Source organism: Gulosibacter sediminis, from assembly GCF_030011715.1.
Taxonomy (GTDB): domain Bacteria; phylum Actinomycetota; class Actinomycetes; order Actinomycetales; family Microbacteriaceae; genus Gulosibacter; species Gulosibacter sediminis.
This window is the reverse complement of record NZ_JASCYH010000013.1, coordinates 1-56359: the sequence shown is the minus strand read 5'-3', so window position 1 is coordinate 56359 and position 56359 is coordinate 1. Positions and strand designations below refer to the sequence as shown.

56 protein-coding genes and 1 pseudogene are annotated in these 56359 nt (G+C 66.1%); 12 read left to right on the top strand and 45 right to left on the bottom strand.

The features are described from left to right. The first annotated feature begins 299 nt into the window (after positions 1–299). On the top strand, positions 300–1667 hold the full coding sequence (locus QM019_RS06330; RefSeq protein ID WP_282852305.1) for an HNH endonuclease signature motif containing protein: 1368 nt from the start codon (positions 300–302) through the stop codon (positions 1665–1667). 125 nt (positions 1668–1792) lie between these two features. Here the strand turns inward: QM019_RS06330 and map are convergent, their stop codons facing one another. After that, entirely contained in the window at positions 1793–2635 is an 843-nt protein-coding gene (gene map / locus QM019_RS06325) for a type I methionyl aminopeptidase (protein WP_282852304.1), read from the bottom strand. A 134-nt stretch (positions 2636–2769) separates the two neighbouring features. On the opposite strand from map, the gene QM019_RS06320 reads away from it, so the two are divergent. The 3 genes from QM019_RS06320 (at position 2770) to QM019_RS06310 (ending at position 6735) form a co-directional block, all read left to right on the top strand. Further along, on the top strand, positions 2770–4233 hold the full coding sequence (locus QM019_RS06320) for an APC family permease (protein WP_282852303.1): 1464 nt from the start codon (positions 2770–2772) through the stop codon (positions 4231–4233). A 149-nt stretch (positions 4234–4382) separates the two neighbouring features. Beyond that, positions 4383–5579, top strand: coding sequence for a CaiB/BaiF CoA transferase family protein (locus QM019_RS06315; RefSeq protein WP_282852302.1), 1197 nt, complete (start codon positions 4383–4385; stop codon positions 5577–5579). Then, positions 5572–6735, top strand: a complete 1164-nt coding sequence (locus tag QM019_RS06310) for an acyl-CoA dehydrogenase family protein (protein ID WP_282852301.1) — start codon at positions 5572–5574, stop codon at positions 6733–6735. The genes QM019_RS06315 and QM019_RS06310 overlap by 8 nt, the downstream gene beginning before the upstream one ends. Before the next feature lie 65 nt (positions 6736–6800). On the opposite strand, the gene QM019_RS06305 is transcribed toward QM019_RS06310, so the two are convergent. From QM019_RS06305 to rpoB, 39 genes and pseudogenes are all read right to left on the bottom strand, one after another. Then, positions 6801–7994, bottom strand: coding sequence for a type III PLP-dependent enzyme domain-containing protein (locus QM019_RS06305; protein ID WP_282852300.1), 1194 nt, complete (start codon positions 7992–7994; stop codon positions 6801–6803). Beyond that, positions 7991–8614, bottom strand: coding sequence for a sugar transferase (locus tag QM019_RS06300; protein WP_282852299.1), 624 nt, complete (start codon positions 8612–8614; stop codon positions 7991–7993). Before QM019_RS06300 ends, QM019_RS06305 begins: the two co-directional genes overlap by 4 nt. Further along, positions 8592–9689, bottom strand: a complete 1098-nt coding sequence (locus QM019_RS06295; protein WP_282852298.1) for an ATP-grasp domain-containing protein — start codon at positions 9687–9689, stop codon at positions 8592–8594. Before QM019_RS06295 ends, QM019_RS06300 begins: the two co-directional genes overlap by 23 nt. Beyond that, complete coding sequence (locus QM019_RS06290) at positions 9682–10740, bottom strand: GNAT family N-acetyltransferase (RefSeq protein ID WP_282852297.1); 1059 nt, start codon at positions 10738–10740, stop codon at positions 9682–9684. The genes QM019_RS06295 and QM019_RS06290 overlap by 8 nt, the downstream gene beginning before the upstream one ends. Before the next feature lie 36 nt (positions 10741–10776). Further along, positions 10777–11886 carry a GNAT family N-acetyltransferase gene (locus QM019_RS06285; protein WP_282852296.1) on the bottom strand — a complete coding sequence of 370 codons (1110 nt, stop codon included), beginning with the start codon at positions 11884–11886 and terminating at the stop codon, positions 10777–10779. A gap of 107 nt (positions 11887–11993) precedes the next feature. Next, positions 11994–12602, bottom strand: coding sequence for a GNAT family N-acetyltransferase (locus QM019_RS06280; RefSeq protein WP_282852295.1), 609 nt, complete (start codon positions 12600–12602; stop codon positions 11994–11996). Positions 12603–12692: 90 nt separating this feature from the next. After that, positions 12693–12998 (bottom strand): hypothetical protein, encoded by a 306-nt coding sequence (locus QM019_RS06275; RefSeq protein WP_282852294.1) that lies wholly within the window; start codon positions 12996–12998, stop codon positions 12693–12695. 158 nt (positions 12999–13156) lie between these two features. Continuing rightward, positions 13157–13753 (bottom strand): adenylate kinase, encoded by a 597-nt coding sequence (locus QM019_RS06270; protein ID WP_282852293.1) that lies wholly within the window; start codon positions 13751–13753, stop codon positions 13157–13159. Further along, a complete protein-coding gene (secY, locus tag QM019_RS06265; protein ID WP_282826501.1) occupies positions 13750–15111 on the bottom strand; it encodes a preprotein translocase subunit SecY in 1362 nt (453 codons plus the stop codon). The genes QM019_RS06270 and secY overlap by 4 nt, the downstream gene beginning before the upstream one ends. A gap of 72 nt (positions 15112–15183) precedes the next feature. After that, positions 15184–15654, bottom strand: coding sequence for a 50S ribosomal protein L15 (rplO, locus tag QM019_RS06260; RefSeq protein WP_282852292.1), 471 nt, complete (start codon positions 15652–15654; stop codon positions 15184–15186). Next, positions 15654–15842 (bottom strand): 50S ribosomal protein L30, encoded by a 189-nt coding sequence (gene rpmD, locus QM019_RS06255; protein WP_125106985.1) that lies wholly within the window; start codon positions 15840–15842, stop codon positions 15654–15656. The genes rplO and rpmD overlap by 1 nt, the downstream gene beginning before the upstream one ends. After that, positions 15842–16534: a 30S ribosomal protein S5 gene (gene rpsE, locus QM019_RS06250; protein ID WP_125107446.1), complete on the bottom strand. Its 693-nt coding sequence runs from the start codon at positions 16532–16534 to the stop codon at positions 15842–15844. The genes rpmD and rpsE overlap by 1 nt, the downstream gene beginning before the upstream one ends. Before the next feature lie 32 nt (positions 16535–16566). Continuing rightward, positions 16567–16926 carry a 50S ribosomal protein L18 gene (rplR, locus tag QM019_RS06245; protein ID WP_125106984.1) on the bottom strand — a complete coding sequence of 120 codons (360 nt, stop codon included), beginning with the start codon at positions 16924–16926 and terminating at the stop codon, positions 16567–16569. A 2-nt stretch (positions 16927–16928) separates the two neighbouring features. Beyond that, positions 16929–17465, bottom strand: a complete 537-nt coding sequence (gene rplF, locus QM019_RS06240; RefSeq protein ID WP_282852291.1) for a 50S ribosomal protein L6 — start codon at positions 17463–17465, stop codon at positions 16929–16931. 6 nt (positions 17466–17471) lie between these two features. Beyond that, on the bottom strand, positions 17472–17870 hold the full coding sequence (gene rpsH / locus QM019_RS06235; RefSeq protein WP_125106982.1) for a 30S ribosomal protein S8: 399 nt from the start codon (positions 17868–17870) through the stop codon (positions 17472–17474). 106 nt (positions 17871–17976) lie between these two features. After that, positions 17977–18558: a 50S ribosomal protein L5 gene (rplE, locus tag QM019_RS06230; RefSeq protein ID WP_125106981.1), complete on the bottom strand. Its 582-nt coding sequence runs from the start codon at positions 18556–18558 to the stop codon at positions 17977–17979. Positions 18559–18624: 66 nt separating this feature from the next. After that, positions 18625–18963: pseudogene (gene rplX / locus QM019_RS06225) on the bottom strand (50S ribosomal protein L24); the annotation flags it as partial. A 3-nt stretch (positions 18964–18966) separates the two neighbouring features. After that, positions 18967–19335 carry a 50S ribosomal protein L14 gene (gene rplN / locus QM019_RS06220; RefSeq protein ID WP_125106979.1) on the bottom strand — a complete coding sequence of 123 codons (369 nt, stop codon included), beginning with the start codon at positions 19333–19335 and terminating at the stop codon, positions 18967–18969. A 43-nt stretch (positions 19336–19378) separates the two neighbouring features. Continuing rightward, positions 19379–19684, bottom strand: coding sequence for a 30S ribosomal protein S17 (rpsQ, locus tag QM019_RS06215; RefSeq protein WP_282852290.1), 306 nt, complete (start codon positions 19682–19684; stop codon positions 19379–19381). Continuing rightward, positions 19684–19983 (bottom strand): 50S ribosomal protein L29, encoded by a 300-nt coding sequence (rpmC, locus tag QM019_RS06210; RefSeq protein WP_125106977.1) that lies wholly within the window; start codon positions 19981–19983, stop codon positions 19684–19686. The genes rpsQ and rpmC overlap by 1 nt, the downstream gene beginning before the upstream one ends. A gap of 2 nt (positions 19984–19985) precedes the next feature. Next, positions 19986–20402, bottom strand: a complete 417-nt coding sequence (gene rplP / locus QM019_RS06205) for a 50S ribosomal protein L16 (protein ID WP_125106976.1) — start codon at positions 20400–20402, stop codon at positions 19986–19988. 3 nt (positions 20403–20405) lie between these two features. Next, positions 20406–21158, bottom strand: a complete 753-nt coding sequence (rpsC, locus tag QM019_RS06200) for a 30S ribosomal protein S3 (RefSeq protein ID WP_282852289.1) — start codon at positions 21156–21158, stop codon at positions 20406–20408. Beyond that, complete coding sequence (gene rplV, locus QM019_RS06195; RefSeq protein ID WP_125106974.1) at positions 21158–21535, bottom strand: 50S ribosomal protein L22; 378 nt, start codon at positions 21533–21535, stop codon at positions 21158–21160. The genes rpsC and rplV overlap by 1 nt, the downstream gene beginning before the upstream one ends. Positions 21536–21558: 23 nt before the next feature. Continuing rightward, a complete protein-coding gene (gene rpsS, locus QM019_RS06190) occupies positions 21559–21840 on the bottom strand; it encodes a 30S ribosomal protein S19 (protein ID WP_019619546.1) in 282 nt (93 codons plus the stop codon). Between the two features lie 15 nt (positions 21841–21855). Next, positions 21856–22695 (bottom strand): 50S ribosomal protein L2, encoded by an 840-nt coding sequence (gene rplB / locus QM019_RS06185; protein ID WP_125106973.1) that lies wholly within the window; start codon positions 22693–22695, stop codon positions 21856–21858. An 18-nt stretch (positions 22696–22713) separates the two neighbouring features. After that, positions 22714–23013, bottom strand: a complete 300-nt coding sequence (gene rplW, locus QM019_RS06180; RefSeq protein ID WP_125106972.1) for a 50S ribosomal protein L23 — start codon at positions 23011–23013, stop codon at positions 22714–22716. After that, positions 23010–23660, bottom strand: a complete 651-nt coding sequence (gene rplD / locus QM019_RS06175) for a 50S ribosomal protein L4 (protein WP_282826493.1) — start codon at positions 23658–23660, stop codon at positions 23010–23012. Before rplD ends, rplW begins: the two co-directional genes overlap by 4 nt. 4 nt (positions 23661–23664) lie before the next feature. Then, on the bottom strand, positions 23665–24318 hold the full coding sequence (gene rplC / locus QM019_RS06170; protein WP_125106970.1) for a 50S ribosomal protein L3: 654 nt from the start codon (positions 24316–24318) through the stop codon (positions 23665–23667). An 8-nt stretch (positions 24319–24326) separates the two neighbouring features. Next, the gene (gene rpsJ / locus QM019_RS06165) at positions 24327–24635 is read right to left on the bottom strand and encodes a 30S ribosomal protein S10 (RefSeq protein WP_019619551.1); all 309 of its coding nucleotides are present in this window, start codon (positions 24633–24635) and stop codon (positions 24327–24329) included. 554 nt (positions 24636–25189) lie between these two features. Then, positions 25190–25618, bottom strand: a complete 429-nt coding sequence (locus QM019_RS06160; protein ID WP_282852288.1) for a hypothetical protein — start codon at positions 25616–25618, stop codon at positions 25190–25192. Positions 25619–26184: 566 nt separating this feature from the next. Next, positions 26185–27750 carry a hypothetical protein gene (locus QM019_RS06155; RefSeq protein WP_282852287.1) on the bottom strand — a complete coding sequence of 522 codons (1566 nt, stop codon included), beginning with the start codon at positions 27748–27750 and terminating at the stop codon, positions 26185–26187. Positions 27751–27953: 203 nt separating this feature from the next. Further along, the gene (tuf, locus tag QM019_RS06150) at positions 27954–29144 is read right to left on the bottom strand and encodes an elongation factor Tu (RefSeq protein ID WP_282826486.1); all 1191 of its coding nucleotides are present in this window, start codon (positions 29142–29144) and stop codon (positions 27954–27956) included. Positions 29145–29280: 136 nt separating this feature from the next. Further along, positions 29281–31395, bottom strand: a complete 2115-nt coding sequence (gene fusA / locus QM019_RS06145; protein WP_193128098.1) for an elongation factor G — start codon at positions 31393–31395, stop codon at positions 29281–29283. A gap of 113 nt (positions 31396–31508) precedes the next feature. Next, positions 31509–31979: a 30S ribosomal protein S7 gene (gene rpsG / locus QM019_RS06140; protein ID WP_125106960.1), complete on the bottom strand. Its 471-nt coding sequence runs from the start codon at positions 31977–31979 to the stop codon at positions 31509–31511. Beyond that, on the bottom strand, positions 31979–32350 hold the full coding sequence (gene rpsL / locus QM019_RS06135) for a 30S ribosomal protein S12 (protein ID WP_019619557.1): 372 nt from the start codon (positions 32348–32350) through the stop codon (positions 31979–31981). Before rpsL ends, rpsG begins: the two co-directional genes overlap by 1 nt. A gap of 238 nt (positions 32351–32588) precedes the next feature. Continuing rightward, positions 32589–33041: a hypothetical protein gene (locus QM019_RS06130; RefSeq protein WP_282852286.1), complete on the bottom strand. Its 453-nt coding sequence runs from the start codon at positions 33039–33041 to the stop codon at positions 32589–32591. Between the two features lie 4 nt (positions 33042–33045). After that, positions 33046–34251 carry a hypothetical protein gene (locus tag QM019_RS06125; protein WP_282852285.1) on the bottom strand — a complete coding sequence of 402 codons (1206 nt, stop codon included), beginning with the start codon at positions 34249–34251 and terminating at the stop codon, positions 33046–33048. Positions 34252–34370: 119 nt separating this feature from the next. After that, a complete protein-coding gene (rpoC, locus tag QM019_RS06120; RefSeq protein ID WP_125106957.1) occupies positions 34371–38252 on the bottom strand; it encodes a DNA-directed RNA polymerase subunit beta' in 3882 nt (1293 codons plus the stop codon). Positions 38253–38296: 44 nt separating this feature from the next. Continuing rightward, positions 38297–41794: a DNA-directed RNA polymerase subunit beta gene (rpoB, locus tag QM019_RS06115; protein ID WP_125106956.1), complete on the bottom strand. Its 3498-nt coding sequence runs from the start codon at positions 41792–41794 to the stop codon at positions 38297–38299. Positions 41795–42343: 549 nt separating this feature from the next. Between rpoB and QM019_RS06110 the strand changes: the two genes are divergently transcribed. After that, entirely contained in the window at positions 42344–43060 is a 717-nt protein-coding gene (locus QM019_RS06110; RefSeq protein ID WP_282852284.1) for an MBL fold metallo-hydrolase, read from the top strand. 80 nt (positions 43061–43140) lie between these two features. Here QM019_RS06110 and QM019_RS06105 read toward each other — a convergent pair whose 3' ends face one another. Both QM019_RS06105 and QM019_RS06100 read right to left on the bottom strand, forming a co-directional pair. Next, positions 43141–44643, bottom strand: a complete 1503-nt coding sequence (locus tag QM019_RS06105; protein ID WP_282852283.1) for a catalase — start codon at positions 44641–44643, stop codon at positions 43141–43143. A gap of 2 nt (positions 44644–44645) precedes the next feature. Next, the gene (locus tag QM019_RS06100) at positions 44646–45146 is read right to left on the bottom strand and encodes a Fur family transcriptional regulator (RefSeq protein WP_282852282.1); all 501 of its coding nucleotides are present in this window, start codon (positions 45144–45146) and stop codon (positions 44646–44648) included. A gap of 117 nt (positions 45147–45263) precedes the next feature. On the opposite strand from QM019_RS06100, the gene QM019_RS06095 reads away from it, so the two are divergent. The 4 genes from QM019_RS06095 (at position 45264) to QM019_RS06080 (ending at position 48456) form a co-directional block, all read left to right on the top strand. Next, on the top strand, positions 45264–46136 hold the full coding sequence (locus QM019_RS06095; protein WP_282852281.1) for a spermidine synthase: 873 nt from the start codon (positions 45264–45266) through the stop codon (positions 46134–46136). A gap of 60 nt (positions 46137–46196) precedes the next feature. Further along, positions 46197–46766 carry a tetratricopeptide repeat protein gene (locus QM019_RS06090; RefSeq protein ID WP_193128092.1) on the top strand — a complete coding sequence of 190 codons (570 nt, stop codon included), beginning with the start codon at positions 46197–46199 and terminating at the stop codon, positions 46764–46766. Positions 46767–46888: 122 nt separating this feature from the next. Beyond that, positions 46889–47380 (top strand): SprT-like domain-containing protein, encoded by a 492-nt coding sequence (locus QM019_RS06085; protein ID WP_282852280.1) that lies wholly within the window; start codon positions 46889–46891, stop codon positions 47378–47380. 32 nt (positions 47381–47412) lie between these two features. After that, the gene (locus QM019_RS06080) at positions 47413–48456 is read left to right on the top strand and encodes a threonine aldolase family protein (protein WP_282852279.1); all 1044 of its coding nucleotides are present in this window, start codon (positions 47413–47415) and stop codon (positions 48454–48456) included. Between the two features lie 164 nt (positions 48457–48620). Here QM019_RS06080 and QM019_RS06075 read toward each other — a convergent pair whose 3' ends face one another. Then, entirely contained in the window at positions 48621–49082 is a 462-nt protein-coding gene (locus QM019_RS06075) for a GNAT family N-acetyltransferase (protein ID WP_282852278.1), read from the bottom strand. A 711-nt stretch (positions 49083–49793) separates the two neighbouring features. On the opposite strand from QM019_RS06075, the gene QM019_RS06070 reads away from it, so the two are divergent. Then, entirely contained in the window at positions 49794–50747 is a 954-nt protein-coding gene (locus tag QM019_RS06070; protein ID WP_282852277.1) for an ornithine cyclodeaminase family protein, read from the top strand. 6 nt (positions 50748–50753) lie between these two features. After that, positions 50754–51308 (top strand): EVE domain-containing protein, encoded by a 555-nt coding sequence (locus QM019_RS06065; protein ID WP_125106943.1) that lies wholly within the window; start codon positions 50754–50756, stop codon positions 51306–51308. Here QM019_RS06065 and QM019_RS06060 read toward each other — a convergent pair. Continuing rightward, positions 51305–51580, bottom strand: a complete 276-nt coding sequence (locus QM019_RS06060) for a hypothetical protein (RefSeq protein ID WP_282852276.1) — start codon at positions 51578–51580, stop codon at positions 51305–51307. The two genes, QM019_RS06065 and QM019_RS06060, sit on opposite strands and share 4 nt — an antisense overlap. 168 nt (positions 51581–51748) lie before the next feature. Further along, positions 51749–52285 (bottom strand): DUF4916 domain-containing protein, encoded by a 537-nt coding sequence (locus QM019_RS06055; protein ID WP_125106942.1) that lies wholly within the window; start codon positions 52283–52285, stop codon positions 51749–51751. A gap of 113 nt (positions 52286–52398) precedes the next feature. Here QM019_RS06055 and QM019_RS06050 point away from each other — a divergent pair. Beyond that, on the top strand, positions 52399–56359 hold a 3961-nt coding region (locus QM019_RS06050; RefSeq protein ID WP_282852309.1), incomplete at its 3' end, for an ATP-dependent helicase.

The window sequence follows — 56359 nt, the reverse complement described above, 5'->3', positions numbered from 1 at the left end:
CGCTTGCTGTAGTTCGCCGCATGCCGGTCATGCGGAAATCGACTTCTCGCAGACATGCCAAAGCAGGCACGACAAGCCGACTTTCAACTATAGGCTGGCGCGCTCGCGAAATGCAAGGGGGAGTTCCGTTCAGATCCCACGGAACTCAGACAGCCCGAGCCTAACAGCCTTGCGTGCAGAACACACTCATCGCGAGCCGTGGGTTTCGGATGCGTTCCCTCGTGCATGTCGGAGGCTCGTGGTCCACTTCAGTTACCGACAACGGCACACCTCAGCAGCGTGGGAGGAGGCGGCGCGACATGACCAGCACGGCACCCGAGTTTGACGATGACCACACCGACGCGTCGCTCCGCGTCGCGCTCGAGCAGTTCCATGCCGACCTGCGCGCGCGGGCCGCCGTCGACGCATCCGACTACCGCACCTATGCCACCATCTACGACACCGCCGAGGCCTTCACAGCGCTCGATTGCGGGCCCGCCATCACTGCCACCAAACGTGCCGAGACGTTCCAGCGGCACCTGCGCTCTGTCGCGGGCGAATTCGCGTGCGACTCGCAGTTCACCGACAACGCGCTGATGAACCGCGCGCGCAATGCGCACAACCTGTTCACAAAGTTCCCGTACTGGCACGATGCCCTCGCCGAGGCCTCCGTGCAGGCAGGGCACGTGGCCGCGATGCTGCGGTACCACTCCCCTGTTCCGGCGCAGCTCTACGACACCTACGGCAATGGCGTGCTGCGATACGCGAAGGCGCACACGGTGCCGCAAACCGAGACCTATGCCAAGAAGCTCGCGGCGAAGCTCGCGAGCGAGGAATTCGAAGAGGCACACAAGCAGGCGTTCGAGCAGCGCCGCGTCATCGTCAACCACGACGACTTTGGTATGGCCTACCTCACTGCCTTTATCCCGTCTGTCATCGCGGCCGCCATCGACGAGCGTCTGTCGCGCGACGCCGAGGCGATGATCGACGCGGCCAAGCAGGAGGGTAAGGACCGTCGGGACGAGCCCGAGTTCGAGGCCGATCTGCGCACGCGCGACCAGCACCGCGCCGATGCCCTCTCCGACACCCTGCTCACGGCGACAGCACAGACGATCCTCGAGGGCCCTGCCGAGGGCGCCGCCCGCGTCAAGGCCACGGTCAGCATCGTCACGCCGGTGCTCGCACTACGTGACCCAAAGTTCGCCGAGGACTTCGCTCAGGCGGGTGGCCCCGACACCAGCGCCGGGGTGGCGATGCTCAACGGCATCCAGCCCATGAGCGCCGACGAGGCCCGGCAGTGGGCGGCCGACGGCGAGCTCGAGCGCATCCTCACGCACCCCATCACAGGGCACGTGATCACCGCCGACACCTACGCGCCGACCGCCTCGCTGCGCCGGTATCTCCGGGCCCGCGACGTCGTCTGCCGCTTCCCAGGTTGTCGCCGACCGGCGCACCGCAGCGAGCTCGACCACACGGTCGCGTGGCAGGACGGCGGCAAGACGCACCCGGGCAATCTCGGGCATCTCTGCCGGGCGCACCACACACAGAAGCACGTGCAGCCTTGGCAGGTTGTCAACCTCGGCGGCGGAGAACTGGCCTGGATCACACCCGAGGGGCGCACCATTCACGTTTCACCCGAACCGCCGGGGCCCCGCTTTGTCGAGGTGCACGATCCGCCACCCTTCTGAGGGTGCGGTCTGCCGACGAACGGGCCAACGCACCCCAGCACCCCAGCGCATCCACAGAGCCCATCAGGGTCACACCGCTCGTCACATCGAGAGCGGTACTCGGGATGCGCTGGGGCGCTTTTGCGCTACGGCACGGGAACGGGAACGACCCCAAGCGGCGCGAGACCCGCGGCGCCACCGTCGGCGGCGGTGGAGACCCAGATACCTCCTTTATGGCGCAGCACAGTGTGCTCCCAGTGGGCGCTCGGTGTTCCGTCGATCGCGCGCACCGACCACTGGTCGGGGTCGGTTCGCACGTCGGGGCTGCCGGCGGTGAGCATGGGCTCGATGCAGATCGCGAGGCCGGCCTTCACGACCGGCCCGCGGCGGCGCACGCGGTAGTTGAAGACGGTCGGCTCCTCGTGCATGTCACGACCGATGCCGTGCCCGGTGTAGCCCTCGAGGTTGCCGAGCGGACCCTCGTCGAGGTGCATGTCGATCTCGTCCTCGATGGCGCCGCCGACGTCGTTGAGGTGGCGGGCGGATGCGACGGCGGCGATGCCGGCCCACATGGCGGCCTGCGCCGCGGCGCTCGTGCGGTGCGCATCCAGCAGCCACTGCTCGGCATTCTCGCGCTGTGGCTCACCCGGCACGATGAAGGTGCGGGCCGAGTCGCCGTTCCAACCGTTCAGCTGGGCGCCGCAGTCGATCGACACGATGTCGCCGGGCTGCAGCGGCGTCTCGTTTGGGATCCCGTGCACGACCACGTCGTTCACCGACGCGCACACGGTGTGGGCGTAATCCTCGACCAGCTTGAAGCTCGACTCGCCACCCCCAGCGAGGATCACACGCTCGGCGATGGCATCGAGCTCGAGCGTCGAGATGCCTGGGCGGATGGCCGCCTCGACTGCATCCAGGGCCTGCGAGGTGAGCAGACCGGCGGGCACCATGAGGCGCAGCTCTTCGGGGGACTTATAGATCGAGCGCATGGCACCGAGCCTACTCGGCACACCCCGCGTCTCGGGCCGGTAAAGAGGCGTCACTCATACTGGACGTTCCGTGCTAACTTGCTGGAAAACTCCACGACGGCATCCGCGCCATACAACGACGTTAGGAACCACGCATGTCCGCCAGCCCAACTCTCACAGACCGCAACTCCCCGGAACCAACAGGGCTGAAGCGCACGCTCGGCGTCTGGAGCACCCTCACCCTCGGCGTCGGCGCCATGGTCGGCTTCGGCTGGGTCACGCTCGTCGGCGGCTGGATCGAAAGCGCCGGCTCGCTCGGCGCGACCCTCGCCTTTGTCGTCGGCGGCTTCATGATGGCCATCGTGTCGCTCGTCTACGCCGAGCTCGTCGCCGCGATGCCGAAGGCCGGCGGTGAGCACAACTACATCATCCGCGCGATGGGCCCGCGCTGGTCGTTCATCGGCTCGTGGGCGATCGCGGGCGGTTACGCCACCGTCGTCGCATTCGAGGCGGTCGCGCTCCCCCGCGCCATCGACTACGTCGTCGACCTCGAGCAGATCCACCTCTGGACGGTGAGCGGCTCCGAGGTCTTCCTCATCTGGGCGCTCGTCGGCTCGGTCGTGGCGGTGCTCATCACGATCATCAACATCCTCGGCATCAAGGTCGCGGGCGGCGTGCAGATGTTCGTCGTCATCTTCCTCTTCGCCATCGGCGCCCTGCAGATCTTCGGCTCGGTCACGGGCGGCGAGGGCGCGAACTTCGAGCCCTTCTTCACCGGCGGCTCCGCGGGCTTCTTCGCCGTGCTCATCGTCGTACCGTTCCTCTTTGTTGGCTTCGACGTGATCCCCCAGGCCGCCGAAGAGGTGAACATCCCGCCGCGCAAGGTGGGCAACATCTCGTTCATCTCGGTGCTCATCGCCGCGGCCTGGTACATCATGATCGTGCTCACGGTCTCGTCGGCCCTCACGCACGACCAGATGGCAACCTCTGGCCTGCCGGCGGCGGATGCGATGGGCGCGCTGTTCGGCAACCAGTTCTTCGCGAACCTCATGGTCGCGGCCGGCGTCGCCGGCATCATCACGTCGTGGAACTCGCTGCAGCTCGGTGCCTCGCGCCTCATGTTCTCGCTCGCCCGCGGCGGCATGCTGCCCGCGTGGCTCGGCAAGCTGCACCCGAAGTACGGCACGCCCGCGAACGCGCTCATCGTGCTCGGCGCCATCGCGACGATCGCCCCGTTCTTCGGCGCCTCCGCACTCGGCTGGATCGTCGACGCGGGTTCCCCGATGATCGTCACCGCCTACCTGCTCGTGTCGATCTCGTTCGTGATCCTCCGCGTGCGCGAGCCGCGCATGGAGCGCCCGCTGCGCATCGGCGGCAAAGGCAAGTTCGGCGTCGTCATCGGCGGCCTCTCGATCGCGATCACCGCGTTCCTCTGCTCGCTCTACCTGCCCGGCATGCCCGCCGGCATCGGCATCGAGTCGTGGCTCATCTTCGGCGTGTGGTGGATCGTCGGCGCCGCGTTCTTCATGGCGATCCCGGGCGGCGTGAAGCCGGGCCCGAACGCCGAAGAGGAGCTCTACGAAAAGGTGCTGCAGAAGTTCCCGCGCCGGCGCGGCTAGCGGGTCCCGGCCCGCGCCCGATTCAAATCACATCAGACCACTGCAAATTAAACGAATGAGTTTCAGTTGAGGATTGGAACTGACCCGGCCTACCTGCCTACGATGACTTCGGGGATCGCGCGCAACGATGCGCGGCCCCGGGGAGCAACATGACGACACCACAGCAGCCGGCCGGACCCCTCGCGGGCCTGCGCGTGCTTGATCTTTCGCGGATTCTTGCCGGGCCCATGGCCGCGATGACACTCGCCGATCTCGGCGCCGAGGTGGTCAAGGTCGAGCGCGCCGGTGCGGGCGACGACACCCGCGCCTGGGGCCCGCCCTACGCCGAGGACGGCACCGCCACCTACTTCCAGACGGCGAACCGCAATAAACAGTCGGTCGCGTTGGATTTCACGAACGAAGACGACCTCCGCGTCGTGCGCGGCCTGATCCGCGACGCCGACATCGCCGTCGACAACTTCCTGCCAGGCGCCCTTGACCGCCTTGGCATCGGCCACGACGCGATGCGCGAACTCAACCCCCGCATCGTCACCGCCACGATCTCGGGCTTCGGCTCGGCGGGCGGCGCTAGCCGACCCGGCTACGACTTCGTCGTGCAGGCCCTCAGCGGCCTCATGGACGTGACGGGCGAGCGCGACGGCGCCGCCATGAAGGTCGGCGTCGCGCTCGTCGACATCCTCGCGGCGAAGGATCTCACCATCGGCGTGCTTGCGGCGCTCCGGCATCGCGACGCGACCGGCGCGGGCATGCACGTCGAGGTCAATCTGCTCTCGAGCATCCAGCAGGCCCTCGCGAACCAGTCGCAGGCCGTCGTCGGCGCCGGTGCCTCCCCCACCCGCCTGGGGAACATGCATCCGTCGATCTGCCCCTACGAGTCGCTGCCCTGCGCTGAGGGTGAGCTCGCCGTGGCGGTCGGCAACGATAAGCAGTTCCGCGTGTTCGCGCGCGAGCTCGGCGTGCCGCAGCTCGCCGACGACGAGCGCTTCGCGACGAATCCGCTGCGCGTCGAGCACCGGGAAGAGCTGCGGCCGCTGCTGAGCGAGGCCCTCGCCGCCAAGTCCGCGGCTGAGTGGCAAGACCAACTCGTGCCCGCCGGCCTCGCGGTCGGCAAGGTCAACACGATCGCCGAGGGCATCGCGCTCGCGCAAGACCTCGGCATCGACCCCGTCGTGCCGCTCGAGCGCGACGGCGTTGCTTCGAGCGGTCTACGCCACCCCATCCGCTACACCCCAGAGTTCCCTCTGCCGCTCGTCGGCCCGCCAGCCCTCGACGCCGACGGCGACGAGATCCGCGCGCGCTACCGAGACACCGACGCCCCGAACACCGAAAGGCCCAGCAATGTCTGAACTGACCGACCTGCTCAACCTCGAAGCCGAGTTCACCGAAGACGAGCTCGCGCTGCGCGACCGCGTGCGTGAATTCGTCGACCGCCGCATCCGCCCGAACATCGAGCAGTGGTACGAGGACGCGGTGTTCCCGACCGAGATCATCCCCGAGATGGCCGAGCTCGGCCTGCTCGGCATGCACATCAAGGGCTACGGCTGCGCAGGCCGCAGCGCGACCGAATACGGCATCGCCATGCAGGAGCTCGAGGCGGGCGACTCGGGTCTGCGCACCTTCGTGTCGGTGCAGGGCTCGCTCGCGATGAGCGCAATCGCGAAGCACGGCTCTGAGGAGCAGAAGGAGCACTGGCTGCCCGAGATGGCCGCCGGCCGTGTCGTCGGTTGCTTCGCCCTCACCGAGCCCGAGGCCGGCAGCGACCCGGCCGGGATGCAGACGACCGCCGTGCGCGACGGCGACGGCTGGGTGCTCAACGGCTCGAAGCGCTGGATCGGCCTTGGCACGATCGCGCAGATCGCCATCGTCTGGGCAAAGACCGACGAGGGCGTGCGCGGCTTTATCGTGCCGACCGACGCCGAGGGATTCACCGCGAAGGCGCTCGAGCCGAAGCTGTCGATGCGGGCGTCGATTCAAACCGAGCTCACGTTCGACAACATCCGGCTTACCGAGGCCGACCGTCTGCCGGGCGCGACGAGCCTGCGCGCGCCGTTCGAGTGCCTCAACGAGGCCCGCTACGGCATCGTGTGGGGCGCGATGGGGGCCGCCCGCGACGCCTTCGAGAAGGCCGCGAGCTACGCCGGCGAGCGTCACCAGTTCAACCGTCCGCTCTCGTCGTTCCAGCTCACACAGAAGAAGCTCACCGACATGGCCCTCGAGATCGTCAAGGGCCAGCTGCTCTCGCTGCGCATCGGCCGCCTCAAGGACGCCGGCAAGCTCGAGCGCCACATGATCTCGGTGGGCAAGCTCAACAACTGCCGCGCCGCGATCGAGATCTGCCGTGAGGCCCGCACGATCCTCGGCGGCAACGGCATCCTGCTCGAGAACTCGGTGCTGCGCCACGCGAACAACCTCGAGTCGGTGCGCACCTACGAGGGCACCGACGAGGTCCACACCCTCATCATCGGCCAGCACCTCACGGGCCGAAACGCCTTCGCCAACTAACCCTTCTGCGTTGAGTGGTCACTTTTTGTAGTTCTGACGGCGTCGAAACTACAAAAAGTGACCACTCAACTTTCTGGCGAGAGCCAAGAGTTGCCTCTGAGGTAATCCGAGACGGATGCGCGCTCGCGGACCCGCGTGTAGGCACCGGCGGCGTCGCGCACGTAGACCGCGGGCGGAAGCTCGATGAACGTCGACTGGTACGACATCGTGTAGGCGCCGACGTTGCGGAACACGAGTCGGTCGCCGACTCGCAGCTCACGCTCATCCTCGAGCGTGAGCAGCCGGTCGTCCTCCATGCAGGTGAAGCCGCTCACGATCTGCGTCGGCACGGTCGCCGACGACGCCGTCGTGAGGTCGACGGCGAAGGGCCGGCGCCGGCGAAAGAGCGGGTCGAGGTCGGTGCGGCTCGTGTCGGTCACGACGATGCGGTTGTCGCCGACCCACTTCACGTCGACGACGCTTGCGTGAAACTCGATCGGCACCGCCGTGAGCGAGCCGCCCGGCTCGACGATGAGCCGAGTACGGGCGGGGTCGACCGCACCGACGAGGCACTCGCGAATGGCGCCGACGTAGTCGTCGAACGTCGGGCTGTCGTCGAGGCTGCCGAAGAAGCCGCCGCCGATGTCAACCCAGTCGAGCTCGAGCCCGCGCTCGGCGATGAGCTCGGCCGCGAGGGAGGCGGATGCACGATACACGTCGACCGACTGGCTCCGTGAGTTTCGGTGCATGTGCAGCCCCGCGAGGCGCACTCCCCCGGTGCGCAGCCGCGCGATCGCCGCATCGAGCTCACCGTTTTCGACGTTGAAGCCGAAGCGGCTGCCCGCAGCGCCCGTCGTGCTCTCGCCCGGCACCCGCGCCTCGAGGTCCCAGTTCACCCGCAGGCCCACCGCGAGCCCCGCATCCGGCTGCTCTCGGCCGAGCTCGGCCGCCCACTCCACCTCGCGCTTCGCGTCGAGGTTCACCATCGAACCTGCCGCAAGCGCCGCGCGCAAGCGCTCGCGGCCCTTGGCCGGGCCGTTGTAGACGATTCGCTCGGGTGGGTAGCCGAGGGCGAGGGCGAGCTCGTATTCGTGGTCTGAAACGACCTCGGCCCACACGCCCCGATTGCGCAGGTGCGAGATCAGCCACGGCAGCGCGTTCGTCTTGAACGAGTACGACAGGATGGAGTTCGGCCAGTGCCGTTCGAGGGCCGCCTCGAAGCGGCCAGCGAACAGCGTGAGGAGCGGCTCGTCGACGACGAAGGCGGGCGTCGGGATCATGCCGTCGGCTCCTCGCGAAATGCCTCGCGCGTCACATGGCCGTCCGCCGAAATACCATCGCGGCGCAGCACCGTCGTAACGGTGCGCACGAGGATGCGCAGGTCGAGCCCCGCGCTGCGGTGGTCGACGTACTCGATGTCGAGGTCGAAGATCTCGTCCCACTCGAGCGAGTTGCGGCCGCTGACCTGCGCGAGCCCGGTGATGCCGGGGCGCACTTCGTGGCGGCGCGCCTGCCGCGGCGTGTAGGCCTCGAGGTAGTGCACAAGCAGCGGCCGGGGCCCAACCACGCTCATGTCGCCGCGCACCACGTTCCAGAGCGACGGCAGTTCGTCGAGACTCGTCGCGCGCAGCGCGCTGCCGAACGGCGTCAGGCGGTCCTCGTCCTCGAGCAGTCGGCCCTGCGCATCCCGATCGTCGAGCATGCTGCGAAACTTCAGCAGCGTAAAGGTGCGCCCGTCTCGGCCAGCCCGCGCCTGCCGGAACAGCACCGGTGCGCCGAGCTTGATGCGCACCGCGAGCGCGGTGCCGACAATCACCGGCGAGAGCACGATGAGGCCGGCGGCCGCGGCGACGATGTCAAGGCCGCGCTTCACGAGGTCAAACCGTCGCGGTGGCGCCATGGGAGTACTCCGGAGGGTTGCGGGCCTGCTCGGGCTCGGGGTGTGCGACAGCGAGTACCTCGACAGCCTTGGCGGCGATCGTGCCCGGCCGGGCGCGGAGCCAGTCGGCGTCGGGCGTCCGGCCAAGCGCCCAGGCGACGTACGCGGCGGGGATGTCGGCCCCGGCGACGTGCGAAAGCGGATAGCCGCCGCCGAAGCGCGGGTTGACGTCGATGACCGACAGTAACCCCGCATCCGTACGGATCACGTCGAGATCGACAAGCCCGCGGTGCCCGAGCGCCCGCGCGACGCCCCGCGCGAGACCGAGGTAGGGCGTCGCGTCGACCGACTCGGCGCGATCGGTCTCGCCGGCGCGCATCGCGATCTTGCGGCGCACGAGCGCGGTTGCAAACCCGCCGCGCAGGTCGGTGACGACGTCGACGCCGTGCTCGGTGCCCTGCAGCCGCGGCTGCACGACGATGAGCTCATCGGCCGCGTCGGGGTCGGCCTCACCGCGTCCGTCGCGGTGGGTCACTTCGGCGCGGGCGCGGGCGATCGCCTCGTGCAGGGATGCGGCGCGCGCGAACCCGAGGCCGCGGGAGCCGCTGCCGTAGCGGCCTTTCACGACGAACTCGTCGGCACCGAGGCGCTCCTTCAGCGCATCTGGGCCGAGGCGCAACGCCGTCGAGGCGAGCAGCGTCTCGGGGCTCGTCACGCCCGTATCGGCGAGCAGCTGCGCCATCGCCAGCTTGTCTTCGATTGTGCGCTGGCGCCGCGCGTCGAGCCGCACGAGGGCATCGAAGGCCGACCGATCTTCGAGCCTGGCCCAGCGCGAGAGCTCGAAGTCGTTGATACTCACGGCGAGCGTCACTGCCTCGCGGCGCAGCGTCGCCTCGAGCCAGTCGCCGTAACCGGGGTCGACCACCGGCATCGCCGCGACAAAGGCGTCGGCGACGGCGGCCGCTGGCGAGCACGGGTCGAGGTCGGCGACCACGACCCGACCGGCGACGCGATTGCGACGCAACGCCTCGCGAAACCACCGCACGAGGTACGGCCGGCGTCCGCCCGACGCGACGAGCACCGTGAAATCAGACATGGGCCGGCTCGCTCGCTACCTTGGTGGCTGGCTGCAGGTACGGCGGGAAGAACTCGTCGGCGCGGCCCACCACGCGCTCCGGTGCGCGCTCCCAGAGCGCGCAGAGACGGCCGTACTCGACCGGGTCGACAACGATCCGCACGCTCGACGCGGCGGGTTGCACCTTCGTGAGGCCGGCCTTGAAGTACCGCAGCGACTCCTGCGCGCCGCCGTCGAGGAAGTAGTCGTGCAGGCCGTGCTCGTGCGCCCACGCCAACTCGCTGTCGTAGAGGCCGACCTGGGGCACCTGCCGCTGATAGTCGGGATGCACGCCCACATAGAGCAGCTCGGCGATGCCGTCACACTGCGCGACGAGGTGCCCCACCGCGAGCTGCCCGTCGACAATGGTGGCCCACAGCGCGAGGTGCTCGCCGAGGTTGTCGCGGAGCTGCTCGAAGAATTCGAGCGAGAAGCGGTAATCGTCGCTCGCGCCGACGCGATCCATCGTAAGCGAGTAGAGGCGGTGGAACTGCTCGAGGTAGCGCCATTCGGTGTCGGGTTCGCAGTGCAAGCCCTGGTTATGGAATTTCCGGATGCCGCGCTGATGGTTCACGCGCATCCCGGCCCGGATCTCGGCGAGGGGCCGGTCGAGCGGGATGTCGAAGGTCGGCCCGTGGTCGACGATCGCGCCGAAGGGCGCGAAGTCCGCGCCGTCGGGGTCGAGCAGCGGATGCAGTCGCAGGAACAGCGTGACTACCCCACGCGACTGCAGGAAGTCGAGCAGCTCCCGAACTGCCCCGCGGCGCCACTGCGCCGTTGCACCCTCCGAGAAGATCGGCGACGAGCGCACCTCGGAGGACGTCGCGTGCACCGAGTCACCCGGGCCGACGAGCAACCGCAGCGGCACCGCGAGCACACCCTCCGCATCCTGCACGACGAGTAGCTGCGAGGGATGCCCCCGGAACGCGTCATAGGCGGCGAGCGCCGTCGGCAGGTGGTCGACGCCGTGCCGTAGTCGGGTCAGGAGTGCTGGCCAGCGCTGGTCATCAAGTTCAAGGAGTTCAACGTCCAACTCAGCGGCTGCCCTTCTCGTGCGGTGAATCGCGGATTACAACCCCGCCAGATCTCTGATGGTGGCAGAGTGATCATCAGCCGAGCACCCGGGGACGTGGCTTTCACCCCCGAGGCTCACCCCGGGCTGGCGGTAGGGCGGGAAGAACTCGTCGGCGTGCGACACGCTGCGCCCCGCGGCGCGTTCCCACAAGGCACACTGTCGCCCAAACTCAACCGGGTCGATGACGATGCGGGCGCTGACGGCGACCGGTCGATGCTCGGTCATGCCCGCCTTGAAGCGGCGCAGCAACTCGTACGCGGCCCCGTCGAAGAAGTAGTTCTGCGCTCGGCGCGAGAGCGCCCACTGCACCTCGGCGTCGTAGGTACCGATGTGCGGAATCTCCTTGTGAAACTCGTGGTTCATCGCTCCGTAGAGCCCCTGCACCGTGCCGCCGCACTCCGTGACGATACTGCCCATCGCCAGCACGCCGTCGACCTCGAGCGTCCAGAGCGAAACGTGCTCACCGAGGGTGTCGCGCAGCCGCTCGAAATAGTCGAGGGTAAAGCGGAAGTCATCGCTCGCGCCGACCCGCTCCATCGTCTGCGCGTAGATCGTGTGGAAGTCGGCGAGCCACTCCCAGTCGGGGTCGGGCGCATAGTCGTACCCGGCCGCCTGAAACTTGCGGATGCCGCGCCGGTGGCTCTTGCTCATCCCCGAGCGGATGTCGTCGAGCGAGCGGTCGAGCTTGATGTTGAACGTCGGCCCGTGCTTCACCACCGCGCCGGAGCGAGAGAACTCGCCCACCGATGACTCGAGCAGCGGATGAAACCGCAGGAACAACGAGGCGACGTCACGGCTGCGCAGAAACATGAGCAGTTCGCGGATCGCCTCGCGGCGCCACTCGACCGAGGTGCCGTCGGTGAACAGCGGCGCCGAACGCACCTCGGACGAAGCTGCGTCGAGGCTCCCGCCATCGCTGTGCTGGATGCGCAGGGGCACGAGCAGCGCGCGCCCATCGTCCTCGACGACCGCCAGTTGCGAGGCCCCACCGCGAAAGGCATCGTGTGCGGCGAGATACGCCGGCAAGTGATCAACGTCGTGTTGCACGGTCGCGAGCAGCGCATCCCATCGCTCGTCGCCAATGTCGAGTAGGTTTGCGTGCATGCGCTCCGGCGCCCCTCTCAGCCTCTGCGGCCTTTCGGGGTGTCGTCGGCCGCCGTGCTTCGAGGCTCTCAGAGATCGCGAGGGTCACCGATGAATGTCGCCAGCTTTCACCCCGCGGAATGCCCCGTCAAGGCCCCGAGCCGCGCGCCGTCGCGATAGGGCGGGAAGAATTCGTCGGTTCGGCCCACCATGCCGCCTGTCTGGTGCTGCCAAGCCTCGCATCGGCGCCCGAACTCGGCGTGGTCGACAACAATGCGCGCGCTGTACTCGGCGGGTCGCACCTTCGTGATGCCTGCTTTGAACTGGTGCAGCGACTCGGTGCCCGCGCCGCCAATGAAATAGTCGCGGTGACCCGTCGCGTGCGCCCACTCGAGTTCCTGGTCGTAGAGCCCGACCTGCGGCACCCGGCTGTGGAAATCGGGGTGCACTCCCGCGTAGAGCCCCTGCACGATGCCGCCGCAGTCGGTGACGAGATGCGCTGCGACGATCTGCTCACCGGAGCGGAGCACCCAGAGCGCCACGCGGTTGCCAAGCCCGACCACCAAATCCTGGAAGTAGGCGAGCGAGAAGTGGAACTCACCACGCGCATGCACCCGCTGCATCGTGAGTTCATAGAGCTCGTGGAAGGCCGCGAGATCGTCACAGCCGGGCTCTCGCTCGAAGCGGAAATCACTCGCTTGGAGCTTGCGGATGCTCTGGCAATGGCTGCGGCGCATATTCGCCCGGATCTCCTCGAGCGGATGATCGAGTGGGATGTCGTAGGTCGGCCCGTGCTCGACGATGGCGCCGTAGGGCGCGAAGTCGCTTCAATACCCCTCGAGCAGGGGGTGGAAGCGGAGGAACAGCGAAACGGTGCCGGAATCGCGCAGATGGTCGAGGAGCGCCCGGATGGCAGCGGATCGCCAGGCCGCGCTCGTGCCCTCGGTGAAGAGCGGCGCCGCGCGGAGTTCTGCTGATGCCGCGTCTTGCATCCCTCCCGGCAGCTCGATGAACTGCAGCGGCACGGCGAACACGACGTCGCCTTCGCTCACGTGGGCGAGGAGCGAGGTACTTCCCCGCCGTCGATCGCTCGCCGCGAGGTAGCCGGGAAGGTGGTCAATGTCGTGTCGCACACGGGCAAGGAGCGCGGCTCAGCGCTCATCCTCGTGGTCAAGAAGTTGAACTTCCATGTTGCCTTCTCTCTGGACCGTCCAAGAGGGAACGCTAGACCTGCCGCACACGAAAGGAGCGGGTGAACCTGTTTAGGATCACCCCCCTCCTCACGCTGTTGTTAGGCGCGCGGCACTCGAGCATCGAGCGCGTCGAGGATGCGCTGTGCGACTTCCTCGACCGTGCCCATGCCGTCGACCTTGACGAGCGAGCCACGCTGTTCGTACACACCGAGGATCGGCGCAGTCTCGCTCGCGTAGACGTCCTGGCGGTGGCGGATGACCTCTTCGGTGTCGTCGACGCGACCAAGCTCCTGCGCGCGCTTGAGCAGACGGGCTACCACGGCATCCGTGTCGACCTCGAGCTGCACTACCGCGTCGATGGCCTGGCCGTCGGCCTCGAGCAACCCCGTGAGGAAGTCGACCTGGCCGAGCGTGCGTGGATAACCGTCAAGCAGGAAGCCGTTCTGTGCGTCGTCCTTACCGATGCGGTCCTGGACGAGCTCGTTGGTCAACGAGTCGGGCACAAGCTCACCAGCGGCAGTGATCTCCTGCACCTTCTTGCCGAGCTCGGTGCCGTTCTTGATGTTCTCGCGGAAGATGTCTCCGGTCGAGATGGCGGGGATGCCGTAAGCCTCGGCGAGGCCGGTTGCCTGGGTGCCCTTGCCCGCGCCGGGAGGGCCAACAATCAGCAGTCGAGCGGGTGCAGTTTGCGTCATCGCAGAAGTCCTTCGTAGTTGCGTTGCTGGAGCTGGGCGTCGATCTGTTTCACAGTTTCAAGACCGACACCAACGAGGATCAGGATAGACGCACCGCCGAGGGGGAAGTTCTGGTTCGCCCCAACTGTGGCGAGTGCGATGAGCGGCAGCAGCGCAATGACGCCGAGGTAGATCGACCCCGGGAAGGTGATGCGGTTGAGCACGTGCGCGAGGTAATCGGCGGTCGGCTGGCCTGCGCGGATGCCCGGCACGAAGCCGCCCTGTCGGCGCATGTTCTCGGCGACCTCGTCGGGGTTGAACGCGATGTAGACGTAGAAGTACGCGAACCCGATGGTGAGCAGGAAGTACGTCAGCATGTACGGCCAGGTGTCGCCCGAAACGAAGTTGTTCTGAATCCAGATGACCCACTCGGGCGCGGTCGTGCCATCGGTCGGCGTGTTAAATTGCGCGACCAGCGACGGCAGCATCAGCAGCGACGATGCGAAGATGACCGGGATCACGCCGGCCTGGTTTACCTTGATCGGGATGTAGGTCGACTGGCCGCCATAGGTGCGGCGACCGACCATGCGGCGCGCGTACTGCACCGGGATGCGTCGCTGCGACTGCTCGACGTAGATGACGGCCACGAGCACGACGAACGCGAGCAGGAGGACGACCGCGAAGGTGATGCCGCCGCCAGTGCCGCTCATGAGCGACCACATGGCCTGCGGGAACGAGGCGCAGATCGAGGTGAAGATGAGCAGCGACATGCCGTTGCCGACGCCGCGCTCGGTGATGAGCTCACCGAACCACATGATGGCGGCGGTACCCGCGGTCATCGCGGTGACCATGATCACCATGCGGATGATGTTGGTCGTCACGTCGAAGCCAGTCGTCTCGGCAACGAGGTCGAGGACGTTCGAACAGGCCGCGTCGGTGTTGGCGCCGAAGAGACCTCCGGTGCGGGCGACGGTGAGCAGCGTAGTCGCCTGCAGCACCGCTAGGGCGATGGTGAGGTAACGCGTGTACTGCGTCAACTTCGTCTGGCCCGACTGACCCTCCTTGTGCAGCGCCTCAAAGTGCGGCACGACGACGCGAAGCAGCTGGATGATGATCGACGCGGTGATGTACGGCATGATGCCGAGCGCGAAGATCGACAGCTGCATGAGCGCGCCGCCCGAGAAGAGATTGAGCATCGAGAACAGGTTCGTCTGTCCATCGGTGTTCATGCCGTCCACACAGGTCTGCACGTTCGCGAAGTTCACGTGCGGCGCCGGGATGGTGGTACCCAACCGGTAAAGGGCGATCATGCCGAGTGTGAACAGGATCTTGCGTCGAAGATCCGGTGTTCGGAACACCCGTGAGATAGCACTGAACACGCGGGAAGCCTGCTTTCCTAATGTGGACAAACGAGAACGGGGCCGGTGAAAGCCGGCCCCGTTCTCGGGAAACTACTTGATGGAGCCGCCAGCGTCGACGATCTTCTGCTCTGCTGAGCTCGAGACCTTGTCGACGGCAAGATTCAGCTTAACGGTTACTTCGCCAGTACCGAGAACCTTGACGAGCTCGTTCTTGCGAACGAGGCCCTTCTTCACGAGGTCCTCGATGGTGACGTCGCCACCCTGCGGGTAGGCCTGCTCCAGCTGGAACAGGTTCACCACCTGGTACTCCTTGCGGAACGGGTTCTTGAACCCGCGCAGCTTCGGGGTACGCATGTGCTGCGGCATCTGGCCACCCTCGAATCCGAGGCGCACGGTCGTACGAGCCTTCGAACCCTTGGTACCGCGACCAGCGGTCTTGCCCTTCGAGCCCTCACCGCGACCCTTACGGATGCGCGACTTCTTGGCTCCCGGAGCCGGACGGAGGTCGTGCAGCTTGAGCTTGCCTTCCTCGGGTCCGGTCGTGTTCTCGTTGTTCGTCATTATTCGTTGATCTCCTCAACCTTGACCAGGTGAGCGACCGCACGCACATAGCCACGCAGCTGCTGGCTGTCCTCCCGGACAACCGAGTCGCCGATGCGCTTCAGGCCGAGCGAGCGCAGGGTTTCGCGCTGGTTCTGCTTTTCGCTAATGACCGACTTGATCTGGGTCACCTTGAGAGTCGTAGCCATTAGGCACCAACCTTTGCAGACTTGGCGGCCTCGTCGGCGGCGCGTGCCTGGTCGCGCAGGATGCGCTCCGGCACGACGTGCTCGACGTCGAGGCCACGACGGGCGGCGACGGCACGAGGCTCTTCGAGCAGCTTGAGCGCCTCAACCGTCGCGTGGACGATGTTGATGGTGTTCGACGAGCCGAGCGACTTGCTCAGGATGTCGTGGATACCAGCGCACTCGAGCACGGCGCGGACGGGACCACCTGCGATAACACCGGTACCCTGCGCGGCCGGGCGGAGGAGGACGACGCCAGCGCCGGCCTCACCCTGCACGGGGTGCGGGATGGTCTTGAGCACGCGGGGAACGCGGAAGAAGTTTTTCTTCGCTTCCTCGACGCCCTTCGCGATTGCCAGGGGCACTTCGCGTGCCTTGCCGTAGCCGACGCCCACGAGACCGTTGCCATCGCCAACGACGACGAGCGCGGTGAAGCTGAAGCGACGACCACCCTTGACGACCTTGGAGACGCGGTTGATGGTGACAACGCGCTCGAGGAACTCGTTCGCCTTGTCGTCCTCGCGGCCACGGCCACCACGGCCGCCACGGCCGCCGTCGCGCTGCTGGCGGTCGCGGTTGCCGCTGCGGCGCTCGCGTCCGTCTTCACGCAGGTTGGTCTCGCTCGAAGCGGCGGTCTCAACCGGGGTGTCGGTCATGTTGTCGGGGACGTTGTTCGTGTTGTTCTCGGTCACAGGTTCAGCCCTGCCTCTCGTGCTCCATCGGCAATCGCGGCGACACGGCCGGCGTACTTGTTTCCACCACGGTCGAACACGACGGTCTCGACTCCGGCTTCCTTGGCGCGCTCGGCAACCAGTTCGCCGACGCGACGAGCCTTGGCGGTCTTGTCACCGTCGAAGCTGCGAAGCTCGGCTTCCATGGTCGAGGCCGACGCGAGGGTGTGACCCTGGGCGTCGTCGATGACCTGGACGAACACGTGGCGAGCGGAACGGGTAACGGACAGACGGGGGCGCGCTGCGGTGCCCTCGATCTTCTTGCGCAGCCGGTTGTGGCGACGGCCACGGGCGGCCTGCTTGCTCTGCTGAGCCATGCTTACTTACCAGCCTTTCCGGCCTTGCGGCGTACCTGCTCGCCCGCGTAGCGGATGCCCTTGCCCTTGTAGGGCTCCGGCGGACGAATCTTGCGGATGTTCGCAGCGGTCTCGCCGACCAGCTGCTTGTCGATGCCCGAGATCGAGATCTTGTTCTGACCCTCGACCTTGAAGGTGATGCCTTCGGGGGCGGGCACGTTGACCGGGTGCGAGAAGCCAAGCGCGAACTCGAGGTCCGAGCCCTTGGCCATCACGCGGTAACCGGTTCCAACGACCTCGAGGTCCTTGGTGTAACCATCGGTCACGCCGATGATGTTGTTGAAGATGAGGGTGCGGGTCAGACCGTGCAGGGCACGCGACTCACGCTCGTCGTCGGGGCGGGTGACGAGCACCTGGCCCTCTTCGACCTTCACCTCGATGGGCTGGGCGACGGTGAGTTTGAGCTCACCCTTGGGGCCCTTAACCGAGACGAGTGCGCCGTCAAGCTTGACCTCAACGCCGGCGGGAATTTCGATGGGGAGACGTCCAATACGCGACATTCTGGATCACCATACGTAGGCGAGGACTTCCCCACCCACGCCCTTCTGCTCGGCCTCGCGGTCAGTCAGCATGCCGGAGGAAGTGGACAGGATCGCGATGCCGAGGCCACCAAGAACGGTGGGCAGCTCGGTCGACTTCGCGTAGACGCGCAGACCCGGCTTCGAGACGCGCTTGATGCCCGACAGAGCGGGGCGGCGGTCCTGGCCGAACTTGAGCGAGACGCTGAGGGTCTCACCAACGCGAGCGTCCTCGACGCTCCAGTCGGTGATGTAACCCTCGCGCTTGAGGATCTCTGCGATGTTCTTCTTGAGCTTCGAACCCGGCATCGACACTGCGTCGTGGTGGGCGTTGCTCGCGTTGCGCAGACGGGTAAGCATGTCTGCGACGGGGTCGGTCATAGTCATGACTCGATATTTCCTTTCGCCTGGTTTCGACGCACCGTACACGGCACGCCGACCTGTGGTGTTGCCCGCCGGGGGTTCCCGGCGGGCAATGGGCCAAACGTAGAGTCTACTTCAGGCCCGCGGTGAAGGGGAAGCCGAGAGCGCGAAGCAGTGCGCGGCCGCTCTCGTCGTCCTTCGCGGTGGTGACCACGGTGATGTCCATACCGCGGGTGCGGTCGATCCGGTCCGGGTCGATCTCGTGGAACATAACCTGCTCCGTGAGACCAAAGGTGTAGTTGCCGTTGCCGTCAAACTGCTTGTCCGAGAGGCCGCGGAAGTCGCGGATACGGGGCAGTGCGAGCGCCAGGAGGCGGTCGAGGAACTCCCACATGCGGTCACCGCGGAGGGTGACGTGGGTACCGATGGGCTGGCCTTCGCGCAGCTTGAACTGCGCGATCGACTTGCGCGCGCGGGTCACCTTCGGCTTCTGGCCGGTGATCTGGGTAAGGTCGCTGATCGCGCCCTCGATCACCTTGCCGTCACGAGCTGCCTCGCCAACACCCATGTTCACGACGATCTTCTCGAGACCCGGAATCTGGTGAACGTTGGCAACACCGAGCTCCTCCTGGAGCTTGGCCTTGAGTTCGTTGCGGTACTTGACCTTGAGTCGGGGCTGGATTTTGCCAGCCACCGTGGCAGTGTCAGTCATCTGCTACTCGCTGTCCTTCTTTGCTGCGGTCTTCTTCGTGGTCTTCTTCGCCGGCGCGGCAGCTGCGCTGTCGCGACGCGACGCCTTGAACTCACGAGTACGAACCGTCTTGGTAACGCCACCCTCGGTGACCTCTTCGACCTTGACGCCCACGCGGGCGGGCTTCCCGGTCTCGGGGTTCACGAGTGCAACGTTCGAAACGTGGATGGGGGCCTCGACGGTCTCGATGCCACCGGTCTTCGAACCACGCTGCGTCTGGCCGACGCGAGTGTGCTTCGTGGCGTAGTTGACGCCTTCAACGATGACGCGGCTCTGCGCGACGAGGACCTCGAGGACCTTGCCCTGCTTGCCCTTGTCGCTGCCGCTGATGACCTCAACGAGGTCGCCCTTGCGAATCTTCGCCATGAGTTAGAGCACCTCCGGAGCGAGCGAAATAATCTTCATGAACCGCTTGTCGCGCAGCTCACGGCCGATCGGGCCGAAGATGCGCGTACCGCGCGGTTCACCGTCGTTCTTGAGAATCACGGCAGCGTTCTCGTCGAACTTGATGTACGAACCGTCGACGCGACGGGTGGCCTTCTTCGTGCGAACGACGACCGCCTTGACGACGTCGCCCTTCTTCACGTTGCCGCCGGGGATCGCGTCCTTGACGGTCGCGACGATGACGTCACCGAGGCCGGCGTAGCGGCGACCCGAGCCACCCAGAACGCGGATGGTGAGGATCTCCTTGGCGCCGGTGTTATCGGCGACGCGGAGGCGGGATTCCTGCTGAATCATGTGTCAGTCTCCTTGGCTGTGTCCAGGCTTCGTAGGCGAAGGCCTACTTCGCCTTCTCGAGGATCTCGACCAGCCGCCAGCGCTTGGAAGCGCTGAGGGGACGGGTCTCGGCGATGAGCACGAGGTCGCCGATGCCGGCGGTGTTCTGCTCGTCGTGCGCCTTGATCTTGGTGGAGCGGCGGAGCACCTTGCCATAAAGGGGGTGCTTCACGTGGTCCTCGACCAGCACAGTGATGGTCTTTTCCATCTTGTCGCTGGTGACGTAGCCGCGGCGGGTCTTGCGGTAGTTGCGGTGCTGCGCGGCAGCCTCGTTGACCTCGGCAGCCGACGCGTTCGTGGTCTCAGCCATTAGTTGGTCTCCTCGTTCTCGGCCTTCTCAGCCTTCTTCGCGCGAGTCTTCTTGGCCGGCTTCTCAGCAGCGGCCGGAGTCGCACGGATCCCGAGCTCGCGCTCACGGATGACCGTGTAGATGCGAGCGATGTCGCGCTTCACGGCGCGGATGCGGCCGCGCTCTTCGCCCTGACCGGTGGCGGCCTGGAAGCGCAGGTTGAACAGCTCTTCCTTGGCCTTCTTCAGCTCGTCGGTAAGACGGCCGTTCTCAAAGGTGTCGAGCTCGGTAATGGCGAGCTCCTTCGATCCAATCGCCATGTCTACTCGCCTTCCTCACGGGTAATGATGCGTGCCTTGAGCGGCAGCTTGTGGATTGCGCGCATGAGTGCTTCGCGGGCCAGTTCCTCGTCAACGCCGCCGACCTCGAAGAGGACGCGACCGGGCTTGACGTTGGCGACCCACCACTCAGGCGAACCCTTACCGGAACCCATGCGGACTTCCGCAGGCTTCTTGGTGAGCGGACGGTCCGGGTAGATGTTGATCCACACCTTGCCGCCACGCTTGATGTGGCGGGTCATGGCGATACGTGCGGCCTCGATCTGGCGGTTCGTGACGTATGCCGGGCTCAGGGCCTGGATGCCGTACTCACCGAAGGAGACCTTGGTGCCACCAGTTGCCTGGCCGCTACGGCCGGGGTGGTGCTGCTTGCGGTACTTAACTCGTCGTGGAATCAGCATGTCTTACGCCTCCGCTCCTGCGGCAACCTGCTCGTTGTTGCGACGGTTGCGACGCGGACGGTCGCCACGGTTGTCGCGCGACGACTTCTGGTTGGCCTGCTCGCGAGCAAGCTCCTTGTTGGTGAGGTCACCCTTGTAGATCCACACCTTGACACCGATGCGACCGTAGGTGGTCTTGGCCTCGTAGAAGCCGTAGTCGATGTTGGCGCGGAGGGTGTGCAGGGGCACGCGGCCCTCGCGGTAGAACTCCGAGCGGCTCATTTCAGCGCCACCCAGACGGCCCGACACCTGGATACGAATACCCTTGGCGCCGGCGCGCTGGGCGCTCTGCAGGCCCTTGCGCATCGCGCGGCGGAATGCCACACGACCCACAAGCTGCTCGGCGATGCCCTGTGCGACGAGCTGAGCCTCCTGGTCGGGGTTCTTGACCTCGAGGATGTTCAGCTGGATCTGCTTGCCGGTGAGCTTCTCGAGCTCGCCACGGATGCGTTCCGCCTCGGCACCGCGGCGACCGATCACGATGCCCGGACGGGCGGTGTGAATATCGACGCGAACGCGATCGCGGGTGCGCTCGATGGCGATGTACGCGATACCGGCGCGGTCAAGCGAGTTGGTGAGGTGCGTCCGGATGCGGATGTCCTCGTTCACGTAGTCCGAGTAGCGCTGACCGGGCTTGGTCGAGTCGGTGTACCAGCGCGAACGGTGGTCAGTTGTGACACCGAGGCGGAAGCCGTACGGATTGATCTTCTGGCCCATTAGTTCGCCGCCTTCTGCTCTTCGGTCTCGGGGGTCGAGACAATGACCGTGATGTGGCTGGTGCGCTTGTTGATGCGACCGGCACGCCCCTGGGCGCGCGGACGGAAGCGCTTGAGGGTGACACCCTCATCGACGAATGCGGTGCTGACGTACAGGTCACGCTCGTCAAGGAACTCGTTCGAGTTGTCAGCCTTGACGCGGGCGTTTGCGATGGCCGAGGCCACGACCTTGTACACCGGCTCCGAAGCACCCTGCGGTGCAAACTTCAGAATGGCAAGCGCTTCGAGCGCCTGCTTGCCGCGGATCAGGTTGACGACGCGGCGAGCCTTCTGAGGGGTAACGCGGATGTGACGCGCGCGGGCGATCGACTCCACCATAATTTCCTCCTTCACGCCCCCGCTTAGCGGCGGCGACCCTTCTTGTCGTCCTTCACGTGACCGCGGAAGGTGCGGGTCGGTGCGAACTCACCGAGCTTGTGGCCAACCATCGTCTCGGTAACGAATACCGGGATGTGCTTGCGACCGTCGTGCACGGCGATCGTGTGGCCGAGCATGTCGGGCACGATCATCGATCGGCGCGACCAGGTCTTGATGACATTCTTCGAACCGGCTTCGTTCTGCTTCAGCACCTTCTGCAGCAGGTGCTCGTCAACGAAGGGGCCCTTCTTCAGACTGCGAGGCATCTTCTTGAACTCCTACTACTTGCGCTTCTTGCCAGTCGGGCGACGGCGGACAATGAGCTTGTCCGAGTCCTTGTTGGGCTTGCGGGTGCGGCCCTCAGGCTTACCCCACGGGCTCACCGGGTGACGACCACCCGAGGTACGACCCTCGCCACCACCGTGCGGGTGGTCGATCGGGTTCATGACGACACCACGCACGGTCGGGCGAACGCCCTTCCAGCGCTTACGGCCGGCCTTACCGAGGTCGATGTTCGACTGCTCAGCGTTACCAACCTCGCCGACGGTCGCGCGGCAGCGTGCATCCACGTTGCGAACCTCACCCGAGGGCAGGCGCAGCTGGGCGTAGGGGCCGTCCTTTGCGACGAGGCGGACCGAGGCGCCGGCCGAACGTCCGAGCTTCGCGCCGCCACCGGGGCGCAGCTCAACGGCGTGCACGACGGTACCGGTCGGGATGTTGCGCAGCGGCAAGTTGTTGCCGGGCTTGATGTCGGCGCTGGCGCCCGACTCGATGATGTCGCCCTGCTTGAGCTTGTTCGGCGCGATGATGTATCGCTTGGTGCCGTCGAAGTAGTGCAGGAGCGCGATGCGAGCGGTACGGTTCGGGTCGTACTCAATGTGAGCGACCTTGGCGTTGACGCCGTCCTTGTCGTTACGACGGAAGTCGATCACGCGGTACTGGCGCTTGTGGCCACCACCGATGTGACGGGTCGTGATGCGACCCTGGTTGTTACGGCCACCAGTCTTGGGCAGCGGGCGCAGCAGCGACTTCTCGGGGGTCGAGCGGGTGATCTCGGTGAACTCCGAGACCGAACCAGCACGACGACCGGGAGTCGTGGGCTTGAATTTACGAATCGCCATTTTTACTCAGTCCTCCGGTTAGCCGACGTTCGAGAAGATGTCGATAGTGCCGGACTTCAGGGTCACGATGGCGCGCTTGGTGTCCTTGCGCTTGCCCATGCCGAAACGAGTCCGGCGAGTCTTGCCCTGACGGTTAAGGGTGTTGATGCGGTCAACCTGCACGTCGAAGATGCGCTCGATCGCGATCTTGATCTCGGTCTTGTTCGCGTCGGGTGCCACCTCGAAGGTGTACTTGCCCTGGTCGATGAGGCCGTAGCTCTTCTCCGAGATCACCGGGCGGATGATGACATCGCGCGGGTCCTTGTAGATGTCGCTCATGCCTGCAGCTCCTTGTTGGTCTTCGCGGCGACGAAGCCGTCGAACGCGCTCTTGAGGAAGACCACGTCATCGGCAACGAGCACGTCGTATGCGTTCAGCTGGTCCGCCGAGAGCACGTGGGCGTGCTCGATGTTGCGCACCGAACGGCGGGTGAGGAGGTCGTCGTGCTCAACGATGACGAGCACGTTGCGGCCTTCAGCAGCGGTACGGAATGCCGAGATCGCGGCCTTGGTCGAGGGGGCCTCGCCGGTCACGAGTTCGGTGAACACGTGCACGCGGCCACCACGAGCGCGGTCCGACAGCGACTGCAGCAGGGCTGCGGCAACCATCTTCTTGGGGGTGCGCTGCGAGTAGTCACGCGGGGTCGGGCCGTGAACGATGCCACCGCCGCGGTGCTGCGGCATGCGGATCGAACCCTGACGGGCGTTACCCGTGCCCTTCTGCTTGAACGGCTTACGGCCGGCGCCCGAGCGCTCGCCGCGGTTCTTGGTCTTGTGCGTACCCTGGCGGGCGGCGGCCTGCTGGGCCACGACCACCTGGTGCACGAGGGGGACGTTCAGCTCGACGTCGAAGAGCTCAGCGGGGAGCTCAACGGTGCCCGACTTCTTGCCGGTTGCGTCGAGGACATCAATGGTGTTGGCAGCCATTTGGCTAGGCCCCCTTCACTGCGTTGCGGACGAAAACAAGGCGGCCCTTGGCGCCGGGAACGGCACCCTTGACCAGCAGCAGACCCCGTTCCACGTCGATGCCGTGGAGGGTGAGGTTCTGGACGGTCACGCGGTCGTGACCCATGCGGCCAGCCATGCGCGTGCCCTTGAAGACACGGCTCGGGGTGGCCGAAGCACCGATCGAGCCGGGCTTGCGGTGGTTCTTGTGCGCACCGTGCGATGCGCTAACGCCCTTGAAGTTGTGGCGCTTCATAACACCGGCGAAACCCTTACCCTTCGACGTACCAACGACGTCGACGAGCTGGCCGGCTTCGAAAAGCTCGACATTCAGTTCCTGGCCGAGCGCGTAGTCTGCGGCGTCAGCGGTGCGGATTTCAGTTACGTGGCGACGCGGGGTCACGCCGGCGGCCTTGAAGTGGCCAGCGAGGGGCTGCGAAACCTTGCGGAGTTCGATAGCGCCCGCGGCGATCTGAATGGCGTCGTAGCCGTTCTTCTCCTGCGTCATGATCTGGGTCACGACGTTGGGGCTCACCTGAATCACGGTGAGGGGGACGAGACGGTTCTCTGCGTCCCACTGCTGGGTCATGCCCAGCTTGGTGCCGAGCAGCCCCTTGTAGGTCTTAGTAGCGATAGACATGAATCCCTCTAGAGCTTGATCTCGATGTTGACATCGGCCGGAAGGTCGAGACGCATGAGCGAGTCGACAGCCTTCGGAGTGGGGTCGACAATGTCGATCAGGCGCTTGTGGGTGCGCTTCTCGAACTGCTCGCGGCTGTCCTTGTACTTGTGGGGCGAACGGATAACCGTCACCACGCTCTTCTCCGTCGGAAGCGGGACGGGCCCAATGACGGAGGCACCAGCGCGAGTAACCGTGTCGACGATCTTGCGCGCGGAGCTGTCGATGACCTCGTGGTCATACGACTTCAGTCGGATGCGGATCTTCTGTCCCGCCATGTCCTACTCCTAATTCGTTCGGGCCGGTTTGGCCTCACATGCAATCTCGGCTGTGACCAGCTGAAAAGTGCACCACTGTTTATCTGTCAAGTTCACCTGCCCGGAGCGCTTCGCTCAGGCTGATGTACGGCACGCGGGGATACGGTCGAGGCTTGCGCCTCGGTGTTTCCGGTACGCACCGGAGCCGTGCTCTCCTGCCGCCGGACCCGTCTGCCTCCGAAAGAGTCGGGCGGCGAGTCACGTGTTCGGCAGTGATCCTGCTGCAGGCCGGGCACAACAGCGCCGCAGCACAACAGGAATGTTGAACTGGTTTAGTTTAGCCCGACATTTCAAGTTCATGCAACCCGGGCGTGTCGCGAATTCTGGCGGGCCGATTCGGACCTCCGCCAGACGGTCCCGCGGCTCCTTCGCCGCCCTCCGTCACCACCACCCTACTGCCTGACCGCAGCACCCGCGCACCCACTCATTTACAGCCAGCACACCTGCCGCGACCACCACCGTGCAGTTTTCTAGAGTCGCTGCAGCTACGACCGCAGCGTTCGTAGAAGACTGCATCACACCGGAAGCAGGCACGACCTCACCGCGCGGCTTTCTAGTAGGGCTGCGGGTGGGCGCATCGAACGTAGAAAACTCCAGCTGATCGCGAATTGGTGCGCGCAGATAGAGATACCGGCCACGACGGATGCGGTGGGCGGAGTCTCGCCGGATGCGCGGGACGAGATCAGTTGGCTCGCCGCTTCGAGATCGGCTGCACGGCGCTGCGCTTGCCGGATGCGCTTGACGTCGGCGGTGCCGTCAGCTCCGAGCCACTTCGCGGTGCCATCGAACTCGTGGATTGCGCCGGTCTCCCACAGCAGGTCGGGTCGGGCGAGGAACGTACCGTTGACGTCAGACACGCTTGGCTGACGCAACGGCAACGCGAGGCCCTCCATCAGCAGGCGATAGTCGAACAGCGACTCCCCCCAAGCTGTCGGACCTGTCATGGGCGTGGTTGAGCAACCAACGGATGCGCGCCGCCGCCTCGCCGTCATAGTTTCGCAGCGCGCTGAAGTCGTGCCCGTGTCGGCGTGCTGCGTTCATCGCAGCAAAGGATTCTTCGATCGGCAGCGCGATCGCGAGATCCCGGAGGGTGCGCGTGATCGATGTGAGGCGGATGCCTGCAACCTCAGCGATGTCGTCGTCCTCGAGTGCGCTGCGGCGAAACTCGAGTCCCTTTGAGGGCCTGCCTGCCGAGGCACGAGTGACACTGATCGCGTTCGTCAATCGCCGGGAGTCGAGTGGCAAGTGCCAGAGCGCGGCGGCACCAGTACCCGACACGACACCCACGTTGCGATGGCCAATCGCGATCGCGCGCGCCGCGAGCCGCTGCGTCGGCGCCGCTGCTCCGCCGTTCCCTCCCCTGCTGATGTGGACAGGCGCTTATGCACATCCTCGGCGGAAGGCCCCGCGTTCGGCCCGTCAAGCATTCAACCCGCACCGCATCGCTACCGGCGCTTGCTTACAGGCGCATCGCAATGTGCGCGTATTCAGTCGCGCGGGCGCAGCCGGACTAGAACTGCAGTTCGCTGAGGCGGCCCTCGTCGCGGAGCACGAGGTAGTTCTCTACCGCGGTATCGAGCCACACCTCGGCGGTCTTGTAGAGACTGACCACCCAGCCCGAGTCTTCCTCGACGACCGCAATGCCGAGCTCGTCGAGTCCGAGCGCGGATGCGACCGAGAGGTCCTCGAGGCACATGTCGTCTGAGTAGGTCGAGTCCCGTCGCACGCAGGTGCCGTCGATCGTCATCGTGCTGTAGCCGTCGTCGATCGTGATGTTGTCAGGACGAATCATCGTGACGCCATTGACGTCGATCGTCGTGAAGCCACCCCCGAAGGTGTAGTCGGCGTAGGAGTTGTACCCACTCCCCGAGCCATAGGTCTGCGAGAACATCGAGAACAGCAGCCGCTCGGGGTGAGCGAACGCACCAACCGCGGTGTCAAAATTGCCACCGCCGGACGCCAGCTCAAACACCGATTCGAGCGCCTGCATGCCGGCCTCTTCGGGGCTTGCCGCGCCGTTGCCGTCGACAACATCGAAGCTCGACATCTTGTCGCCGCTCATTCCACCGAGCGCATAATCGGCCCCGCTCAGCATTACGCTGACGTACCACTTGCCGTCCTCATACGTCGAGATCAGCGAGTTGAAGTCTTCGTCGGCAAAGTCGTACGTCTGCGGGTACTCATCATCGAAGTCGTACTCGGACATTGCCTCATCGGCGGCGTCCTCCGCCGTGGCCACCGCCTCGGACTCGCTCTCGCCCTGGAGCAGCGCACCCTCGTACGCGAGCGAGCGGATGACGCTCTCGGTCGCCTGGGTGATCGCGTCCCGGTCTCCGTCGACGGTGACGGTACCCGCGGTGATATTCACACGCTCAACGCCCTCGGCGAGTTCCTCGGTCTCATACTCGAGCCCCTCGGTCTTCGTGGTTGACGCCGAGGCGAGCTCGTCAAGCCCATCACTCAGGCTGACCCCGTCGCCGATGTCGCCGAAGTCGCTCGCGAGCAGTCGCTCGGCCGCGGTAGTGAAGATCGCAGCCTCGCTCGGAGCGACCATCGCGAACGAACCGATGTAGTCGAGGTTGGTGCCCGAGGTGATGAGATTGTCGACCGCTTCCTCGGCAGAGGCGGCTCCCCGGCCCTGACCGCTAAAGAGCGCGATGCCACCCCAGATCGCACCACCGATCACCGCGATGGCCGCGACCGCGGCGACTGGGATAAGCCACCCGCGTCGGCGCTTCGCGGCCTGGCCCTGCTGCTGTTGCCAAGGATTGCCCGCGTTCGCGTCGTTGCCTGCGTATCCCTGAGCTGCTTCGTAACCGTACGACTGCTGTTGCTGCCCGTACTGCTGCTGTTGCCCGTACTGCTGCTGTTGCCCGTACTGCTGCTGTTGCCCGTAGTTCTGCTGGTGCCCGTAACCCGCTTGCTGGCCATACTGCGGCGTCTGCGTATCCGACCCACCTAGTTGGTGCGGCTGCGACCACTCATGCCGGGGCCATGCCTCGCCGCCCTCCCCCTCAGGCGGAGTGCCTCGCCACTGGTTCCCGTACGGGTCGCTCGGTGGTTGCTGGTTCGACATGCATCACCCTTTTACTGTTCAGAATTCATGATGGCCACGGACGCACGGGCGCACCTCGTGGTTAGAGTGCCCGAACCGCAGGAAAGTTCCCGGCACTCCAGCATGCCAAGGCTTTCGCACTCGCCGCCCCAGTTATCCACAAGCGCGGAAAACGACTGCGGGCCGGACGCGATTGCGTCCGGCCCGCAGAGCGGAGTCAGAAACTACTTCTGGATCGAGGTGACGGTACCGGCACCAACGGTGCGGCCACCCTCACGGATCGCGAAGCCGAGGCCCTCTTCCATGGCGATCGGCTGGATGAGCTCGACCGTGATGTCAACGGTGTCACCAGGCATAACCATTTCCTTGCCCTCAGGCAGGGTGATAACGCCGGTCACGTCCGTAGTACGGAAGTAGAACTGCGGGCGGTAGTTCGAGTAGAACGGGTTGTGACGGCCACCCTCGTCCTTCGAGAGGATGTAGGCAGTGCCCTCGAAGTTGGTGTGCGGGGTCACGCTACCGGGCTTGGCCACAACCTGGCCACGCTCGACGTCTTCGCGCTTGAGACCACGGAGCAGGAGACCACAGTTCTCACCGGCCCACGCCTCGTCGAGCTGCTTGTGGAACATCTCGATACCGGTAACGGTGGTCTTCTGGGTCGGGCGGATACCAACGATCTCAACTTCCGAGTTGATCGCGAGGGTACCGCGCTCGGCGCGGCCGGTCACAACGGTGCCACGACCGGTGATGGTGAAGACGTCCTCAATCGGCATGAGGAAAGGCTTCTCGCGGTCACGCTCCGGGTCCGGAACGCTCTCGTCGACAGCCTCCATGAGGTCGAGGACCGACTGGACCCACTTCTCGTCGCCCTCGAGCGCCTTAAGCGCCGAGACGCGAACGACAGGAGCGTCCTCGTCGAAGCCCTGCGAAGCGAGGAGCTCGCGGACCTCGAGCTCAACGAGCTCCAGGATCTCTTCGTCGTCAACCATGTCCGACTTGTTGAGAGCAGCAACCAGGTAGGGAACGCCAACCTGCTTGGCGAGCAGCACGTGCTCGCGGGTCTGCGCCATCGGGCCGTCAGTCGCGGCGACAACGAGGATCGCGCCGTCCATCTGGGCAGCACCGGTGATCATGTTCTTCACGTAGTCAGCGTGACCCGGGGCGTCAACGTGGGCGTAGTGACGCTTCGGGGTCTCGTACTCGATGTGCGAGATGTTGATCGTGATGCCGCGCTGGCGCTCTTCCGGAGCCGAGTCGATCGAGGCGAAGTCGCGCTGCACGTTGGTCTCCGACGGGTACTTGTCAGCAAGCACCTTCGAGATCGCGGCGGAGAGCGTCGTCTTGCCGTGGTCGACGTGACCGATCGTTCCGATGTTTACGTGCGGCTTGGTCCGCTCAAACTTGGCCTTGGCCACTGTGGGTCCTCCTCAGGACTGTTACTGGAATCGCTCCACGATACAGCGCGGATCGAAACTTTAAAACTTGGACAGATGAATAAATGTTACTCGGCCTAGCGCATGGCGCCTGACCGAAGCCGGAGCTACGGGGAGGCTACTCGCCCTTGCTCTTCTGGATGATCTCGTCGGCAACAGCCTTCGGGACCTCCGAGTAGGAGTCGAACTCCATCGAGTACACAGCGCGACCAGAGGTCTTGCTGCGCAGGTCGCCGATGTACCCGAACATCTCGGACAGCGGCACGAGCGCGCGCACCACCTTGACGCCCGAGGCGTCTTCCATCGACTGGATCTGGCCACGACGGGAGTTCAGGTCACCAATAACGTCACCCATGTACTCCTCAGGCGTACGCACTTCGACCTTCATGAGCGGCTCGAGCAGCGCGGGGCTCGCCTTGGGAGCGGCCTCCTTGAACGCCATCGAACCAGCAATCTTGAAGGCCATTTCCGACGAGTCAACGTCGTGGTACGCGCCATCAACCAGAATCGCTTTCACGCCGACCATCGGGTAGCCAGCGAGGATACCAACACGCATCGCGTCCTGGATACCCGCGTCAACCGAGGGGATGTACTCGCGAGGCACGCGACCACCGGTCACGGCGTTTTCGAACTCGTACACCTTGTCGCCCTCGACCTCCATGGGCTCGAGGCTGATCTGCACCTTCGCGAACTGACCGGAACCACCGGTCTGCTTCTTGTGGGTGTAGTCGTACTTCTCGACCGGGCGGCGGAGGGTCTCGCGGTAAGCGACCTGCGGCTTACCGATGTTCGCCTCAACCTTGAACTCGCGCTTCATGCGGTCGACGAGGATATCGAGGTGGAGCTCGCCCATGCCCGAGATGGTCGTCTGACCGGTCTCGTGGTTGAGCTCGACGCGGAACGTCGGGTCCTCTTCGGCAAGCTTCTGGATCGCGGTGCCGAGCTTCTCCTGGTCGGCCTTCGAGTTCGGCTCGATAGCCACCGAGATGACGGGCTCCGGGAAGCTCATCGACTCGAGGATCACGGGCGCGTCGAGCGCCGAGAGGGTGTCACCGGTGGTGGTGTCCTTCAGACCGATGGCCGCGTAGATGTGACCGGCGGTAACCGACTCGACGGGGTTCTCCTTGTTGGCGTGCATCTGGAAGAGCTTGCCGATGCGCTCCTTCTTGCCCTTCGTCGAGTTGAGCACCTGGGTGCCGGCCTCGACGTGGCCCGAGTAAACGCGGAGGTAGGTGAGGCGACCATAGAACGGGTGCGCAACAACCTTGAACGCGAGCGCCGCGAAGGGCTCGTCGGTCGAAGGCTTGCGGATGATCTCGATCTCCTCGTCCTTGACGTCGTGACCAACCATCGGCGGCACGTCGAGGGGCGAGGGGAGGTACGAGACGACCGCGTCGAGCATCGGCTGGATGCCGCGGTTCTTGAACGCGGTACCGCACAGCACGGGGAATGCCTCGCCCGCGATGGTGAGCTGGCGGATGCCGGCCTGAAGCTCTTCGATCGAGATCTCTTCGCCACCGAGGTACTTCTCGAGCAGCTCGTCACTCGACTCAGCAACGGCCTCGAGCAGCTCGGCGCGGTACTCTTCGGCGCGCTCGAGCAGGTCGGCGGGGATCTCCTCGATCTCGGCCTCGGCGCCCTGTGCCACGACGCCCTTGGCGTCGCCGCGCCAGGTGAGCGCGCGCATGTTGATGAGGTCGACAACACCGATGAAGTCGTTCTCAACACCGATCGGAAGCTGCAGAACGAGCGGCTTCACGCCGAGGCGCGACTTGATCGTGTCGATCGAGTAGTAGAAGTCCGCGCCGAGCTTGTCCATCTTGTTGACGAAGCAAATGCGGGGGACGTTGTACTTGTCAGCCTGACGCCACACGGTCTCGGACTGGGGCTCAACACCCTCCTTGCCGTCGAACACGGCGACGGCGCCGTCGAGGACGCGCAGCGAGCGCTCAACCTCAACGGTGAAGTCAACGTGACCGGGGGTGTCGATGATGTTGATCTGGGTGTCGCCCCACGAGCAGGTGGTCGCCGCGGAGGTAATGGTGATACCGCGTTCCTGCTCCTGCGCCATCCAGTCCATGGTGGCGGCACCATCGTGGGTCTCACCGATCTTGTGGTTTACACCCGTGTAGAAAAGAATGCGCTCGGTGGTCGTGGTCTTACCAGCATCGATGTGCGCCATGATGCCGATATTTCGAACCTTGCTGAGGTTCGTCTGCACTGCCTGTGCCACGGATGTCTCCCGTTGTGTTTGGAACTGAAAAAGCGAGGATGCGCCGGTAAACGCGTCTGAAGCAAGACCGGCCAACATGAGTGCTTAGCACGCCACGTTGACCGGTCTAAGAACTACCAGCGGTAGTGGGCGAAGGCCTTGTTCGACTCGGCCATCTTGTGCGTGTCTTCGCGACGCTTCACGGCGGCGCCGAGGCCGTTCGAGGCGTCGAGGATCTCGTTGGTGAGACGCTCGGTCATCGACTTCTCGCGACGAGCCTTGGCGTAGCCGGTGAGCCAGCGCAGCGCGAGGGTGTTCGCGCGAAGCGGCTTGACCTCAACCGGAACCTGGTAGGTCGAACCGCCGACGCGGCGCGAACGAACCTCAAGGGTCGGGCGAACGTTGTCGAGGGCCTTCTTGAGGGTCGCGACGGCGTCCTGGTCGGACTTCTTCGCGACGTTCTCGAGGGCACCGTAAACGATGCGCTCGGCCTGCGACTTCTTACCGTCGAGGAGGATCTTGTTGATGAGCTGCGTCACGACCGGCGAGCTGTACACCGGGTCGATCACTACGGGGCGCTTAGGCGCGGGACCCTTACGAGGCATTACTTCTCCTTCTTCGCGCCGTAGCGGCTACGAGCCTGCTTGCGGTCCTTGACCGACTGGGTGTCGAGGGCACCGCGGACGATGCGGTAACGCACGCCCGGGAGGTCCTTCACACGACCGCCACGCACGAGCACCATCGAGTGCTCCTGCAGGTTGTGTCCCTCACCGGGGATGTAGGCGGTAACTTCGGTGCCGTTCGAAAGCTTCACACGGGCCACCTTGCGCAGTGCCGAGTTCGGCTTCTTCGGGGTGGTGGTGTACACACGGGTGCATACGCCACGCTGCTGGGGGTTGCCCTTCAGAGCCGGCGACTTGGACGAGGTCACCTTGGGCTTGCGGCCCTTGCGGACCAACTGCTGAATGGTTGGCACTGGTTAATCTCCTTGAAATTGATTGTGCTTTCGCCTTGCTGCACGCGGCAGCTGCTCTGAAACTCGCGCCTCACCCCGTCGCGGCCGTGCATGGACGACGCTGGACTGGATACATGTTCGGCCTGGACTTCGCCGGGCAAACACTCCTACCGACCGCTGTGACCGCGGCGACGGCATGAATTTGAGGCACGCCAGAGGGCGGCGTACCGATCTAGTCTAACCAGACAGAATGTGGCGGTCAAGCGTCGCGTGTCGCGGAGGCCGTCAGATCGACACTCCGGAGGATGCGCGTGACGTCGCCTTCGACGCCATCGGCCTGCTCGAGCAGGTAGGTCGCGACCGCGGTAAGCACAAGCGTATCAGCGCCGGCTTCGAGCAGTTGTACGCGATAGCGCACACGGACGGATGCGCCAGCTTCGTCGCGCTGTAGCGTCGCGATCTCGACGCCGGGACGCGGCTCGGCAAAGGTCTCGCGCTCGGCGACCTCGGCGCCTGCGGCCACCAGTTGCTCGCCGAGAATCTCGTCGGCCTGTTGCGCGCCGACCTGACCCGGCCACTTGTCGAGGGTGACGAGCACGTTCGGGCGGAAGTCGCCGCTCACGGCAAGGTGGCGCACTCCCCCGAGCGTGCCTTCCCACTCGAACTTCTCCCAGCCGTTCGGTACCTCGAACGTCGCGGCGACCTGCGCCATGAAGTTAGCGTCCCTCGTCAAAGGTGATCGACGTTCGCTGGGCCTCGTACTCGCGCTCCTCGGCCACCTTGCGCTCATACTCGGCGCGCTCTGCGGCATTGCGCTTCTTCACGCTGCGGCCGCGCAGGGCGGCGATGCCACCGATCCACAGCGCGCTCTCACGACCCGCGATGAAGGCGAGCAGCGCACCCGGCAGGTGCTCGGCCGAGCGAATAGCGGTTTCGAAGGTGTCATTCGACCAGGGCTGGCCATTCACGACGTCCTGGAAGGCGACGCCCACGTAGTAGCCGCCGCCCGTCAGCACGGCCGCGATCAGGCTCGCGACGATGTACGACCACCAGCCCGCGCGGTTCGCAATGAGCGACCACACGATGAGGAAGATGCCGAACAGAGCTACCGGCACGTAGAACGGCGCCGTGCCGATGAACTCGAAGATGCCACCGACGAAGTCGCCGCCGGTCGTGAAGATCATGCGGGCGGCCGCGAATGCGACCGCATAGAGGGCGCCGAATACGACGATTGCGAGCAGCGCGGTGAAGAACGCGAAGCCGCGGTTGCCACGCTTGTCGGGCTCAACAATGAGCCCCTCCGTCGGCGAGGTCGTCGGGGCCTCGGTGGGCGTCGCCGGTACCGGGTCGTCGAGCTGCGTCGTCGCGGGGTCGGCGTCGGCGTAGATATCGGGTTCATCGGTGCGGTCGTTGACCGCACCGACGGGCATATCGAGCGGCGCGACGTTCGCGTCCGTGGCGGACTCGGCCGCCGGCGCATCCGTGCCGTAGGCATCGGCGTCGTAGGCGCGCGTCGCCGTGTCAGGCTCGGCGTCGAGCGTTGCGCCCGCCCCAGTTTCGTCGACCGGGATCGAACGCGAGCGGGCTACCGCTTCGTTGAGGCGGGCATCCCCCGCGGGCGCTGCGCCCGGCGCGTCGAAGCCCTCGGCGGGTGTCTCGCGCGAGGTCTCGCCATCGGTGCCGACGGCAAACGCGTTGCTCGGCTGCTCGCCCGCATCCGCCGGCGCCTCGGGGACGGGCTCGGATACTGCGGCGGGCTCGGATGCTGGAGTCGGGTTCTCGACCGGCGCGTCCGTCGCCTTCGGCGCATCCGCCTGCTCGGGCTGCGAAGCAGCCGAGGCGGGGCGCTGTGGCAGCAGGTGCGGGTCGACGGTCGTGCGGGGCCCATCGTCGTACGGCTGCGGTCGGTACTGGTCACTCATGCCGCCAGGGTAACCGTGCGCGGGCCCGAAACCCGGCTACGGCACGCGGAAACGGGCGATGCCCCGAACCTGGAGGTTCGGGGCATCGCTGTGGAGTGCGAGTTCGGTTGCGACGACTTCTAGTTGAAGTCGATGTTGCCGAAGTCGTCGTTACCCGAGAACGAGTCGAAGTCAGCGAACGAGAGGTCGTTGCTGAAGTCGAGCGCGTCGGCCTCGGCGTACGGGTAGCGCTCGTTGCGCGCTTCTTCGGTGGGCTCAACGACCTGCTCCGAGTACTCGGGCATACCGGTACCGGCGGTGATGAGACGACCGATGATGACGTTCTCCTTGAGGCCGAGAAGCGGGTCGGTCTTCTGCTCCATCGCCGCCTGCGTCAGGACGCGGGTGGTCTCCTGGAACGACGCGGCGGACAGCCACGACTCGGTCGCGAGCGACGCCTTGGTGATACCCATAACCTCGGGGCGACCCGACGCGGGGCGGCGGCCCTCGGTCACCGCCTGGCGGTTGGTCGCCTGGAAGCGCTGGCGGTCGACGAGCTCACCGGGAAGCATGTCGGTCTCACCCGAGTCATTGATGGTGACCTTGCGCAGCATCTGGCGCACGATGACCTCAATGTGCTTGTCGTGGATCGGCACACCCTGCGAGTTGTAGACGTCCTGCACGCCACCGACGAGGTATTTCTGCACCGCGGTGGTGCCGAGCACTTCGAGCACGTCCTTCGGGTCGAGCGGACCCTCAACGAGCTGCTGGCCGGGCTCGACGTGGTCGCCGTCCTCGACGAGGAACTCCGAGAAGCGCGACACCGGGTAGGTGAGCGTCTCGTCGTCCTTGTTGTCGGGCTCGAGCACGATCTTGCGCTGGCGCTCGGTGTCCTGGAACGTGACCGTACCGGCCACCTTCGCGAGCGGCGCCGCACCCTTCGGGGTACGAGCCTCGAAGAGCTCCTGAACACGCGGAAGACCCTGCGTGATGTCGGCCGCACCGGCAATACCACCGGTGTGGAAGGTACGCATGGTCAGCTGCGTGCCGGGCTCACCGATCGACTGGGCCGCGATAATACCGACGGCCTCGCCGAGGTCGGCGAGCTCGCTCGACGCCATCGAACGGCCGTAGCACTTGGCGCAGACACCGACCTGCGACTCGCACGAGAGCACCGAACGGATCGTCACTTCGCGGACTCCCTCACCGAGCAGGCGCTCGATGAGCACGTCGCCAACCGACTCGCCCGCGTGAGCGAGCACGTCGCCTGCGGCGTTCGTGACGTCGGTCGCCAGCGTACGTGCGTACACCGAGTTCTCGACGTTATCGGCGAGCGAGACGTTGCCGTCCTTGTCGGTCTGCGCGATCGGCAGCACGATGCCCTTGTGGGTACCGCAGTCGTCTTCACGAATGATGACGTCCTGCGACACGTCGACGAGACGACGCGTGAGGTACCCCGAGTCGGCGGTCTTGAGCGCGGTGTCGGCAAGGCCCTTACGAGCACCGTGGGTCGACGAGAAGTACTCGAGCACGGTCAGACCCTCGCGGTACGAGTGAATGATCGGGCGGGCGATCTTCTCACCCTTCGGGTTTGCCACGATGCCGCGCATACCGGCGATCTGACGAACCTGCAGCCAGTTACCGTTTGCACCTGCCGTCACCATGCGGTGAATCGAGTTGGTCTCGGGGAACTGCTCCCGGGTGTCGGCGGCGACGCGTTCGGTCGCCTCCTCCCACAGCGCGATCGTCTGGTCGCGGTACTCCTGCTGCGTCGACAGACCCATCTGGTAGTCCTCGCGCAGCTGCGCAACCTTGGTCTCGGTCTCGGCGACGATCTCGGCCTTGGTGTCGGGGATCACGACGTCGGAGAACGACAGCGAGATGCCCGAACGCGTGGCCCAGTGGAAGCCCGAGTCCTTGATGCGGTCAAGCGTGGCCGCCACTACGTCCTTGTCGTACCGCTCGGCGAGGTAGTTCACCACGCCCGAGAGACGACCCTTGGTCATGACGTCCTCGAGGTACGGGTAGGTGTCGGGCAGCAGTTCGTTGAACAGGGCGCGACCCAGCGTCGTGTCCTTGACGACCGGACGACCCTCGACGAAGCCCTCGGGGGCCTCGGCCGGGTGGAACGTGACGCCCTCGAGGCGGATCTTGACCGGAGCGTTGAGGTGCAGCGTGCCCTCGTCCTGCGCCATGATCGCCTCAGCAACCGAGCCGAACACGCGGCCGGCGCCGGCAGCATCCTCACGAAGGAAGGTGAGGTGGTACAGACCGGCAACCATGTCCTGCGAAGGCAGAGTCACGGGGCGGCCGTCCGACGGCTTGAGGATGTTGTTCGACGCGAGCATGAGCACGCGGGCCTCAGCCTGTGCCTCAACCGAAAGCGGCAGGTGCACGGCCATCTGGTCACCATCGAAGTCAGCGTTGAACGCCGAGCACGCGAGCGGGTGCAGCTGGATCGCCTTACCCTCGACGAGCTGCGGCTCGAACGCCTGGATGCCGAGACGGTGCAGCGTGGGCGCACGGTTCAGCAGCACGGGACGCTCACGGATGACCTCTTCGAGGACGTCCCACACCTCGGGCTTGGCGCGCTCAACGGCACGCTTCGCGGCTTTGATGTTGCTCGCGTGTCCGAGGTCGATGAGGCGCTTAATCACGTACGGCTTGAACAGCTCGAGCGCCATCTGCTTCGGCAGACCACACTGGTGCATCTGCAGCTGCGGGCCAACGATAATCACCGAACGACCCGAGTAGTCGACGCGCTTACCGAGCAGGTTCTGGCGGAAGCGACCCTGCTTACCCTTCAGCATGTCGCTGAGGGACTTGAGGGCGCGGTTACCGGTACCCGTGACGGGACGACCGCGGCGGCCGTTGTCGAACAGTGCGTCGACGGCTTCCTGCAGCATGCGCTTCTCGTTGTTCACGATGATCTCGGGCGCACCGAGCTCAAGCAGACGCATGAGGCGGTTGTTGCGGTTGATCACGCGACGGTAGAGGTCGTTGAGGTCGCTCGTTGCGAAGCGGCCACCATCGAGCTGCACCATCGGGCGCAGCTCCGGCGGGATCACGGGGATCACGTCGAGGACCATCGCGGCCGGCTTGTTCTCTGTCTGAAGGAACGCCGTGACGACCTTGAGACGCTTGATGGCGCGGATCTTCTTCTGACCCTTGCCGTTCTGGATCTGGTCGCGCAGCAGCTCGGCCTCGGTCGCGAGGTCGAAGTCCTGCAGGCGGCGCTTGATCGCCTCGGCGCCCATGTGGGCTTCGAAGTAGTCACCGTAACGGTCGATGAGCTCGGCGAAGTCGGCGTCGTCCGGCTTGAGCTCGCCAACCTTCAGGTTCTTGAAGCCCTCGTAGACGCGCTCGATCTGCGCGATGTCGTTGTCGACGTCCTTGCGGATCCGAGCCATTTCCTTCTCGGCCGCATCCTTGGTCTTCTTCTTCTGGTCGGCGGTCGCGCCCTCTTCCTCGAGTGCCTCGAGGTCCTTCTCCAGCTGCGCCATCCGCTCGTTGATCTGCGAATCACGCTGCTTGCCGCGCGTGTCGACCTCGAGGTTCTTCTCCTTTTCGAGGTCGGTCAGGTCGTCGCGACGACCCTCTTCGTCGATCTCGACCACCATGTAGGCGGCGAAGTAGATGACCTTCTCGAGGTCCTTCGGCGCCATGTCGAGCAGGTAGCCGAGGCGCGACGGAACACCCTTGAAGTACCAGATGTGCGTCACGGGCGCGGCGAGCTTGATGTGGCCCATGCGCTCACGGCGCACTGCCGACTTCGTCACCTCAACGCCGCAGCGCTCACAGATGATGCCCTTGAAGCGCACGCGCTTGTACTTACCGCAGGCGCACTCCCAGTCGCGCGAGGGGCCGAAGATCTGCTCACCGAACAGACCGTCCTTCTCGGGCTTGAGGGTGCGGTAGTTGATGGTCTCGGGCTTCTTTACCTCGCCACGCGACCAACCGAGGATGTCCTCGCTTGTAGCCAGCCCGATGCTGATGCTGTCGAACTTAGTTGCGTCGATCAATTCTTGATTCTCCCTAGGAACAAAGCTTCGTAATCGGGGGTGGACTAGATCTCGTCGACCGAAGACGACTCGAAGCGAGTGGAGATGTTGATGCCGAGTTCTTCGGCAGCACGGTAGGCGTCATCGTCGTTCTCTTCGAGGCTGACGATGGAGCCATCGGCGGCGAGCACCTCGACGTTCAGGCACAGCGAGCGCATTTCGCGCACGAGCACTCGGAACGACTCGGGGATACCGGCCTTCTGGATGTTTTCGCCCTTGACGATCGACTCGTAGGCCTTCACGCGGCCGACAATGTCGTCCGACTTGATCGTGAGCAGCTCCTGCAGGGTGTAGGCGGCGCCGTAGGCCTCGAGGGCCCACACCTCCATCTCACCGAAGCGCTGGCCACCGAACTGGGCCTTACCACCGAGCGGCTGCTGGGTGATCATCGAGTACGGGCCCGTCGAGCGCGCGTGAATCTTGTCATCGACGAGGTGGTGGAGCTTGAGCATGTACATGTAGCCCACCGAGATCGGGTCGGGGAACGGCTCGCCGGAGCGGCCGTCGAACAGACGAGCCTTGCCGTTTTCCTTCACCATGCGCTCGCCGTCGTCGTTCGGGCGGGTCGAGGTGAGCAGGCCCTGGAGCTGCTCCTGGCTCGCACCGTCGAACACCGGGGTCGCAACCTTGGTGCCGGGGGCCACGTGGAAGGCTTCCTCGGGCAGGTTTGCAGCCCACTCCGGGTTGCCCTCGATGTCCCAACCCTGCGTCGCGATCCAGCCGAGGTGCGACTCGAGCACCTGACCGAGGTTCATGCGCTTCGGGATACCGAGCGGGTTCAGGATGATGTCGACCGGCGTGCCGTCCTCGAGGAACGGCATGTCTTCCTCGGGCAGGATCTTCGCGATGACACCCTTGTTGCCGTGACGGCCGGCGAGCTTGTCACCCTCGGTGATCTTGCGCTTCTGGGCAATGTAGACGACCACGCGCTGGTTCACGCCCGAGCCGAGCTCGTCGTCACCGTTCTCGACGTCAAACACCTTGACGCCGATGATGGTGCCGGTCTGGCCGTGAGGAACCTTGAGCGAGGTGTCGCGCACCTCGCGGCTCTTCTCGTTGAAGATCGCGCGGAGCAGGCGCTCTTCGGCGCTCAGCTCGGTCTCGCCCTTCGGGGTGACCTTACCGACGAGGATGTCGCCAGCCTGCACCTCGGCGCCGACGCGGATGATGCCGCGCTCGTCGAGGTCCTTGAGCATGTCCTGACCCACGTTCGGCAGGTCGGCGGTGATTTCTTCCTTACCGAGCTTCGTGTCGCGAGCGTCAACCTCGTACTCCTCGATGTGGATCGAGGAGAGCACATCGTTCTTCACGATGTTCTGGCTGATGATGATCGCGTCCTCGAAGTTGTGACCCTCCCACGGCATGAACGCCACGAGGAGGTTCTTGCCGAGCGCGAGCTCACCGTTTTCGGTTGCAGGGCCGTCGGCGATAACCTCGCCGACCTCAACGCGGTCGCCAGCGGTGACGATGACGCGGTGGTTGTAGCAGGTACCCGCGTTCGAACGCTCGAACTTGCGGAGCCAGTACGACTCGCTGCCGCCCTCATCGGTCTGCACGACCACCTGGTCGGCCGACACCGAGGTGACGACACCGGCGTGCTGCGCGGTGACCACGTCACCAGCGTCGATGGCGGTGTAACCCTCCATACCGGTGCCGACGATCGGCGAGGTCGAGCGCAGCAGCGGAACTGCCTGGCGCTGCATGTTCGCGCCCATGAGCGCGCGGTTCGTGTCGTCGTGCTCGAGGAACGGGATGAGCGAGGTACCAACCGACACCATCTGGCGCGGCGAGACGTCCATGTAGTCGACCTCACCGGCGGGCACGAGCTCAACCTCGCCACCCTTGGTGCGCACGAGCACGTCGTCCTCGATGTAGCGACCGTTGGCGTCGAGCGGCGCGTTGGCCTGGGCCACCACGAACTCGTCCTCGTCAGCGGCGGTGAGGTACTCGATGGTCGGCGAGACAACGCCGTTCTCGACGCGGCGGTACGGCGTCTCGATGAAGCCGAACGCGTTGATGCGCGCGAACGTTGCGAGCGAGCCGATCAGACCAATGTTCGGGCCTTCAGGCGTCTCAATCGGGCACATGCGGCCGTAGTGCGAGGCGTGCACGTCTCGCACCTCGACGCCGGCGCGCTCACGGCTCAGACCACCCGGGCCGAGCGCGTTGAGGCGACGCTTGTGCGTAATGCCTGCGAGCGGGTTGTTCTGGTCCATGAACTGCGACAGCTGCGAGGTTCCGAAGAACTCCTTGATGGCAGCGACGACGGGGCGCACGTTGATGAGCGACTGCGGGGTGATCGAGTCGATCTCCTGCGTCGTCATGCGCTCCCGCACGACGCGCTCCATGCGGCTGAGTCCGGTGCGGACCTGGTTCTGGATCAGCTCGCCGACGGCGCGGATGCGACGGTTACCGAAGTGGTCGATGTCGTCGATGTCGAGCGGGATGTCGGTGAGCTCGCCGCCGTTGCGGGTGCCCTCGATCGTCGTCTCGCCCTTCTGGAGCGCGACGAGGTACTTGATCGTGCCGACGATGTCTTCCACCGAGAGCACCGAGTCGCTGATGGGCGCCTCGAGGCCGAGCTTGCGGTTGATCTTGTAGCGACCGACCTTCGCGAGGTCGTAGCGCTTGTCGTTGAAGTAGTAGTTCTCGAGGAGCGCCTTGGCGGCCTCCGAGGCCACCTGCTCGCCCGGGCGCAGCTTCTTGTAGATGTCGCGGAGCGCGTCTTCTTGCGTCTGGATCTTCGGGTCGTCCTTCGACAGCGTGTCGAGGAGCGTCTCGTAGCCAGCGAACTCGGCGCGGATCTCTTCTTCCGACAGGCCGATGGCGCGCAGGAAGACAGTGACCGACTGCTTGCGCTTGCGGTCGATGCGAACGGCAACGAGGCCCTTCTTGTCGACCTCAAACTCGAGCCAGGCACCGCGCGAAGGAATCACGCGCGACGAGTAGACGTCGATGTCCGAGTTCTTCTCGGGAGTGCGGTCGAAGTAGACGCCCGGCGAGCGCACGAGCTGCGAGACGACGACACGCTCGGTGCCGTTGATGATGAAGGTACCCATCGGGGTCATGAGCGGGAAGTCGCCCATGAAGACCGTCTGGGTCTTGATCTCGCCGGTCTCGTAACGCATGAACTCGGCCTCGACGTAGAGCGGGGCCGAGTAGGTCTTGCCGCGCTCCTTGCACTCGTCAATCGAGTACTTCTCGGGCTCGAGCTGCGGGTTGCGGAACGTCAGCTGCATCTGATCCGCGTTGTCTTCGATGGGCGAGATCTCTTCGAAGATCTCTTCGAGACCCGAGACGCGAGGCACATCTGTGCCCCCGTTCTCGATCTCATAGTCGCGACGAGCCTTCCAGTACTCGTTGCCGATGAGCCAGTCGAAGGACTCGGTCTGCAGCGAGAGCAGATCCGGTACCTCGAGCGTGTCCTTGATGTTCGCGAACGACAGGCGGTGAGCGTCGCGACCGGACTTCGGCGTGTAAGTTGCGTTATTCGCAGCAGCCAAAAGAGTTACCTCCACAGGTCCCGCTGGCCAGCGGGACGCGATTGCATTGGGCGTGAGGGTGGCCCCGCCGTCCGTTGCCGAAAGTCATCGCCTCCCCTGTGATTCGGAGGAATTCATCAGGTTCAGAACCTGGAACTCGACTCCTGCCACAGCACCCGTAACGCGCGTTTCGGGCTGAGGGACTTGTGAATTGCAGCAACCGAGCCGACCGCAATATGAAGGCAAGGAGCGACGAAGCGCAAGGATCTACTATAACCCGACACTATTCGCAGTGTCCAGAGAGAGTTTTGTCGATCCCGGCGCAGCGTGCAGCCTACCCCATCTCCGGCTAGCGATCTCGGCGTCGCGATCCTGGCTGCTGTGCGGGGCGAGGTCGAGGTGGAGGCGGTTCTTGCGCTCCTTCTTCTCTGGCACCGCCACAAACTCGATCGGCTGTTCGGAATCGATGACGGCGGTGTACCAGCGCAGACTCATGCATGAAGGCGAGGCCCGATCTCTGGATGTCGGGTGCGGATGCGCGGGGCCAGGCTCCCCCGCTAGCGTCGTACCATGTCGCATCCCTTCTCCCCCAAGCTCGACGCGTTCGGCAACCTCGAGCTTCACTACGCCGAGGTCAACGATTACGAGAACAACTGCTACGTCATCGTCGACGTGCCGACCGGGGCGGCGCTCATCGTCGACGCCGCCGACAACCTCCCTGCGATCACCGAACTCGTCGACCTGGCCGGCCGCCGCGCCACCGACGCCGGCGCGGCGCAGGTGCACGTCGTCGGAGTGCTCACGACCCACCGACACCAGGACCACTGGCAGGCGCTCGAGGCGACGAAGGCCCACTTCGAGGTGCCGAGCTATGCAGGTGCCGAAGATGCGGGCGAGCTGCCCGGCGCGACCGAGCACACGCTCGACGACGGCGACACCATCGCGCTCGGCGGCCAGCAGATCGAGATCATTGGCCTGCGCGGCCACACGCCCGGCTCGGTCGCCCTCGCGCTGCGCGTGCCCGAGCATCCGGTGCGCCTGATCACCGGCGACTCGCTCTTCCCCGGCGGCATCGGCAACACCTTTGGCGACACGGATGCGTACGCCCAGCTACTCGGCGACGTGGTCGAGCGCGTGTTCCACCGCTTCGCGGACGACACCATCTTCTATCCCGGCCATGGCCTGCCCTCAACCCTCGGCCGCGAGCGCGGTTTCCTCAACGCCTGGCGACTCACCGGCGGGCTGCCGCCTGCCGACCCGGGCAGCGACGCGTTCCGAGGCGAGTAGCCCGAGCCTCCGAAACCGCGCGTGGCGCCCCCGATTGCTCGGGAGCGCCACGCGCGGTCTGTTGCTGTCGGAACTTGGCGCTACACGCCGGGCTCCGGGTCGCCGCCGGGGATCTTACCGGCGTTGGCGAGGCCCTCGCGGACCTTCGCCTCGATGCGCTCACCGGTGGCCTGGTCGACGTTCTTCCAGTACTGGAAGGCGTTCGAGAGGACGGGCTCCCGCACGGTGGCAAGGCCGCCGGCGACGGTGTTCACGAAGCGCTCGCGCTCCGCGTCGTCCCAGACCTCACGCACGAGCGCGCCGGCCTGCCCGAAGTCGTCGTCCTCCGCGTGTAGCTCGTAGGTGCTGCGCACGAGCTCGCCGTCCGACTCCCAGCTGTTCTCGACCTGGCCGAGCTCGTCGGCGTAGGGGCGACCGAACGAGTTCGGCGCGTACACGGGGGCGTCACCCGAGTGGTCGAAGCGCATGTTGCCGTCGAACGTGTAGCTGTTCGTCGGGTTGATGGGCTGGTTCACCGGCAGCTGGTTGTAGTTCGTGCCGATGCGGGCGCGCTGCGCGTCGGCATAGGCGAAGCTGCGCGCGACGAGCATCCTGTCGGGCGAGATGCCGGTGCCGGGCACGTAGTTGCCGGGCGAGAACGCCGCCTGCTCGATCTGCGCGAAGAAGTTCTTCGGGTTCTCGTTGAGCGTGAACTTGCCGACCGGGATCAGCGGGTAGTCGCTGTGCGGCCACACCTTCGTGAGGTCGAAGGGGTTGAAGCGGTAGGTCTTCGCCTCCTCGTAGGGCATGATCTGCATCTTGATCTGCCAGCTCGGGAAGTTGCCCTCGGCGATCGCATCGAACAGGTCGCGGCGGTGGTACTCGGCGTCTTCACCCGCGAGGCGCTCAGCCTCTTCGTCGGTGAGGGTGTGCACCCCCTGGTCGGAGATGAAGTGGTACTTCACCCAGAAGCGCTCGCCCTCAGCGTTGATCCACGCGTAGGTGTGCGAGCTGTAGCCGTTCATCTCGCGCCACGAGCGGGGTAGGCCGCGCGAACCCATGAGGTAGGTCACCTGGTGGGCCGACTCGGGGTTGAGGGTCCAGAAGTCGAACTGCATCGTGTTGTCACGCAGGCCAGAATCTGGCAGTCGCTTCTGCGAGCGGATGAAGTTCGGGAACTTGATGGGGTCGCGCATGAAGAACACCGGAGTGTTGTTGCCGACGATGTCGAGGTTGCCCTCTTCGGTGTAGAAGCGCAGCGAGAAGCCACGAACGTCGCGCCAGGTGTCGGGCGAGCCCTGCTCACCGGCGACCGTCGAGAAACGGATCGCGACGCGACCCTTCGCGCCCGGCTGGAAGGCGGCGGCGCGCGTGTACTTCGAGACATCCTCGGTCACCTCCCACTCGCCGAAGGCGCCGGCGCCCTTGGCGTGCGGGTTGCGCTCCGGAACGCGCTCGCGGTTGAACGCGGCGAGCGTCTCGATGAGGTGCACGTCATTGAGGGTGATAGGCCCGTTCGGGCCGACGGTCAGCGAGTTGCGGTTGCTCTCGGCGGGCGCGCCATTCTGGCGAGTCGCAGGTGCATTGGGATCGATCTGGGTCACGATCACTCCTGTTCTTCGGTAGGGGTGGATGGGGTGGTCTGATTGGGCTGGCGGGCGGCGTTGCGCTCGGCCAGGCAGTCGGCACAGAGGCCGCGGTACGTCACCTCGGCGAGGTGCACCTCGAAGCCGGCCTCGTCGACCGGGTGGAGGCACGGCGCGGCGCCGACCGAACAGTCGACGTCCACGATGGTGCCGCAGTTGTCGCACACCAGGTGGTGGTGATTGTCATCGGTGCGGGTTTCGTACCGAGCCGGCGAGTTCGGCGGGTCGATGCGGCGTACAAGGCCGTGGTGTTGGAAGTCGCCGAGGCTGACGTAGACCGCCTGCTTCGTGAGGTGGGGCACCGCGGTCGACGCGCGTGCGTGCACCTCGTCGACCGTCGAATGCGGATGCTCGACGAGTGCTTCGAGCAGCGCGATGCGACGCGGCGTTACGCGCAGTCCGACCGCGCGGATGCGCGCGGCCCACGCCTCCGGGGCGGGGTGCTCATGCGTCGTGGTCATGTCACAACAATATCGCTCTTTTGAATTAATCAAAATAAGGTGAACCTAAGTCGTGCCGTCGAGTTGGCTGGATGGGCGGGGCGATGCCGTTGTTGACCGGGCGGCCATAATCGAATCATGGCGCGCCAGCACTCCCCCGACCTCACCCGCACTCTCGCCTCCGGCCGGCAGGCCCAGTTCGTCCTCGATGGCGAGATCGTGCAGCTCATTGTCGACGGCACACCGCAGTCGCAGGTCGACCGGGCTGACCCGACGAGCCTTGGCTTCGGCTACATCCGTCACATGGGTCACGTGCTCGACCTCGCTTTCCGTGAGCGACAGGCAATCACGGCACTGCACCTCGGCGCCGGCGCCCTGTCGATTCCGCGTTACGTCGAGGCGACACGCCCCGGCTCTCGTCAGCAGGTGATCGAGCTCGAGCGCGATCTCGTGGAGTTCGTCCGCGAGGTGGCGCCGCTGCCAGCGAGCGCGTCCATTCGGGTTCGCTATGGGGATGCGCGCGAGCAGCTCGCAAAGCTGCCGCGCGGCCTGGCGGGCAGCGTCGACGCCATCGTCGTCGACGTGTTCGCCGGCCCGTCGACACCGGCGCACGTCACAAGCGTCGAGTTCTTCCAGGCGATCGCCACCTTCCTCGCGCCCGACGGTGTCGTGCTTGTGAATGTGGCCGACGGGCACGAGCTGCGCTTTGCCCGCGGCGAAGTGGCGAGCATCCGCGCCGCGATCGGTCCGACACTGCTCATTAGCGACCCCGCGGTACTCAAGGGCCGCCGCTTCGGCAACATCGTCGCGGTCGCGAGTCGCGACGAACTCGAGCTGCCGATGCTCCCGCGCCTCGCCGCATCCGGCTTCCCGCCCGCCACCGTGCATTCGGCTCCACAGACGATCGAGTGGCTGCGGGGCGCGAGCGAGGTGCACGACGCCGACGCGACCGACTCACCCGTGCCGGGTCGGGGCATCTTCACCACCGGCCGCGCGCGCGAGCGCGGCTAGCTCCGCCCGCGCCGGGGTGGCACGCGCGCATTTGGAGGAGGGCGCATTACTCTCGGTGGCGTGTCTGACTCACCGATCATTCTTGGCTATGACCCCGAGACGCTGCGCGAGCGCATCGATGTGGATGCGGCGACGGCACGGCTAGAAGAGATTTCGCAGTTCCGTTCCCTCGCCGCCCTGAATGAGCAGGTCGCGCTGCTGCGCATGCTCGACCGCCTCGACGAGGCGTTTGACAAGGCGCAGGATGCGGCCCGGCAGTCCCGTTTCACTGGCTCGCGCGAGGACTCGCTCGCGGCGCGCGTGCGCCGCGCGCAGGTTACGCAGTACCAGGGCAAGCTCGACCTGTCGTTGAACGAACTCACGAACTGCGTCGAAGAGGCGATCGCGCACGACTGGGCCGAGCTCGCCGGGTTCGCGCTGCAGCACCGTGGCAAGGTGCTGTTCGAACTCGAACGTTACGACGAGTCGCTTGCCGATTTCGAGCGCGCGCTGAAGTTCCGCGAGGGCGACGGGATTCCCGCCGACCACGCCAACTCGACGAAGTTCGCGATTCGCGTCGTGCGGGCGAAGCTCGAGGGCGACCGCACGCCCGACGAGTTCGACGAGCCCATCACCTCGATCAACGCCTAGCAGGGCGGATTTTTTCGGCGCCGACGATCATGTCGGAGGCCGATGCGATGCTGTCGTTGCCGTGCGGGGCAGTACGCGGCGGCGCCCGAGTGGCGCGGCCGCACGAACGAGAGGCAGTGACCATGGCTGATCTTGATGAGGTGCGCACGCGCGCCACCGAACTGATGACGCGGCATCTTTCCCGCGACTGGGTGTTCCGCTTCGACACGGCGAAGACTCGCGCTGGTCTGTGCAACTTCACCAAGCGCACCATCTCGGTGTCGCAGTATTTGGCCGCGCGCTCGACGCTCGCCGACGTCGAGCAGACCCTGCTGCACGAGATCGCGCATGCCCTCGCCGGGCCCGACGCGGGCCACGGCGAGGTGTGGCTCGTGCTCGCGCGCAGCATCGGTTACACCGGAAGCCGTACGCACGACGGCGCGGTCGCCCGCGAGTTCGCGCGCTGGCACGGCGAGTGCCCGAACGGCCACGAGGTCGTGCGCTTTCGGCGGCCCACGCGGCCGATGTCGTGCGGCAAGTGCACGCGGCGATTCGACCGGCGTTTTCTCATCACGTGGCGAGAGCGATCGCCCGAAGAACTCGCGGCAAGCGCCGCCGGGGCCGCGCGCTCGTAGAACGCTCGGCCGCGCGGGGCAGAATAGTCGCCGTGATCTCATCGCTGCATGACGCTAACCAGTACCACTTCGGCTCCGACAACTACGCCGGGGTGCACCCCGAAGTGCTTGAGGCGATCGTCACGGTGAATGGCGGGCACGTGCTCGCCTACGGCGACGACCCTTACACCCTGCATTTGCAGGAGGTCGTGCGCGGCTGGTTCGGCGAGCAGGCCGAGGTCTTCCCGGTGTTCAACGGCACCGGGGCGAACGTGGTGTCATTGCAGGCGATGCTGCCGCGGTGGGGCACGGCCATGTGCACCACCGCGGCACACATCAACACCGACGAGCAGGCGGCGCCCGAGCGCGTCGGCGGCATCAAGCTGCTGCCGATTGAGGCGCCCGGCGGCAAGCTGCTGCCCGAGTTGCTCATCGAGGGCGACTCCGACGACGTGCACCGCGCATCCCCGCAGGTGGTGTCGGTGAGCAACTCAACCGAGCTCGGCACGGTGTACTCGGTCGACGAGTTCGCGCGCCTCGCCGAGGCGGTGCACGAGGCGGGCATGTTCCTGCACCTCGACGGCTCGCGCCTGAGCAATGCCGCGGCAGCCCAGGGCGTGACGCCGGCCGAGCTCGCGCAGGGCGCCGACGTGATCTCGCTCGGGGGCACGAAGAACGGCGCGCTCGGCGCCGAGGCGGTCATCGTCGTCAACCCGGATGCCGTGGCCGGCACCGCCTACCTGCGCAAGATCACGACGCAGCTCGCGTCGAAGCAGCGCTTCGTGTCGGCACAGTTGCTCGCGCTGTTTGAAGGCGACCTGTGGCGCCGCAACGCCGAGCACGCGAACGGGCAGGCGCGCGAGCTCGGCCGCCGGCTCGCCGAACTGCCTGGCGTCGAGGTGCCGCTCGAGGTCGAGGCGAACGCAGTCTTCCCGGTGCTGCCTGAGGGCGTCGCCGACCGCGTGCGCGCACACGACACGGTTCGCTTCTACGACTGGCCGCCGATGCCCGGCGCCGTGCGACTCATGGCGTCGTGGGATACCCCGGATGCGGCCATCGACGACCTGGTCGAGGCGATTCGCGCGGAGCTTGGCTAGGCGGTTCTCGGTAGCTAGTCGTTGTTGGGCTCTTCGATGTCAGTGTCGTAGCGCAGTAGATCGCCCGGCTGGCAGTTGAGTGCGATCCACGAGCAGCGAGACCAGCGCGAGCGTGTGAGCGGGTTGGGGTTCGACGTGTTGTCGGGTCACTCACGGCGTTGGCGTCAGCTGAGTGACTTGGTTCGGCGCCGTTCGAAGAGGGTCATGTCAGGTCGTTCATCGAGCTTGACGTTGCCGTCCTCGCTCCATCCGTGCCGTTCGTAGAAGCTCGCCGAGCGGGCGTTGCCATCGAGGACCCAGAGGGAGGCGGAAGCGAATCCGTCTTCACTGAGCGCGAGTTCGACGGCTGAGATCAGCGCATGCCCGACGCCGGTCGACAACGCGGATGGGTGCGAGTCGAGGCCCCCGAGTTCGCCCTGGTCGGAGAATCTTTCGTCCCGGCCCGGCCCGGAAGACGCCCAGTCGACGATCTCGCCGTCGCGGTCTGCGACGGGTGTTTGCCCTTTCGCGTTCGGCTCGCTGATGGTCCGACGCCATCGCTCCTCGCGCTTCTCGATGGACTGCCCCTCGAGCACATCGTTCGGCATGAGCCCTCGGTAGGCGGTCTGCCACGAGGCAACGTGCACGATCGCGATTCCGTGCGCATCGTCGATGGTTGCGGTCCGGATTACTGGTGTTCACCCCATGCGTCCTGTTGATACCACCGCCGTCAGCCGGGCCAGGCTTCGCTTGCCTCTGTCTGCAGTTAGGGGTCGCCTGGAGCATTGGTGCGAGGAGGAGTGTCTCCGGCGCTCTCTCCGAGTCACGGTCATGTCGGTGGATCGTGGTGGAGTCATTGCAAGCACCAAATTAACCCGAACGACGTCATCGAATCCATGTCGGAGGCTCGTGGTGAAGTAGTTCCACTCCCCCAGAAGCGGCAAAACTTCCGTTGATAACCAGGCACACCTGTGTCGACAGCACCATATTCTGAAGCATCAACGACCGTGGAGATACCGGCACTTGGGCAACGGTGTCTTCGAGTGGGAATCACCGCTCGGGGAGGTCTTCATCACGCGCGCCGACCCGGTCGGGCCGCAACGTCCTGTCTTCAGACCCGCCGACGGGCTCGGGGAGAACTCTGCCTACGACCCGACCACAGATCCAGCACCCTTCTCAGGGAGATGAACTCTGTGCCTATGAAGAACTCTGAACGTATCCAATCGACATCCCGCTGCAAGCACGACGTTGCTGCGGGTAGCATTTCAGCCAGGCACGGCCGCCCTCCCGCAACGGGGCGGCGACGCCCCGGTATTCGCCGCTGCATCCCGTCGAGCGTTGAAGGAGCACCCGCTTCCGTGAACATCCCACACATCACCAACAAGCACATCCTCGATCACATTCGAGTCGGTGACGCGGTCGACGCCCTCGAGCGCGCGCTGAAGACCGAGATCGACCCGTCGCAGGACTTCCCGCGCAGCTTCTTCCAGCTCGACGAGGGCAAGCGCCTGCTCTTCATGGCCTCGCATGCCCCCGACTGGGTCGGCGCGAAGATCATGTCGGTCAACGAGGGCAACCCGGCCCGCAACGTTGACCGCGCGCAGGGGCTCTACGTGCTCATGGATGCTCTGACAACCACGCCGAAGGCCGTCATCGACGGCGACGAGCTCACCGACCTCCGCACCGCCGCCATGACGAGCCTCGTCACCTCGCGCTTCATCAACCGCGACTCGAGCAGCGTCGTGATGTACGGCTACGGCGCCCAGGCACGCAAGCACGCGCACGTGCTGCGCGAACTGCACCCGCAGCTCAAGCAGCTCGTCGTCGCCGGCCGCAACGCTCGCAAGACCGAAATGTTCGCCGCCACCGCGGCCGAGCTCGGCTGGAACGCCCGCATCGGCCAGGCTATGCCGCCGCAGACGGCGATTCCGCAGGCCGACCTCATCATCACGGCCACCGGCTCAGGCGAGCCCCTCTTCGACGGCTCGCTCGTGCGCCCGGGCACCCTCGTGGTCGCGCTCGGCACACACAACAACGAGCGCAGCGAACTCGACACCGCCCTCATGGCACGCTCGAACGTCATCGTCGAAGACATTGACACGGCGGTCAACGAGTCGGGCGAGATCGCCCACGCGATCGCCGAGGGCGTGCTGCACCGCGAGTCACTCATCCCCGTGCGCGACGTCGTGCGCGGCGAGGTGCGCATCGACCGCAGCAAGCCCACCGTGTACAAGACCGTGGGCATGCCGTGGCAAGACCTCGTCGTCGCCGGCGAGATCTACACGCGCATGCCGAGCACCGCGCTGCGCTAAGCCACCGTGGCGATTCGATACTGGCTGCTCGTCCACCCACTCGATCGCGCCCGCGAGCTCGTCGAAACGGGCGTCGCGCGCGTGACGTGGGGCAACGAGCAGCCAGTTTCATCATTTCGTGAGGCCGATGGCATCGTCATCTACTCGCCGCGCGAATACAACCCCGACGGCGAACCGCTGCGCGCCGCCGTCGCCGCGGGGCGAGTCACCGGCGAGGCTTACCAACTCGGCGGGCACGGCACGCCCCGCTGGGTCGCGCCGGTCGACTGGCTCCCGGGCGCACGCATCGCGCCCATCCGGCCACTGCGCGACATGCTCGAGCTCACGCGCGACACCAAGTTTTGGGGTGAGCAGCTGCGCGATGGCTGGGTCGAGCTCTCGCAGCGCGACTTCATGATTCTCGAGGATGCGGTGCGACCGGCCACGCCCGAACCGAGCGGCTTCGCGATCGACGCGCTCCGCGACGGCGCGAGCCGCACCGAGCATCCGAGCAGCGCGCCTGCCGCAGACACGCGAGCGCGCGCCGAGCAGGCGTGGCGCGACTGGGACGCGAACCGCTAGTAGCTGTGCGACGAGTAACTCGATGAGTTGTTCAGTTCGCTGAACACGGCGGTGAAGAACAGCCCGCCGGTCACCGCGGCAATGATGCCCAAGATAATCGCCAGCGCGATGCCGATACCGATCCAGATGAGGTAGGCACGGGCAAAGTTGCGCTTCGCGAGCGAGCGACCGTCGCCGGCCGCGAGCACGACCATGTAGATGAGGCCGACGAGAGGAATGCCCATCAGAAAGATGGTGAGCACCCAGCTGCCGACGCTGTCGGCACTATCCACCTGCTGAGCGGGCTGCTACCCGGCCGTCTGATACCCCTGCTGGTAGTAGGGCTGCTGGGGGTACTGCGGGCTCATGCTTCCTCCTGAGAGCGGGCGCGGACACGGCGAACGTACATTCTGATGGTTGCCCGCGGGCAAAAGTTCCCGCTGCCGCGAACTCGGTGCTCGCTACCAAGCACCGAGGAAGCCGATGGCCTGACGCAGAATCGCGCCACGCCCACCCTCAAGCTCCTCGAGCAGGTCGGGGTCCTTCGCCTCGTCCGGCGTGACCCACGTGACCTCGAGCGCATCCTGACGCGGAATGCACTCGCCCGTCACCGGCACGATGTACTCGAGCGCGACCGCGTGCTGACGCTCGTCGTAGAGCTCAGTCACGGGCAGCGGCGAAAACTCGGCGACGGTAAATGGCTGCAGCGAGGGAGGCAGCTGCGGGAAGGCCATCGTGCCGAGGTCCTTCTCGAGGTGACGCAGCAACGCGCTGCGGATCGACTCGCCGTAGTGCACGCGGCCCGACACGAACGTGCGGGTGATAAGTCCCTCGGGGTTTGCGCGCAGCAGGAGGCCGATTGCCTCGACTTCGCCACGGCCGTCGAGCAGCACTGGAATCGCCTCGACATAGATGATCGGCGTGCGTCGGCGGATGAGCTCGAGATCGTCGTCGCTCAACCAGCCTGAAGACTCGGGGTCGGGGGTACTCACGTCCATGTGCTCATTGTGCCGCATTCCGCCACGAGTGCGGGGAGCTTGTCGGTGGGTGGTGGTTTGATCAAACGGTGAGCAGTTCGGACGCCCTGACCGGGTTCAGCGAGTCGACCACCATGTGGTTTCGTGGCGCGTTCGACGCGCCGACGCGCGCCCAGCGCGAGGCGTGGGGCGCCATCCGACACGGCCACCACACGCTCGTCGTCGCCCCGACCGGCTCGGGTAAGACGCTCGCGGCGTTCCTCTGGGCGATCGATCAACTCATCCAGGAGCGTGCGAGCGACGCGGGTCGGGGCACGCGCATCCTCTATATTTCGCCACTCAAGGCGCTCGGCGTCGACGTCGAGCGCAACCTCGCCGCCCCGCTCGTCGGCATCCGCCAAACTGCCACGCGCCTCGGTCACGAGGTGCCCGAGATCACGGTCGGCGTGCGCTCGGGCGACACCACGCCTTCCGAGCGCCGCGCGCAGGTGTCGAATCCGCCCGACATCCTCATTACGACGCCCGAGTCGCTCTACCTGATGCTCACCTCAAGCGCGCGCAAGGCACTTCGGGGCGTGCGCACCGTCATCATCGATGAGGTGCACGCCGTTGCGGCGAGCAAGCGCGGTTCGCACCTCGCCCTCTCGCTCGAACGCCTGGATGCGCTGCTCGAGTCGCCGGCGCAGCGCATCGGCCTCTCGGCCACGGTGCGGCCGCTCGAGGCGGTCGCGCGTTTCCTCGGCGGGCAGGCGCCGGTCGAGATCGTCGCACCCGCGAGCGAAAAGGCATTCGACCTGCAAATCGTCGTGCCCGTCGCCGACCTCAGCGACATTCCCGTCGCGGAGCCGCAAGACGAGCTAGTTTTCGGCGACGCGACCCAGGGCATCCGCGACCCCGATCCGCGACGTACCGGCACGGTTTGGCCGCACATCGAGTCGGCGATCGTCGACCGCGTACTCGAGCATCGCTCAACGATCGTGTTCGTGAACTCACGCGGGCTTGCCGAGCGGCTCACGGCCCGCCTCAACGAAGAGTACGAGCGGCGGCTCGCCACGGCCGAACCGCCAAGCACCGAACCCGCGCCCGCAACCCGCACGCTCGGGGCCCAGCTCACGGGCGGCTCGGGGGCGTTCGACGGCGCGAGCGCCGACCTCGCCCGGGCACACCACGGTTCGGTGTCGAAAGAGCAGCGTGCGCAGGTTGAAGATGCCCTGAAATCGGGCGTCCTGCGCTGCGTCGTCGCGACCTCGAGCCTCGAGCTCGGCATCGACATGGGCGACGTCGACCTTGTCATCCAGGTCGAATCCCCGCCGAGCGTCGCGAGTGGGCTGCAGCGCGTCGGCCGGGCAGGCCACCAGGTCGGCGAGGTGTCGCGGGCTCGGCTCTACCCAAAGCACCGGGCGGATGTGCTCCACACCGCCGTCGCGACCTCGCGCATGCTCGACGGCAACATCGAGCGCATGACCACCATCGACCAGCCGCTCGACGTGCTCGCGCAGCACACTGTGTCGGCGGCCGCGCTCGACCGCTGGAAAGTGCAGGAGTGGCTCGCGCTCGTGCGGCGCAGCGCTCCGTTCGCGCAGCTCAGCTCGGCGCTGCTCGAGTCGGTGCTCGACCTGCTCGCCGGCAAGTACCCGTCCGACGAATTCGCGACCCTGCGGCCCCGCCTCGTGTGGGACCGTGACGCCGACTGGTTCGAGGGTCGCCCAGGCGCACAACGCCTCGCCGTCGTTTCTGGCGGCACGATTCCCGACCGCGGCATGTTCGGGGTGTTCATGCTCGACGGCACTGATGGCGGCGGCAAGCGCGTCGGCGAGCTCGACGAAGAGATGGTCTACGAATCGCGCGTGGGCGACGTCATCGCGCTCGGCGCGACGTCGTGGCGCATCCGCGAAATTGGCCCCGACCGCGTGCTCGTCGTGCCGGCATTCGGCGAGCCCGGACGGCTGCCGTTCTGGAAGGGCGACGGCATCGGCCGCCCCGCCGAGCTCGGCGCCGCGATCGGTGCCATCGTGCGCGAGATCGCCGCGAACGATGCTCGCCTGCCCGACGGCCTCGCCCGGGTGTGCGACGACTTCGCGCAGGCGAACATCACGGCGTACGTGCGCGAGCAACTTGAGGTGACCGGCCAAGTGCCGACCGACCGCCAGCTCATCATCGAGCGCGTGCGCGACGAGCTCGGCGACTGGCGCATCATCCTCCACTCCCCCTACGGCCGCCCCGTGCACGCCCCCTGGGCACTCATGGTGACCGCGCGCGTCCGCGAGCGCTTCGGCATGGAGGCGAGCGCGATGGCCCTCGACGACGGCATCATCGTGCGCATCCCCGACGTCGACGACGAACCGCCCGGTGCCGAGCTGTTCGCCTTCGAACGCGACGAGGTCGAGACGACCATCACCCGCGAGGTCGGCGCATCCGCGCTGTTCGCCGCCCGCTTCCGCGAGAACGCGGCCCGCGCACTGCTGCTGCCCCGGCTGCATCCCGGCAAGCGGGCGCCGCTGTGGCAGCAGCGCCTGCGCGCCGCGCAACTGCTCGAGGTCGCCCGCAAATACCCCGAGTTCCCGATGATCCTCGAGACCGTGCGCGAGGTGCTCCACGACGTCTACGACCTCGACTCACTCACCGAGCTGTTCGCGAAGCTCGCGAAGCGCGAGGTGCGGCTCGCCGAGGTAACGACCGAGTCGCCCTCCCCCTTCGCACAGTCGCTGCTGTTCGGCTACGTCGGCGAGTTCATGTACGAGGGCGACCAGCCGCTCGCCGAGCGCCGCGCGGCGGCCCTGCAGCTCGACACGAACCTGCTCGCCGACCTCCTCGGCGCGAGCTCGCTGCGCGAACTGCTCGACCTCGACGCGATCCACGACGTCGAGGCGCAGCTGCAGTGGCTCGAACCGTCGCGGCGGGCGCGCGATGCCGAAGGCCTCGCCGATCTGCTGCGGGTGGTCGGCCCGCTCACGCTCGACGAGCTGCGCCGCCGCGTGCGGCACCCCGATGCCGACCCGCACGACGACGTTGCCGAACTGCCGGATGCCCCGGCCGAGTTCGTCGAGGCACTCGCCGACACGCTCGTCGCGGCAAAGCGCGCGCTCTGGCTGCGGGTGCAGGGCACCGAGCGACTCACCGGCGTCGAGGACGCCGCGCGCCTGCGTGACGCCCTCGGCGTGCCGCTTCCCATCGGTGTGCCGACCGCGATGCTCGAGCCCGTCGCTGACCCGCTTGGCGACCTCGTGCGCCGCTACGCGCGCACGCACGCGCCCTTCCGCGCCGAGCACCTCACCGACGAATTCGGGCTCGGCCAGGCGGTCGTCGCCGACGTGCTCCGGCGCCTCGAGATCGCCGGCACGGTGCAGCGGGGCGAGTTCACGCCCGGCGTCGAGGGCGTCGAGTGGGTCGATGCCAGCGTGCTGCGACGCATCCGCTCGCGCACCCTTGCGAAGCTGCGCAGCGAGATCGAACCCGTCACGCAGCAGTCCCTCGGCGCGTTCCTGCCCGAGTGGCAGCACGTCGGCGACGAGCTGCACGGCATCGACGGCGTCGTCACCGTCATCGACCAGCTGCAGGGGGTGCCGATTCCCGCATCCGCCTGGGAGTCACTCGTGCTGCCGGCCCGCGTGCGCGACTACTCGCCCGCCATGCTCGACGAGCTGCTCGGCGGCGGCGAGGTGCTCTGGCTCGGCCACGGCGCGATCGGCACCGCCGACGGCTGGGTGAGCCTGCACCTGCGCGACACCGCCGCGTTCACGCTGCCGGAGGCCCCCGCCGATCGCGAGGCGCCGAGCCCGCTCGCGGCCCGCTGCGCCGAGGTGCTCGAGCAGGGCGGCGCGATGTTCGCGACCGAGCTCATCCGCCGGCTCGAGCAGCTCGAGCCCGACGCCGCCCCGCCGCGCATCGACGCCGTCATCGACGCGCTCTGGGAGCTCACGTGGCTCGGCATCGCCGCGAACGACGCCCTCACGCCCCTGCGCGCGCTGCTCTCGGGCAACGCGGGCAGCAAGTCGACCTCGGCGCACCGCACGGCCGCAAGGCCCGCTCGGGGCCGCCTCTGGCGCGGCCACGCCGCCGCGACCGCGGGCCCGAGCACGCCGCCGCAGGGCACCG

What these genes read in the sequence shown, in the direction of transcription:
- QM019_RS06330 (WP_282852305.1), top strand. Translation starts at nt 300, where the DNA reads ATGACCAGCACGGCACCCGAGTTTGACGATGACCACACCGACGCGTCG.
- map (WP_282852304.1), bottom strand. Translation starts at nt 2,635, where the DNA reads ATGCGCTCGATCTATAAGTCCCCCGAAGAGCTGCGCCTCATGGTGCCC.
- QM019_RS06320 (WP_282852303.1), top strand. Translation starts at nt 2,770, where the DNA reads ATGTCCGCCAGCCCAACTCTCACAGACCGCAACTCCCCGGAACCAACA.
- QM019_RS06315 (WP_282852302.1), top strand. Translation starts at nt 4,383, where the DNA reads ATGACGACACCACAGCAGCCGGCCGGACCCCTCGCGGGCCTGCGCGTG.
- QM019_RS06310 (WP_282852301.1), top strand. Translation starts at nt 5,572, where the DNA reads ATGTCTGAACTGACCGACCTGCTCAACCTCGAAGCCGAGTTCACCGAA.
- QM019_RS06305 (WP_282852300.1), bottom strand. Translation starts at nt 7,994, where the DNA reads ATGATCCCGACGCCCGCCTTCGTCGTCGACGAGCCGCTCCTCACGCTG.
- QM019_RS06300 (WP_282852299.1), bottom strand. Translation starts at nt 8,614, where the DNA reads ATGGCGCCACCGCGACGGTTTGACCTCGTGAAGCGCGGCCTTGACATC.
- QM019_RS06295 (WP_282852298.1), bottom strand. Translation starts at nt 9,689, where the DNA reads ATGTCTGATTTCACGGTGCTCGTCGCGTCGGGCGGACGCCGGCCGTAC.
- QM019_RS06285 (WP_282852296.1), bottom strand. Translation starts at nt 11,886, where the DNA reads ATGCACGCAAACCTACTCGACATTGGCGACGAGCGATGGGATGCGCTG.
- QM019_RS06280 (WP_282852295.1), bottom strand. Translation starts at nt 12,602, where the DNA reads ATGCGCCGCAGCCATTGCCAGAGCATCCGCAAGCTCCAAGCGAGTGAT.
- QM019_RS06270 (WP_282852293.1), bottom strand. Translation starts at nt 13,753, where the DNA reads ATGACGCAAACTGCACCCGCTCGACTGCTGATTGTTGGCCCTCCCGGC.
- rplO (WP_282852292.1), bottom strand. Translation starts at nt 15,654, where the DNA reads ATGACGAACAACGAGAACACGACCGGACCCGAGGAAGGCAAGCTCAAG.
- rpmD (WP_125106985.1), bottom strand. Translation starts at nt 15,842, where the DNA reads ATGGCTACGACTCTCAAGGTGACCCAGATCAAGTCGGTCATTAGCGAA.
- rpsE (WP_125107446.1), bottom strand. Translation starts at nt 16,534, where the DNA reads ATGACCGACACCCCGGTTGAGACCGCCGCTTCGAGCGAGACCAACCTG.
- rplR (WP_125106984.1), bottom strand. Translation starts at nt 16,926, where the DNA reads ATGGCTCAGCAGAGCAAGCAGGCCGCCCGTGGCCGTCGCCACAACCGG.
- rplF (WP_282852291.1), bottom strand. Translation starts at nt 17,465, where the DNA reads ATGTCGCGTATTGGACGTCTCCCCATCGAAATTCCCGCCGGCGTTGAG.
- rpsH (WP_125106982.1), bottom strand. Translation starts at nt 17,870, where the DNA reads ATGACTATGACCGACCCCGTCGCAGACATGCTTACCCGTCTGCGCAAC.
- rplE (WP_125106981.1), bottom strand. Translation starts at nt 18,558, where the DNA reads ATGACTGACACTGCCACGGTGGCTGGCAAAATCCAGCCCCGACTCAAG.
- rplN (WP_125106979.1), bottom strand. Translation starts at nt 19,335, where the DNA reads ATGATTCAGCAGGAATCCCGCCTCCGCGTCGCCGATAACACCGGCGCC.
- rpsQ (WP_282852290.1), bottom strand. Translation starts at nt 19,684, where the DNA reads ATGGCTGAGACCACGAACGCGTCGGCTGCCGAGGTCAACGAGGCTGCC.
- rpmC (WP_125106977.1), bottom strand. Translation starts at nt 19,983, where the DNA reads ATGGCGATTGGATCGAAGGAGCTCGCCATTACCGAGCTCGACACCTTT.
- rplP (WP_125106976.1), bottom strand. Translation starts at nt 20,402, where the DNA reads ATGCTGATTCCACGACGAGTTAAGTACCGCAAGCAGCACCACCCCGGC.
- rpsC (WP_282852289.1), bottom strand. Translation starts at nt 21,158, where the DNA reads ATGGGCCAGAAGATCAATCCGTACGGCTTCCGCCTCGGTGTCACAACT.
- rplV (WP_125106974.1), bottom strand. Translation starts at nt 21,535, where the DNA reads ATGGTGGAGTCGATCGCCCGCGCGCGTCACATCCGCGTTACCCCTCAG.
- rpsS (WP_019619546.1), bottom strand. Translation starts at nt 21,840, where the DNA reads ATGCCTCGCAGTCTGAAGAAGGGCCCCTTCGTTGACGAGCACCTGCTG.
- rplB (WP_125106973.1), bottom strand. Translation starts at nt 22,695, where the DNA reads ATGGCGATTCGTAAATTCAAGCCCACGACTCCCGGTCGTCGTGCTGGT.
- rplW (WP_125106972.1), bottom strand. Translation starts at nt 23,013, where the DNA reads ATGAGCGACATCTACAAGGACCCGCGCGATGTCATCATCCGCCCGGTG.
- rplD (WP_282826493.1), bottom strand. Translation starts at nt 23,660, where the DNA reads ATGGCTGCCAACACCATTGATGTCCTCGACGCAACCGGCAAGAAGTCG.
- rplC (WP_125106970.1), bottom strand. Translation starts at nt 24,318, where the DNA reads ATGTCTATCGCTACTAAGACCTACAAGGGGCTGCTCGGCACCAAGCTG.
- rpsJ (WP_019619551.1), bottom strand. Translation starts at nt 24,635, where the DNA reads ATGGCGGGACAGAAGATCCGCATCCGACTGAAGTCGTATGACCACGAG.
- QM019_RS06160 (WP_282852288.1), bottom strand. Translation starts at nt 25,618, where the DNA reads ATGACAGGTCCGACAGCTTGGGGGGAGTCGCTGTTCGACTATCGCCTG.
- QM019_RS06155 (WP_282852287.1), bottom strand. Translation starts at nt 27,750, where the DNA reads ATGTCGAACCAGCAACCACCGAGCGACCCGTACGGGAACCAGTGGCGA.
- rpsG (WP_125106960.1), bottom strand. Translation starts at nt 31,979, where the DNA reads ATGCCTCGTAAGGGTCCCGCGCCTAAGCGCCCCGTAGTGATCGACCCG.
- QM019_RS06130 (WP_282852286.1), bottom strand. Translation starts at nt 33,041, where the DNA reads ATGGCGCAGGTCGCCGCGACGTTCGAGGTACCGAACGGCTGGGAGAAG.
- QM019_RS06125 (WP_282852285.1), bottom strand. Translation starts at nt 34,251, where the DNA reads ATGAGTGACCAGTACCGACCGCAGCCGTACGACGATGGGCCCCGCACG.
- QM019_RS06110 (WP_282852284.1), top strand. Translation starts at nt 42,344, where the DNA reads ATGTCGCATCCCTTCTCCCCCAAGCTCGACGCGTTCGGCAACCTCGAG.
- QM019_RS06100 (WP_282852282.1), bottom strand. Translation starts at nt 45,146, where the DNA reads ATGACCACGACGCATGAGCACCCCGCCCCGGAGGCGTGGGCCGCGCGC.
- QM019_RS06095 (WP_282852281.1), top strand. Translation starts at nt 45,264, where the DNA reads ATGGCGCGCCAGCACTCCCCCGACCTCACCCGCACTCTCGCCTCCGGC.
- QM019_RS06085 (WP_282852280.1), top strand. Translation starts at nt 46,889, where the DNA reads ATGGCTGATCTTGATGAGGTGCGCACGCGCGCCACCGAACTGATGACG.
- QM019_RS06055 (WP_125106942.1), bottom strand. Translation starts at nt 52,285, where the DNA reads ATGGACGTGAGTACCCCCGACCCCGAGTCTTCAGGCTGGTTGAGCGAC.